Source organism: Enhygromyxa salina, assembly GCF_000737335.2.
In the GTDB taxonomy this organism is placed as follows: domain Bacteria; phylum Myxococcota_A; class Polyangia; order Nannocystales; family Nannocystaceae; genus Plesiocystis; species Plesiocystis salina_C.
In genome coordinates this window covers 57,672-115,342 of the sequence record NZ_JMCC02000066.1, presented here as the reverse complement: position 1 = coordinate 115,342, position 57,671 = coordinate 57,672, and the positions used below count along the sequence as shown (strand labels likewise).

At 68.9% G+C, this 57,671-nt stretch carries 45 protein-coding genes and 2 tRNA genes (1 of these 47 only partly in view); 20 read left to right on the top strand and 27 right to left on the bottom strand.

The window, feature by feature from the left end; all coding sequences use genetic code 11:
- The 6 genes in view from DB30_RS24285 to fni are tightly spaced (at most 40 nt apart) and all read right to left on the bottom strand, a layout consistent with a single transcriptional unit that may run on beyond the window.
- Positions 1-485, bottom strand: partial view of a phytoene/squalene synthase family protein gene (locus tag DB30_RS24285; RefSeq protein WP_052553048.1) — the 5' portion only. It extends 454 nt beyond the left edge of the window; only the first 485 of its 939 coding nucleotides appear in the window; it begins with the start codon at positions 483-485; its stop codon lies beyond the left edge, outside the window.
- A gap of 4 nt (positions 486-489) precedes the next feature.
- The gene (gene hpnC, locus DB30_RS24280) at positions 490-1,470 is read right to left on the bottom strand and encodes a squalene synthase HpnC (protein WP_146660396.1); all 981 of its coding nucleotides are present in this window, start codon (positions 1,468-1,470) and stop codon (positions 490-492) included.
- A 40-nt stretch (positions 1,471-1,510) separates the two neighbouring features.
- Entirely contained in the window at positions 1,511-3,829 is a 2,319-nt protein-coding gene (locus tag DB30_RS24275) for a hydroxymethylglutaryl-CoA reductase, degradative (protein ID WP_165703925.1), read from the bottom strand.
- 5 nt (positions 3,830-3,834) lie between these two features.
- On the bottom strand, positions 3,835-4,854 hold the full coding sequence (gene mvaD / locus DB30_RS24270) for a diphosphomevalonate decarboxylase (RefSeq protein ID WP_052553044.1): 1,020 nt from the start codon (positions 4,852-4,854) through the stop codon (positions 3,835-3,837).
- Positions 4,851-5,822 (bottom strand): mevalonate kinase, encoded by a 972-nt coding sequence (gene mvk / locus DB30_RS24265; RefSeq protein ID WP_052553042.1) that lies wholly within the window; start codon positions 5,820-5,822, stop codon positions 4,851-4,853. The genes mvaD and mvk overlap by 4 nt, the downstream gene beginning before the upstream one ends.
- A gap of 4 nt (positions 5,823-5,826) precedes the next feature.
- On the bottom strand, positions 5,827-6,876 hold the full coding sequence (fni, locus tag DB30_RS24260) for a type 2 isopentenyl-diphosphate Delta-isomerase (RefSeq protein ID WP_052553039.1): 1,050 nt from the start codon (positions 6,874-6,876) through the stop codon (positions 5,827-5,829).
- A gap of 161 nt (positions 6,877-7,037) precedes the next feature.
- Between fni and DB30_RS24255 the strand changes: the two genes are divergently transcribed.
- From DB30_RS24255 to DB30_RS41645, 3 genes are all read left to right on the top strand, one after another.
- Positions 7,038-7,541, top strand: coding sequence for a hypothetical protein (locus tag DB30_RS24255; protein WP_052553037.1), 504 nt, complete (start codon positions 7,038-7,040; stop codon positions 7,539-7,541).
- A 9-nt stretch (positions 7,542-7,550) separates the two neighbouring features.
- A complete protein-coding gene (gluQRS, locus tag DB30_RS24250) occupies positions 7,551-8,477 on the top strand; it encodes a tRNA glutamyl-Q(34) synthetase GluQRS (RefSeq protein ID WP_052553036.1) in 927 nt (308 codons plus the stop codon).
- 77 nt (positions 8,478-8,554) lie between these two features.
- Complete coding sequence (locus DB30_RS41645) at positions 8,555-9,247, top strand: glutaredoxin domain-containing protein (RefSeq protein ID WP_205633051.1); 693 nt, start codon at positions 8,555-8,557, stop codon at positions 9,245-9,247.
- A gap of 170 nt (positions 9,248-9,417) precedes the next feature.
- Here the strand turns inward: DB30_RS41645 and DB30_RS24240 are convergent, their stop codons facing one another.
- The 5 genes from DB30_RS24240 to DB30_RS24220 form a co-directional block, all read right to left on the bottom strand.
- Entirely contained in the window at positions 9,418-10,782 is a 1,365-nt protein-coding gene (locus DB30_RS24240) for a protein-disulfide reductase DsbD family protein (RefSeq protein ID WP_052553035.1), read from the bottom strand.
- A 203-nt stretch (positions 10,783-10,985) separates the two neighbouring features.
- A complete protein-coding gene (locus DB30_RS24235) occupies positions 10,986-11,693 on the bottom strand; it encodes a hypothetical protein (protein ID WP_052553034.1) in 708 nt (235 codons plus the stop codon).
- Entirely contained in the window at positions 11,690-13,213 is a 1,524-nt protein-coding gene (locus DB30_RS24230; protein ID WP_165703924.1) for a hypothetical protein, read from the bottom strand. The genes DB30_RS24235 and DB30_RS24230 overlap by 4 nt, the downstream gene beginning before the upstream one ends.
- A gap of 11 nt (positions 13,214-13,224) precedes the next feature.
- Positions 13,225-13,995 (bottom strand): hypothetical protein, encoded by a 771-nt coding sequence (locus DB30_RS24225; RefSeq protein ID WP_205633050.1) that lies wholly within the window; start codon positions 13,993-13,995, stop codon positions 13,225-13,227.
- A 151-nt stretch (positions 13,996-14,146) separates the two neighbouring features.
- The gene (locus DB30_RS24220) at positions 14,147-15,940 is read right to left on the bottom strand and encodes a TolC family protein (RefSeq protein ID WP_146660387.1); all 1,794 of its coding nucleotides are present in this window, start codon (positions 15,938-15,940) and stop codon (positions 14,147-14,149) included.
- A 412-nt stretch (positions 15,941-16,352) separates the two neighbouring features.
- Between DB30_RS24220 and ygfZ the strand changes: the two genes are divergently transcribed.
- On the top strand, positions 16,353-17,297 hold the full coding sequence (ygfZ, locus tag DB30_RS24215) for a CAF17-like 4Fe-4S cluster assembly/insertion protein YgfZ (RefSeq protein WP_052553030.1): 945 nt from the start codon (positions 16,353-16,355) through the stop codon (positions 17,295-17,297).
- 9 nt (positions 17,298-17,306) lie between these two features.
- On the opposite strand, the gene DB30_RS24210 is transcribed toward ygfZ, so the two are convergent.
- From DB30_RS24210 to DB30_RS24200, 3 genes are all read right to left on the bottom strand, one after another.
- Positions 17,307-18,827 carry a phytoene desaturase family protein gene (locus DB30_RS24210; RefSeq protein WP_052553029.1) on the bottom strand — a complete coding sequence of 507 codons (1,521 nt, stop codon included), beginning with the start codon at positions 18,825-18,827 and terminating at the stop codon, positions 17,307-17,309.
- Positions 18,828-18,854: 27 nt separating this feature from the next.
- The gene (purM, locus tag DB30_RS24205; protein WP_052553027.1) at positions 18,855-19,940 is read right to left on the bottom strand and encodes a phosphoribosylformylglycinamidine cyclo-ligase; all 1,086 of its coding nucleotides are present in this window, start codon (positions 19,938-19,940) and stop codon (positions 18,855-18,857) included.
- 83 nt (positions 19,941-20,023) lie between these two features.
- A complete protein-coding gene (locus DB30_RS24200; protein ID WP_052553026.1) occupies positions 20,024-20,611 on the bottom strand; it encodes a hypothetical protein in 588 nt (195 codons plus the stop codon).
- 203 nt (positions 20,612-20,814) lie between these two features.
- Here DB30_RS24200 and accD point away from each other — a divergent pair, with 203 nt between their 5' ends.
- From accD to DB30_RS24185, 3 genes are all read left to right on the top strand, one after another.
- Entirely contained in the window at positions 20,815-21,735 is a 921-nt protein-coding gene (gene accD / locus DB30_RS24195) for an acetyl-CoA carboxylase, carboxyltransferase subunit beta (RefSeq protein ID WP_052553025.1), read from the top strand.
- 6 nt (positions 21,736-21,741) lie between these two features.
- Positions 21,742-22,986, top strand: a complete 1,245-nt coding sequence (locus DB30_RS24190; RefSeq protein ID WP_052553024.1) for a bifunctional folylpolyglutamate synthase/dihydrofolate synthase — start codon at positions 21,742-21,744, stop codon at positions 22,984-22,986.
- Positions 22,987-23,115: 129 nt separating this feature from the next.
- Complete coding sequence (locus DB30_RS24185; RefSeq protein WP_146660383.1) at positions 23,116-23,922, top strand: AMIN domain-containing protein; 807 nt, start codon at positions 23,116-23,118, stop codon at positions 23,920-23,922.
- Positions 23,923-23,927: 5 nt separating this feature from the next.
- Here DB30_RS24185 and DB30_RS24180 read toward each other — a convergent pair whose 3' ends face one another.
- Complete coding sequence (locus DB30_RS24180; protein ID WP_146660380.1) at positions 23,928-24,527, bottom strand: hypothetical protein; 600 nt, start codon at positions 24,525-24,527, stop codon at positions 23,928-23,930.
- 263 nt (positions 24,528-24,790) lie between these two features.
- Positions 24,791-25,702 carry a nucleoside triphosphate pyrophosphohydrolase gene (gene mazG / locus DB30_RS24175; RefSeq protein ID WP_052553020.1) on the bottom strand — a complete coding sequence of 304 codons (912 nt, stop codon included), beginning with the start codon at positions 25,700-25,702 and terminating at the stop codon, positions 24,791-24,793.
- Positions 25,703-26,015: 313 nt separating this feature from the next.
- On the opposite strand from mazG, the gene DB30_RS24170 reads away from it, so the two are divergent.
- The 7 genes from DB30_RS24170 to DB30_RS24140 all read left to right on the top strand — a co-directional run bounded on the left by DB30_RS24170 (position 26,016) and on the right by DB30_RS24140 (position 34,861).
- Entirely contained in the window at positions 26,016-27,116 is a 1,101-nt protein-coding gene (locus tag DB30_RS24170; protein ID WP_240480316.1) for a PhoH family protein, read from the top strand.
- 2 nt (positions 27,117-27,118) lie between these two features.
- The gene (locus tag DB30_RS24165) at positions 27,119-28,849 is read left to right on the top strand and encodes a metallopeptidase TldD-related protein (protein ID WP_052553017.1); all 1,731 of its coding nucleotides are present in this window, start codon (positions 27,119-27,121) and stop codon (positions 28,847-28,849) included.
- 188 nt (positions 28,850-29,037) lie between these two features.
- Positions 29,038-30,969 carry an HD family phosphohydrolase gene (locus DB30_RS24160; protein ID WP_052553015.1) on the top strand — a complete coding sequence of 644 codons (1,932 nt, stop codon included), beginning with the start codon at positions 29,038-29,040 and terminating at the stop codon, positions 30,967-30,969.
- Positions 30,969-31,532: an rRNA maturation RNase YbeY gene (gene ybeY, locus DB30_RS24155; protein WP_052553012.1), complete on the top strand. Its 564-nt coding sequence runs from the start codon at positions 30,969-30,971 to the stop codon at positions 31,530-31,532. Before DB30_RS24160 ends, ybeY begins: the two co-directional genes overlap by 1 nt.
- Positions 31,533-31,688: 156 nt before the next feature.
- Positions 31,689-32,654 (top strand): isoaspartyl peptidase/L-asparaginase family protein, encoded by a 966-nt coding sequence (locus DB30_RS24150; protein WP_052553011.1) that lies wholly within the window; start codon positions 31,689-31,691, stop codon positions 32,652-32,654.
- Between the two features lie 64 nt (positions 32,655-32,718).
- A complete protein-coding gene (locus tag DB30_RS24145; protein ID WP_052553010.1) occupies positions 32,719-34,005 on the top strand; it encodes a hypothetical protein in 1,287 nt (428 codons plus the stop codon).
- 106 nt (positions 34,006-34,111) lie between these two features.
- The gene (locus DB30_RS24140; protein WP_146660374.1) at positions 34,112-34,861 is read left to right on the top strand and encodes a DUF4097 family beta strand repeat-containing protein; all 750 of its coding nucleotides are present in this window, start codon (positions 34,112-34,114) and stop codon (positions 34,859-34,861) included.
- 201 nt (positions 34,862-35,062) lie between these two features.
- On the opposite strand, the gene DB30_RS24135 is transcribed toward DB30_RS24140, so the two are convergent.
- Together DB30_RS24135 and DB30_RS24130 are read right to left on the bottom strand one after the other, a co-directional pair.
- Positions 35,063-35,146 (bottom strand) — tRNA-Leu (locus DB30_RS24135).
- 51 nt (positions 35,147-35,197) lie between these two features.
- Positions 35,198-36,406 carry a serine/threonine protein kinase gene (locus DB30_RS24130; RefSeq protein WP_146660372.1) on the bottom strand — a complete coding sequence of 403 codons (1,209 nt, stop codon included), beginning with the start codon at positions 36,404-36,406 and terminating at the stop codon, positions 35,198-35,200.
- A gap of 203 nt (positions 36,407-36,609) precedes the next feature.
- Between DB30_RS24130 and DB30_RS24125 the strand changes: the two genes are divergently transcribed.
- Together DB30_RS24125 and DB30_RS24120 are read left to right on the top strand one after the other, a co-directional pair.
- The gene (locus tag DB30_RS24125; protein ID WP_165703923.1) at positions 36,610-38,424 is read left to right on the top strand and encodes a serine/threonine-protein kinase; all 1,815 of its coding nucleotides are present in this window, start codon (positions 36,610-36,612) and stop codon (positions 38,422-38,424) included.
- Positions 38,425-38,647: 223 nt separating this feature from the next.
- Complete coding sequence (locus DB30_RS24120; RefSeq protein WP_052552991.1) at positions 38,648-39,286, top strand: YqgE/AlgH family protein; 639 nt, start codon at positions 38,648-38,650, stop codon at positions 39,284-39,286.
- 454 nt (positions 39,287-39,740) lie between these two features.
- Here the strand turns inward: DB30_RS24120 and DB30_RS24115 are convergent, their stop codons facing one another.
- From DB30_RS24115 to DB30_RS24105, 3 genes are all read right to left on the bottom strand, one after another.
- Positions 39,741-41,534 carry a hypothetical protein gene (locus tag DB30_RS24115; protein WP_052552990.1) on the bottom strand — a complete coding sequence of 598 codons (1,794 nt, stop codon included), beginning with the start codon at positions 41,532-41,534 and terminating at the stop codon, positions 39,741-39,743.
- A 13-nt stretch (positions 41,535-41,547) separates the two neighbouring features.
- A complete protein-coding gene (locus DB30_RS24110; protein ID WP_240480315.1) occupies positions 41,548-42,150 on the bottom strand; it encodes an MlaC/ttg2D family ABC transporter substrate-binding protein in 603 nt (200 codons plus the stop codon).
- A 235-nt stretch (positions 42,151-42,385) separates the two neighbouring features.
- Positions 42,386-43,495: a hypothetical protein gene (locus tag DB30_RS24105; RefSeq protein ID WP_052552985.1), complete on the bottom strand. Its 1,110-nt coding sequence runs from the start codon at positions 43,493-43,495 to the stop codon at positions 42,386-42,388.
- Between the two features lie 453 nt (positions 43,496-43,948).
- On the opposite strand from DB30_RS24105, the gene DB30_RS24100 reads away from it, so the two are divergent.
- Positions 43,949-44,022: transfer RNA gene (locus DB30_RS24100), tRNA-Arg, on the top strand.
- A gap of 3 nt (positions 44,023-44,025) precedes the next feature.
- Here DB30_RS24100 and DB30_RS24095 read toward each other — a convergent pair.
- The 3 genes from DB30_RS24095 to lepA all read right to left on the bottom strand — a co-directional run bounded on the left by DB30_RS24095 (position 44,026) and on the right by lepA (position 49,227).
- The gene (locus DB30_RS24095; protein ID WP_052552984.1) at positions 44,026-44,784 is read right to left on the bottom strand and encodes a hypothetical protein; all 759 of its coding nucleotides are present in this window, start codon (positions 44,782-44,784) and stop codon (positions 44,026-44,028) included.
- A 170-nt stretch (positions 44,785-44,954) separates the two neighbouring features.
- Positions 44,955-47,378 (bottom strand): signal peptidase I, encoded by a 2,424-nt coding sequence (gene lepB / locus DB30_RS24090; RefSeq protein ID WP_052552983.1) that lies wholly within the window; start codon positions 47,376-47,378, stop codon positions 44,955-44,957.
- Positions 47,379-47,385: 7 nt separating this feature from the next.
- On the bottom strand, positions 47,386-49,227 hold the full coding sequence (gene lepA, locus DB30_RS24085) for a translation elongation factor 4 (RefSeq protein WP_052552981.1): 1,842 nt from the start codon (positions 49,225-49,227) through the stop codon (positions 47,386-47,388).
- Between the two features lie 522 nt (positions 49,228-49,749).
- Here lepA and DB30_RS24080 point away from each other — a divergent pair.
- Positions 49,750-50,610: a hypothetical protein gene (locus tag DB30_RS24080; protein WP_052552979.1), complete on the top strand. Its 861-nt coding sequence runs from the start codon at positions 49,750-49,752 to the stop codon at positions 50,608-50,610.
- Positions 50,611-50,678: 68 nt separating this feature from the next.
- Positions 50,679-51,104, top strand: coding sequence for a hypothetical protein (locus tag DB30_RS24075; protein ID WP_052552977.1), 426 nt, complete (start codon positions 50,679-50,681; stop codon positions 51,102-51,104).
- A gap of 261 nt (positions 51,105-51,365) precedes the next feature.
- Here DB30_RS24075 and DB30_RS24070 read toward each other — a convergent pair whose 3' ends face one another.
- Entirely contained in the window at positions 51,366-52,616 is a 1,251-nt protein-coding gene (locus tag DB30_RS24070; protein ID WP_165703921.1) for a cytochrome c3 family protein, read from the bottom strand.
- A 35-nt stretch (positions 52,617-52,651) separates the two neighbouring features.
- A complete protein-coding gene (locus DB30_RS24065; RefSeq protein ID WP_052552973.1) occupies positions 52,652-54,169 on the bottom strand; it encodes a hypothetical protein in 1,518 nt (505 codons plus the stop codon).
- A 65-nt stretch (positions 54,170-54,234) separates the two neighbouring features.
- On the opposite strand from DB30_RS24065, the gene DB30_RS24060 reads away from it, so the two are divergent.
- Positions 54,235-56,205, top strand: a complete 1,971-nt coding sequence (locus DB30_RS24060) for a hypothetical protein (RefSeq protein ID WP_146660368.1) — start codon at positions 54,235-54,237, stop codon at positions 56,203-56,205.
- An 87-nt stretch (positions 56,206-56,292) separates the two neighbouring features.
- Here the strand turns inward: DB30_RS24060 and DB30_RS24055 are convergent, their stop codons facing one another.
- Positions 56,293-57,369 carry a winged helix-turn-helix domain-containing protein gene (locus DB30_RS24055; protein WP_205633049.1) on the bottom strand — a complete coding sequence of 359 codons (1,077 nt, stop codon included), beginning with the start codon at positions 57,367-57,369 and terminating at the stop codon, positions 56,293-56,295.
- Positions 57,370-57,671: the final 302 nt, after the last annotated feature.

Here is a 57,671-nt window from a genome sequence, read left to right as displayed (position 1 = left end):
GCGAGATCGGACTGATCCCCGAAGATCCCAATGCACAAGATCCCCACGCACGACGCGACCCGATAACAGTAGAGCTCGAGGCTGGCGAGATCCGGGTAGGTCGTGATGTCGAGATCCATCGCGCAGCCCGCGATGATCTCGTCGAACGCGTAGCGGGGCAGGGCGAAGTGCTCGATCGTGTCAGCGAGCGCCCGCCCAAGCTCGGTCTGGATCGGACCCGAGCGCTGGTAGATGTGGGCGATCTCGGCGCTCCACATCGCGAGCCCGGCCTCGGCTTCGGCGCGGCCCTCGGAGCCAGGCGGGCGGTCGTCGACGATGTCGTCGACGACCCGGCAAAACTCGTAGACCTGGGTCAGCCCCTCGCGCTGGGCGGGACTCAAGAACAAGAACGCGAACTTGAAGTTCGACGACGAGCGCGCGGTCAGCCGCCGCACGAACGACCCGGTGCGCTCGATCAGCGCCTGCACGTCGAGCGCGAGCGGCACCGGCTCAGACCTCGCCCCGCACGAACCGGCGGCCAAACGTGAACAGCGATCGGCCCGCGATGTCGACGACGTCGCGCTTGTCGAGCGTGGGTCGGTAATCCAAGACCTCGTAGTCGCGGGCCTCGATTACGTCGAGGATCTTCATGCCGCCGCGCCAGGTCGCCTCGAGCTCCAGCGAGAGCCCCGGCGAGACCTTGCGGATCAGCGGGCGACCTCGCAAGAACATGGTCCGCACCCGCGCGCAGGAGAAGCGCATGAGCTCTTTGAACTCCGCCGTGTGGCGACCTGACTGCAGCTGATCCCAGGTCACGCCAAAGTGGATCAGATCTTCTTGCGGGATGTAGCAGCGCCCGCGCGGGATATCGACGCTGAGATCCTGCAAGAAGTTGGCGATCTGCAAGGCCGCGCAGATCTCATCGGAGAAGCGATGCAGCTCGGGCTGACGGTGGCCGTGGACGTACAACACCAGCTGCCCGACCGGCTCGGCCGAGTGCGTGCAGTACTGGCGCAGCTCGGCGAACGAGGCGTAGCGGTGCTTGGTCAGATCCATGCGGAACGCCATCAGCAGCGCCTTGAACGGACCGATCGGGATGTTGTGGCGGCGCACGGTGTCGCGCAGGGCCATGAACACCGGGTGCTCGACGTCGCGGTGGTAGCAGGCCTCGAGGTACTGCTCCCACGCGTCGATCGCTTGCCGGCGGCGACCCTCGAAGCGGGGCTCGTCGGCGAAGTCGTCAGCGGTGCGGGCGAAGGTGTAGATCGCCCACAGGTGGGGTCGCAGCGGCGCAGGCACGAAGCGCGAGGCGACCGGGAAATTCTCGTAGTGGCTGGTCGCGAGGCGCTCGCAGAACCGGTACGCGGCCTCTTTGGTCCACGGCCCCGGCGGCGCGCCGTCGGGGGAATCGGGGAGCGCGTCGACCTCGTCGCGTGGATGCGCGAGGGGGACCGCGAACAAGCGCGGTGTGGTGTGGGATCCCGTGGCCATGATCGTGAGCGTCTTTGCGTGGGGGGAGGGGCGGGTCGCGTCAGTCGTCGCCGGCGCGGAGCTGACCTAGCAGGGCTTCGGCCCTCTCGGGTTTGATCTCGCCCACATCGATCAGCCGCTGGGCGATCGATTCTACCTCTGCGCCACGTGCGCCTGCTGCCATGGCGACAGTCCGGGCGTGCAGGGACATGTGCCCGCGTTGGATGCCCTCCGTGGCCAAGGCTCGGAGCGCGGCGAGGTTGGACGCGAGCCCCGCGGCGGCCATGATCAGCCCCAGCTCGCCGCCGGTGGGTTGCCCGAGGATGTCTAGCGCCAGCCGCGCTGTGGGGTGGGTTCGCGTCGCCCCGCCCACGGTCCCGACCGCGGTCGGGATGCTGATCTCGCCGTCGAGCGCGATCGTGCGGCCAGCCTCGTCCGCGACCGCGCGCCAGGTGGCGAGCGGGCCGTACTGCCCGTGCTTGACCGCGAACGCGTGGGCCGACGCCTCCATCGCTCGCCAGTCGTTTCCGGTTGCGAGCACGACCGCGTCGACGCCGTTCATGATCCCCTTGTTGTGGGTCGTGGCCCGATAGGGATCGAGCTCGGCGAAGCGCGACGCCTCCTCGATCCGCTCGGCGACCAGCGGACCGTCGATCTCGTTGGCGCGCAGGACCGCGGCCGGGACCCGACAGCTGACGTGCGAGGCCCGACGATCGGCGAGGTTGCTCAGGATCCGCAGCACGGATCGCCAACCGCTGAGTTGCTCGAGCCTGGGCGCGATCGCTTCGGCCACGGTGTTGAGCAAGTTGGCCCCCATCGCGTCACGGCAGTCGACCAGCATGTGGACGACGATCGTGTCGGCGTCGAGGATCCGAATCTCCATGCCACGCGCGCCGCCGCCACGGGCGAGCAGCCGCGGGTGCGAGTCATCCGCGAGCTCGAGCAGCGACTGCTTGGCCTCGCGGACCTGCTCGGCGACGTCATCGATCGGCTTGTGGCCAACCCGGACCAGCTGGACCTGGGCGATCATCCACGGCGGATCCGAGAACCCGCTGAAGCCCCCGCCCGCGCGGATCATCTTGGCAGCGTTCGAGGCGGCCGCGATCACCGAGGCCTCCTCTACGCACATCGGGACCAGGTAGTCGCGGCCGTTCAGGCAGAAGTTGGTGGCGATCCCCAGCGGCAGCGCCAAGAAGCCGACCACGTTCTCGACCATGTGGTCCGCGGTCTCTTCGTCGAGCGCGGTCGCGTTGGCGTCGTCGAAGCGCCCGGGCTCGAGCCCGGTTGCGAGCGCGACGGCCTCGCGGCGCTGGGCCACGCTGCGCTTGAACAGCCCGTGGATCCGCGAGTTGACCGGCGGGCGCGACTCGGCGCGCAGACCAATGGCGTCGGTCTCGAGCTTGCGGACCAGGGCGATGTCGTAGCGGTGATACAGATCCACGGCGACGCGATCGAGCTGCGCGCTGTCGCGAGCGAACACCACGACCAAGTCGCCGCCGCCGGCCCCCGAGGGCTTCGCGGCCAGCTCGGCCCACTGCGAGGCGCCGAGGATCGTCTCGATCCGCTCGGACATGATCGAGGTCTTGGCGACCGACTGCAGCCCGCGCAGGCCCTCGTTGTGGGCCGCGCAAGCCTCTTGGATCATGCCGAAGGCCGTCGCGGCGTGGGCCTGCTCGTCGAGCGCGGACTGAAACCGCCGGCTGGCCGACGCCAGCTCGGTGATCGCCAGCTCGTAGCTGGCTCGATCCCGCCGCGCCCCGGCCTCGACCGCCTTGACCAGCGAGCCCGTGCTGGCTGGCGCGCCCGCGTCGAAGAAGCCGATCGTCAGCCAGCTCGGCAGCGAGATCGGCTGAACCCCACCACCGAGCGCGAACCGGACCGTGCCACCGTAGACCGCCGTGGCCACGTCGGCCCCGCTGCCGCGGCCCTCTTGCGCGATCGTGTGGGCCTCGCGGGCGATGCCCATCGCCGCTTGGCGAACGAAGGGGGCGTTTAGATCCAAGCCGGCCGCGCGCAGGTACCAGCCAACGACCGCGGCCGTGACCGCGGCGCTCGAGCCCAGCCCGAGCTTGCGGGCCCCCGTCGTGAACCCGACGGTGGTCACGACGGGCAGCGTGTCGAGCTTGCGCAGCTCGGGGGGGAGCTCGTGGTCGTGGGCCCGCAGCCACGCGCCGACGCGCTCGACCGCAGCGGCGACGAACGGGCTGCCGGGATCGGGCCGCTCGCCGTGTTGGTCGCGCGGCGTGTGGGCGTGGGCGCGGACATCGACGGCCGTGACCACGGCCTCGTGACCTTCGAGCACGGCGTACTCGCCGATCAGGAACGCCTTGCCTGGCGCCGAGACGGGGCCAAACGTTGGACCTTTGTTGGAGGGGGTCATGGGCATCACAGCAGCTCGAGGCTCGCGTCGGGACCCGGCGCCACGATCTGGACCTCGTGCACGCCTGCGACCTCGCGCAGCTGCTGGGCGAGCGCGGCGGCGTGGGCAGACTCGCACAGGACCTTGACGTGGGGCCCCGCGTCCGAGGTCACGAACCCCCGCGGGCCGCCGGCTTCACGAATGGACCAGACCGCGCGGATGACCTCGAGGGTCGCGCCGTTCCAGTACATCAGCGGTGGTTGGGTAGCGAGCATGCACGCGTGCATCTTGAAGCAGGAGTGCTCCATGACGGCGCCCAGCGGCTCGAACGCGCGCGCGGCCAGGGATGTCTGGGCGGCGTCGAGGTCGGCGGGGGAGGTCTCGACCCAAGCTGGGTAGTAGGGCGAGGTCAGCCGCGACGACTCCATGCCGCCGGTTGAACCAACCTGCTTGGCCCCGCGCGCGGTGTGGACGACCAGGAGCTTCAGGTCCCAATGGTCGGCGCCGTGCAGCTGACGCGCGAGGCAGTCGCTGCCGTCGCCGCGGCTGCCCGCGTCGAGGCGCACGAACCCACCCCACAGTGACCGCGCCGCGCTGCCCGATCCCATGCGGGCCCACGCCGACAGCTGCGCGCGAGCGGGCCCGTCCAGTTGGTCGCAGATCCCGAAGCTGCCGGCCGCCGCGATCGTGAGGGCCGCGAAGCCCGAGGCCGAGCTGGCGAGCCCGGCCGCGGTGGGCAGGTGGTTGGTCGAGCGGACCGAGCATGGCGGCCGCGCCCCGTTCAGATCTGCCAGCCGCCACACGCGGTCCAGGTGCGCGAACACCTTGGCAGCGGGCTTGCCCCCAATCTGTGCCCCGTCGAGCTCGAACCCATCGGCCTGGGCCGGGCTGACCAGGGTCTCGCTGCGCAGCACATCCAGGGTCATCGACAGCGAGCCGACCGCCGGCAGGTTGAGGGCTGGATCGTCGCCGTCGCGCTTTCCCCAGTACTTGACCAGCGCGATGTTGGAGTGGGCGGTGGCCCGGCATGGACGTGGCTGGCTCATGGTTGGCCTGACTCGATCTCGACGAAGAACGGCGCTGAGGTCAGCGCGGGAAACTCTGCGCGCAGGCCCGTGACCACCGCCTGCGCGGCGGCTCGAGTGTCGCACAGGGCGATCACGCAGCCGCCTCCGCCCGCGCCCGTCAGCTTGGCCGCGAGCGCGCCGTGGCGAACCGCGGCCGCGCACAGCAAGTCGAGCTCGGGCAGCGAGACCCCGAGCGCGGACAATAGCTCGTGGGCCACCGTGGTCAGCTCGGCGAGCACGTGCAGCTGGCCAGCGGTCAGGGCCGCGCGGCCGCGCGTGACCAGCTGGCCGAGCGCGCCGATCACCGGATCTATCACCGTTGGCAGGCGATCGCGCCGCATCCGAACCCCCGCCACCAGCGCGCCGGTCTGACGCGGGATCCCGCTGGGGATCACCACCAGCGAGACCGGTGCACCGAGCTCGATCGGCTCGCCGCTGCCGCTGGCCCCACGCTCGAACGCGACCACCCCACCGCGGGCCGCGACCGCGCTGTCGAGGCCCGAGGGCGTGCCGTGAAACACCCGCTCGCCGACCAACGAGGCCGCGACGACCTCCTCGAGGTCGGGCTCGGCGCTGGCTTGGGGCCCGAGCGCGAGCCGGGCCAGCGCGACCGTCAACGCAGCCGAAGAGCCCAAGCCCGCGCGACATGGGATCCGGGCCTCGCCGTCGATCCGCCAGCCGGTCACCGGCCCATCGCAGTGGGTCAGCACCTCCAGGCAGGCCCGCGCGACCGGGTGATCCGTGTCGGGCGTCAGCCGCAGATCCAGCGCCCAGCTCGGGACCGACAGCTCGATCGCGGCGCCGCGGTCGGGCAGGGGGGTCGCGTGCAAGGTCAGCCCGCGCGCGAGCCCAGCCGCGAGCGCCGGCTGTCCGTACACCACCGAGTGCTCACCGAGCAGGATGACCTTGCCGCAGGCGACGGCCGAACGCTGGAGCTCGAGCGTCATGACGTCAGGGCTGCCAACGCGCGAGGTCGGGCCCGAGCATCAGCTGCGCCCGCTGCAGCTCGGCGACCGTGCGCGAGCCGGTCAGCAGCATCAGCGAGCGGACCGTGGTGATGACGCCGCGCAAGAACTCGCGGGCGCCGTCGATCCCCCCAGCGCGGTGGGCCTTGAGCACCGGCGCCGCGAGCCCGCCCGCGGTCGCCCCAAGCGCGACGGCCTTGGCCACGTGGGAGCCCGTGCGCAGCCCGCCCGTGGCGATCGCCTTGACGCCCAGGCCGCGCAGCTGCAGCACCGAGGCCGCCGTTGGGATGCCCCAGTCCCACAGCTCTTGGGCCAGGCGCTTTTGTTCTTCGTCCTCGGCCCGGTGGGCTTCGACCGCGACCCAGCTGGTCCCACCCGCGCCCGAGACGTCGAAGTGCTCGACCCCGGTCGAGCGGATCATCTGCGCGACGCCCCTCGAGATCCCGCAGCCGGTCTCTTTGGCGATCACCGGGATCCCGAGCTCCGAGACCAGCCGCCGAAACAGATCGAGCCCCCCGCCGAAGTCCCGGTCCCCGCCAGGTTGGACGATCTCCATGGCCGGGTTGAGGTGGATGCACAGCGCGTCGGCCCCCACGTCCGCGCACAGCTTGCGGATCTCGGCCGTGCTCATCTTGCGGGCCTGGACCAGGCCAAGGTTGCCGAACAGCAGCAAGTTCGGCGCCCGGTCGCGGACCTCGAAGGTCCACGCGGTCTCGGGTCGCTCGAACATGGCCCGCTGGCTGCCAAGGCCCATGGCCAGGCCAAGCTCGTCGGCGACCTGGGCCAGATCCTTGTTGATCTTCGCGGCCTCGTCGGTCCCGCCGGTCATCGCCGAGATCACCACGGGCGCCGCCAGGGTCTTGCCAAGCAGCTCGACTCGCGAGTCGACCTCGTCCGCGTGCATCTCTGGCAGCGCGCAGTGAACGAGATCGCACTGCTCGAACAGGGCCGTCTTCTCTCGAAAACCGACGTTGTCACCCGCGCACAGCGCCAGGTGGTCTTTCTTTCGCTGCGAGATATCGAGCCGGTCCGCCACCCGCCGCAAATGCCACCTTTTCGCGGACGCGACAACCGTTATCCGGGCCCGCTCGCGGGTGGCCTTGTGATCCAGTCCACAACGCTGTCCGCGAGCGGGGGTGCAGCCCTCGCTCCGAGCTGACAACTGCCGGGGAGGCAGCTGGTACGCTCACACCAGCGATGGACGAACCACCTCCTCAACCTCCCGCGCCGCCGCCAAGCGACGCTGCCGACGTCGACTCACTCGATGGCATCGTCAACGCGCTGTATTCGTCGGTCTCGTTCGATGACGGCCGCGGCCCCGACTGGGATCGCTTTCGCGGCTTGTTCGACCCAAACGCAGTGATGGTGCGGGTCCAGCCCGGGGTCTCGGAGCGGACCGATCCCGATCACCGCGAGGTCAGCTCGATCGAGGACTACGTCGCGCGCACCAACGCCGCGGTCGAGAGCGGCGCGCTCACGGCCTTCACCGAGCGCGAGCTGACCCGTCGGACCGAGGTGTTCGCGGATCTCGCCCAGGTGTTCAGCACCTACGAGCGCAGCGCCGACGCCGGTGAAGTGCGGCGCGGCATCAACTCGCTGCAGCTGGTCCGCCACGGCGAGCGCTGGTGGGTGGTGTCGCTGGCGTGGACCGACGAGACCGACGGCGGCTTGCTGCCGAGCCGCTACCTCCCGCGGCCCTGATCGAGTTCCATGACGGTCGTCGGCCGCTACGCTCCAAGCCCAACCGGGCGCCTGCACTTGGGCAACGCGCGCACGGCCCTGCTCGCGTGGCTGCAGGTCCGCGCGGCGCGAGGCCGGTTCGTGCTGCGCGTCGAGGATCTCGATCCGCAGCGCAGCCGCCCCGAGCACGAGGCGCGACAGCTCGACGAGCTGCGCTGGCTGGGGCTCGACTGGGACGAGGGCCCCGACGTGGGCGGTCCAAACGGCCCGTACCGCCAGTCCGAGCGCGGTGAGGTGTACGCGGCCGCGCTCGCCCGACTCGACACCTTCGCGTGCACGTGCACCCGCAAGGAGCTGCGCGAGGTCGCGTCTGCACCCCACGGCGCCGATCCGATCTATCCGGGCACGTGTCGGGTCGCGCCCAGCCACCCCGGTCGGCCGGCCGCGCTGCGTTGGCGGGTCCCGCCTGGCGAGGTTTGCTTTGACGATGGGATCGCCGGTCGCTGGTGCCAGGACGTCGCGGCCGAGGTCGGCGAGTTCGTGCTGCGGCGGGCCGACGGTGCCTGGGCCTACCAGCTCGCGGTCGTCGTCGATGACGCGGCGATGGGCGTGACGCACGTGCTGCGTGGGGCGGATCTGATCGACAGCACGCCGCGCCAGATCCTGCTGGCGCGGAGCTTGGGTCTGACGGCGCCGAGCTTCGCCCACGCGCCGCTGATCCTCGGCGCCGACGGCAACAAGCTCAACAAGCGCCACGGCGCCCCGGATCTGTCGGCGCTGCGGGCTGCGGGGGTGGATCCGCGGCGCGTGGTCGCGGCGCTGGCCCGCTCGGCAGGGCTGCTGAACCCGGCCGATCAGCACGAGCACGTGGCGCCACACGAATTGATCGCGAGCTTCGATCTGCGCCAGGTCGGCCGCGATCCGGGTCCGCTGGTCGAGCTCACGCCGCTGGCGTAGCGCTTCGAGTCGGGCGGCTCGGATCCGGACGGCTCGCTGACACCAGGCGAGCGGGCCCGCTATACTCCGCGCTCGTCATGCTGCCCCGCGCCCCTCGAACATCCCTGCGCGTCCATCTTGTCTCGCTGTCCGTGGTGGCCGCCCTCGCGTGCGGGCCCGAGCGCCCGCCCCAGCCCGACGCGGCCGATCGCGCGACGCCAGCCCAGGCCGAGCCGCCCGTGTTCGACCCCAACAGCGACCAGTTCGTGCTCACCTACGCCGGCGAGCGGGGGGTGTTCGCCGACTGCACCAGCGTCGCCGAGGTCCCCGCCGAGGCCCGCGAGCGCGTCGGCGTGAACGTGTTCGGGGCCGCCGCGCCAGCCGGAAAGGTGTGGGTCGCCAACCTCGACGCCCCGCTCCCCGACGGCCGCTTCGCCCTCGAGATGGTCGCCCGCGACGAGTTCGAGACCACCGTGCTCGGCACCGGCCGATCCTCGGTCTACGCGATGCCCACCGACCTCGAGTCGCTCGAGCAGATCGCCAACCGCGAGGCGCCGATCATCATCTACAAGACCTCCTGGTGCGGGGTCTGCAAGCAGCTCGAGAAGTACCTCGATGGCAAGGGCGTCGAGTATGTGGCCAAGGACATCGAGAAGGACCGCACCGCCGCGGCCGAGCTCCAGGCCAAGGCCAAGGCCAAGGGCGTCCCGACAGGTTCGGTGCCGATGATCGACATCGGCGGCGAGCTGCTGCGCGGCTTCGACAAGAAGGCGATCGACAAGCTGCTGTAGCGCCCACGTTCAGGCGAAGCCGCCAGTTTCGGAGGAACCGCTCGGATCATGTTCGGGGTGATTCCCGAAGACCCTCACGGGTCAGGATCGCAGCCGTGGATGGAAGGGTCCGCAGACCCTCCGCGAGATCGTCACGCCGCGGCCAGCGTCGGTCGAGGCGCTGGCACGAGTCAGCCGCGCTGACAGATGCCCGCGCTGGGATCCGGCGCGCCCGTGCCCGACAGCCGCTCGAGGAACGCTGGCGCCTCGATGAAGGTGGTCACGTGCACCGCAGGCTCGGGCTGGGGCTTGCCGGCGCGGACGTCGGCCATGCGCTCGCCGAGGCCGGAGCCCGCGGTGTAGACGACCACGCTCGGCAGCTCGGCCGCGTGAAACGCCGACTGCATGGCCTGCTGCTCATCGCTGGGATCGCTGACGTCGATCTTGATCAGCTCGTACTTGGCCAGCTCGGCCTCGACCTCGGGGGCCGCGAAGGTCTTGGCCTCGAGCTCGTGGCAGGGGTTGCACCACGACGCGCCGAAGTCGATCAGGATCGGCTTGCCGGCTTCGTCGGCCCGCGCGACCGCGGCCTCGAGCTCGTCCATGGTCTGGACCTCGTGCCAGTCGGCGGTCAGCTCGACGTACAGGATGTTGTTGAGCATCAAGACTGAGCCAAAGCTGGCCACGGCCACCGCCGTGCCCTTGATCAGCTTCTCACTGAGTGGCCCGTGGAAGCTGCGGTGCACCGCGCCGGCCGCGACCCCAGCCACAGTGAGCCCAAGGCCCAGCCACAGCCCCCACTGCGGGTTGATCACGAACCCCGAGAGGGCCGGGCTCAGCGGCCGCAAGAAGTAGAACGCCATCACGATCAGCGCGATCCCAAACACGCTCTTGATGTGATCCATCCACGGTCCGGGCTTGAACAAGCTGGCGCCAAGGGCCACCGCGAAGAACAGCGTGCCCATGCCCAGGGCATAGGTGAACAGCAGCGAGCCGCCGTACAGCACCCCGCCTGGGCGATCCGCCGAGACGGCGATATAGGCCAGCAGGTTGAGCAGCACCGGACCCGTGCAGGGCGCAGACACCAAGCCGCTGACCAGGCCCATCAAGAACGCGCCGAACGGACCCGCGCCGCCAACGTTGGCCAGCTTGTTCTCGAGCGCCGAAGGCAGCTGCAGCTCGAACGCGCCAAACATGCTGGCCGCGAGCGCGAGCAACACCAAGACCAGCGGACCCACGACCCACGGGTTCGCCAGCCAGGTCCCAAACCCGACGCCACCAGCCGCGAGCGCGACCCCAACACCCAAGCTGGTGTACAGGGTTGCCATGCCCATCACGTAGGACGCCGCCAAGAACAGCGCCCGGCCCTTGCTGACCCCCTTGGCCCCGAACACCGCGACGGTCACCGGGATCAGCGGGTACACGCAGGGCGTCAGGTCGACGAGCACCCCTTGGCCGAAGGCCCACGCGTAGGTGCCGAGGCCCCCGCACTCTGACGAGGCGTTGGCGAGCAGAGGTCGAAGCAGGTTCGGGTCGATCAAGTTTTCCCAGGTCATGGGCGAGCAAAGCATACGCTGCTCGCCCGCGACTCGTGACATCGACTTGTGGGGGATATGCCTCCACGCGAACTAGGCGCCGCGGGCTGTATCACGCGGGTCCACGGGATCTGCCGAGGGGACGCGAAACCTGGGCGTTCGCGGGGGGCGTGGCGCGCCCCCCCGAGATCTTCGCCAACCGTGACGCCGAGATGTTCGAGCCGTCAGTCACCCAGGTACCAAGGTACGTCGGCCGACTGCGCCAGTCGCTGCGCCGCCGCGTACGCGATGTCGAGCTCGCTCATGCTGGCGAGCTCGAGGCCGTCGAAGGCCCGGGCCGGGTACCGCACCAGCTGCACGCGAGCCTCGTCCTCCGCCAGCGTGTCGTCCCATGCGCCCGTCGCAAGTGAAGGAAGGACGGAGATCGGCACCGTACCGAGCGCGAAGAAGGCCTCGACTTCCTCGCTTCCCGGGGCCCGGAACTCCCCTTCGATCCACGTGACCACGTCGGGCTCGTCGCCCACGGGCAGCCGGCCCAGGACTTGGTAGACGTCGCAGTAGGGCAGGCCGCTGCCCTCGCCCGTCCCGATGGTGGTGACGTCCGCCTCGGTGAGCTCCTCGACGATCTCGTGGGTCACGACCGAGACGTCGTGGTCGAAGGGGTGCGAACGCTCCCGCTCGCACGCGATCAGCTCGATGCTGGTGCTGCTCTGCACCCAGCGCGAGACCCAAACCTCGTAGCCGAGGTCGGTGACAAATCGGCGCCGGCCGCCGTCGAAGCTGGCCCCGTCCCAGTCGACGGCCAGCTCGTAGTGCACCACCGTCGCGGCCAGCACCTTGGGCGGCGACGCGTCCTGCTCGAGGTCGCAGGCCGCCAGCGTGGCGACCCACGATCCCCAAACGAGGCAGCGGAGCGCGGCGCGCCGGATCACGGCATCGGCCCCGGTCCGGGCGGGGACCCGGCGTCCAAGCGGATGTAGGTGTCATCGAGGGCGCTCTCGGTCGGCTCGCCCCGGTAGCACGCGTTCACATACGGGAAGCTTGGCGTGCCGACGTATCGGTAGCCGTCGGCCGTCTCCACACCGTTGCAGCGATCGAGGTAGACGTACCCGTCGGTCTCGATGACCGACGGGTGCTCGACATACTCGTGCCCACACCAACTGTAGTTGGCGCTGACGCATCGGTCTTCCATCTGTACGGCACCCTCGCCGTCTTGAACCAGCAGCGGCTGGCAAAACAGGCCGCAGTCGTTGCCCGAGCAGCAGTCACTTTGTTGGGTGCACGCGTCGAGCTCGCGGCCAAGATGGCTGCTCGCGACGGCGGCCTCGGTGATGTCGGGGTCGCCGGCCGCGTCGTTCGCAAACCGCCCCAGCCCGCCGTACACGTAGCTCGACCGCGCCCGCCGCAGGTCCACGCAGGTGCCCTGCTCGTCCCGCTCCATGCACAGGCACGTGCCCGTGAGCGGATACCCGTCGTAGGACCACCCAAGGATGTCGGACTCGGCGGCGCAGTCCTGGGCATCGAGGTCCTCGACGACGAAGGCGGCCGCACCGGTGGCGTAGGAGTTCACCGGCCGACTCTGCTCGTCCTGCTCGAGGCAGACCTCGTTGAGCCAGTGGTTGTGCGTGATCGCTGCGGGGTGCGTGCCGCAGAAGTCGACGAACAGCGTGTTCGCGTCCCCGTAGGCGCGAAACAGCGGGGACCCGTAGGGATCGGGCCGCGCCTCTTCGCAGGGAGCGAACAGGGGCACCCCGGTGATGACCGTGCCGGTCTGGCCGTAGCACAGGACCTTGTGGACCACGGTCTCGCCGTCGGTCACGTGCGTCGCCCCGGTGACCTGGCTTCCGTCCTCGCTCTCGAAGTAGCAGTGAGAAAATGGCGGGAAGGTGGGCGTGACCGCTTGCACCTCCATGCTCAGGGCCGCCTCGCAGCCCTCGATGTCCTCCCAGGGATCCGCCGGGGCGGTCACGTCCGCTGGCTGCGAGACGAGCGGCACCCGATGGACGATCGGCGTGTCGACCGTGTCGAAGATTGGCTGGGCCTGGGGATCGTAGTGGGGCAGGGCGTTCGAGGCGATGTACGCGTAGTCATCGTCACACAACACTTCGACACAGGGCTCCGCGACGTTGGACCCGTCGGCGCCCACCACGGACGGCCCCGTGATCGAGATGCCCTCGAAGCTCATCAGGCTCGCGTGGATTTCGTAGCCGCGCCCCTCGCAGCTGCCAAGCTGATCGAGGGTCACCTCGGGGAAGAAGTCACTGAGCATCTCCCAACCCGAGCAGTCGCCGGCTTCCCCTGGCGTGGTCCCCGTGTCTTCGCCTGTGGTGGTCCCCGTCTCTCCGGACTCGCCCTCGTCTCCAACGTCGGCGTCGGCACCGTCAACACCGTCAACACATGCGCCAAGACAGAGGCAGCCCACGAACATCAATGATTTTGTCGAGATCGTCATGGTCTTGCTCCTCATCCTTCGACCGTCACGCGGCACAGCAGGGTGTTGTGGGTCTCGAGGTCGGCTCCCCAGATGAACTGCGCGTCCGGGTCCCAGCTGATCTCGTTGTATCCCTCCTTTGGTTGGACTTGCTCCGAGGTGTAGACGCTCGGTGCCACCCACGCCGCGTCGTCGAACGCCGCTGACTTCCACCCGTCAGGCTCTTCGCCGATCTCCCACTCGCAGTCATCGAGGGGAGACGCGGAGCTCTCGCACTCCTTGTTGAGCGGCGCCTCGTGAATCGTCAAGCAGCGCCAGCTGGCGTCGCTCACCACCACGCGCTCCCCGGACTCCATGTCGGTCACTTGCATGATGTAGCCGCCGTCGCCCATTTGCTGGTTCGGCTCGCCGATGTACTCGAGGCCCGAGTCGTTCTCGATGAAGTCCTTCATGATGACGTTCAGGCCGAACGGCGGCGTGGCCTCGAAGCTGAAGATCTCGGCGTTGAAGGAGCGCTCTTGCGTGATCGGCTCCGCGTCCTCCATCAAGAGCGTCTCGTCGAGGTACATCGAAGACCAGTTGTCGGCCCAGACCTCGACCTGGTAGCTGCGCAACGCCGTACCGGGGTCCTCGTCACCCGTCGCGGTGTTGCTCTCGTCGGCGGAGCTGTCGGTGTCGGTGTCGGTGTCGGACGTGTCATCCGCTGTCTCGCCATCCGAGCCAGCCGAAGAACACGCACAAATTAGGAAACTGAGAGTCGAGATCTGGCCGTATCGAAGGAAGGACCGATGGGAGCGCTTCATGGCGCGGGGTTGAGCAAGGCTCGTGCCAGCCCCGAACACCAACAACGACTCTGATCCAGGCCACGATTCATCCAGCGATCGGCGGAACCTGCCGAGTGGGCAGGCAGGTCTTGCACACGAGCATGCTCGACGTCCCGAAGACCCGCGCGGCTCAGTGGGCGGTCAGAGGCACACCCACCGCGCGGCTGAGTCGGGCCAGCGCGGTGTTGCGGTTCATCACCGCCTCGAACCGCTGAAACTCGAACTCCGCCCACTTCGTCAGCGCCTTGCGGAGCTCCTCGAAGTTGCTCGCGCCGATCGTCCCGCTGGTCTGCTCGGAGATCACCAACCGCCACGACTTGTCGCGCGCGAGCTCGGCGAAGCGCAGCTGCTGCTCGGCGTCGATCACCCCGCGGTAGGCGTCTTCGACATCGAGCGCCAGCAACCGCTGGGCGACCTCGCGCTTGTACTCGGCCTCGCGTCGCTGGGCGCGGGCCCGCTGCAGCGCGAACGCGTTGTTGTGAAAGTCCAGGTTCCAGCTCATGCCGAGCCCAAGGAACACGTTCGAGTAGTTGAGCCGCCCCGTGTAGTTGAGCGTGCGCATGTCCGGCGAGGCCTTGTTGGCGTAGCCGTAGCCAAGCTTCACGACGGCCCCGATGTCCGGCAAAAAATTGCTGCGCGCGAGCTTCTCTTGGACCTTGCGGGCTTCGACGCCAGCGTCGGCCAGCTTGGCCTCGGGCCGGTTCTTCAGGGCCAGCGCCTTGTAGTGATCGAGCTCGGCGAGCCCGCCCTCGATCGTGTCGGGGATCAGGCGTTGCTCGGCGACGTCGAACCCGCGCGGGGCCGCGCTGCCGGCGATCGCCCACAGGCTGGCCAGCGCTTTCGCTTCGATCAGTCGAGCCTCGCGCATGCGCCCGGCCAGCTCGATCTCGCCGACCTCGAGCCGGGTCAGATCGTCGGGATCGCGATCGGGGTTGAGCGACTCGGGATCGGCGTCGAACGCTGGCTCGCCGTCGGGCCCGATCCCCAGATCCGCCTGGATCTTCAGGCGCTCGCCCGCGATGATCCCCCACGCTTCGTCGAGGATCGCAATGCTCTCGCGCGCGAGCAGCAACCCGGCGTGGGCCTCGTAGATGCGCAGCAGCGTCTCTTGCTCGGTCGCCAGCTTCTGCAGGGTCGCCAGCTCGACGCCGACCGTGGCGAGCCGCTTGGCGTTGATGATCTTGCCGAAGGTGTAGATCGGCACGACGAACTCCGCGGTCAGTCGCAGCGAGATCCCAGCCTTGGCGATCCGGGAGAAGTACCCCCCAACCGACTGGAGGTCCGCGGGGGCGTCACTGCCGTCGGGGCCCAGGCCCGTCGCCGGATCGCCGGCAGCCCGGCAATACTGATAGGAGAACGGGCCGTCCTCACCTTGCAGCGACACGTCGTCGCACTCGATCGCCGCGCCCGGGGTCAGCACCGCGGACGTGCGCACCACGGGCACCCACGCGAACTTGGCCATGCGAAGCAGCGCCCGCATGGCCTCGATGTTTTGATCGGCCGCCTTGACGTAGGGGTTGTCGAGTCCGTAGCGGACGATCTGCTCGCGGCTCAGCGCTGGGATCCCGGTTGGGCGCGGGCCGTAGGCATCCTCGCGGGTCGAGGGCGGCATCTCGAACAGGGCGCGCACGGGATCATCGGTGCCCAGCAGCGACCCTTGGGATCCCGGTGGCCCGCTGAACACCAGCGGCGGCGCGTGCCCCGTGCGTGGCTCGGGCAGCTTGGGCGAGGCCGGCGCGGGACCATCGAGCACGGGCGCCGGGACGCTCGGACCTTCGACCGCCGCCGCGTCGTTCACAGGATCCGCAGGGGAGGGGGGCGGCGCCGCGGCAACCGGTCGCGCGGCGAGCCACGCCAGCGTCAGACAAGCGAGCGCGACCCGGGGGCGGCCACGGGCCGGGACTCGCTCACGGGGCGATCGCATCGGCAACCCCTACACCGCCGCTCCAAGCCCCGCAAGTTGTGTATGACCCCCACATACGCCTTCGCACTTCGCAGGTCACTCGCTGCGCTCGCTCCCACCGGGCTGGCAGTACGCGGGGGCATGATTGGCCCCCTTGGAGGGGGCTCTCGTAGTGCTGGGGGGACGGTGTTGTCGTCCGCCACATACGCCTTCGCGCTTCGCAGGTCACTCGCTGCGCTCGCTCCCACCGGGCTGGCTGTACGCGGGGGCATCATTGCCCCCTGGAAGCCCTGAAAGGGGGCTCTCGTGGTGCCTGGGGACGCTTTCGTCGTCTGCCCCATGGGCGTTCGCACTTCGCAGAGCAGTCGCGCGATACCTCCCACCGCGCGGGCTGTCTGTTGCGGGCCCCGACCAGGCTTGTCATGGTGCAGGCGTGACCGCGACGATCCGCCACGCTCTGCTCGCCACGCTCCCGCACCAAGCTCGCGCGGTGGTCCGCGTCACAGGCGACGACGCCACGCGTTTTCTCCAGGGCTTGCTCAGCGCCGACGTCGGTGAGCTCACACCTGGGCGGGCGACGGCGGCCACGCTGCTCACGGTCAAGGGCAAGATCATCAGCGAGGTCGTGGTCTTGGCGGTCGCCGAGGACGAACCCTGGCTGCTGCTGCCCGCCGAGATCGCGCCCGTGGTGACCGCCAAGCTCGACGCCCACATCATCATGGACGACGTCGAGCTCGAGCCGCTGGCGGATCATCAGTGTGCGATCGCGTGGACGGACAGCGGCGCGCTGACGCCCGAGCAGCTCGGGCCGCTGCCCGCTGGCGTTCGCGCGTTCGCGGGCTCGCATCCGTTGCCGGGGGTGTTGGTGGTGGGTCCCACGCCAGGCCTGGCCACGCTGGAGAACCTGGGCGAAGCCGCCAACGCCGACCAGTTCACGGCGGCCCGCGTGACCCACGGGCGTCCAGCCTGGGGCTTCGAGATCGCAGCGGATCGGTTCCCGCCCGAGGTTGGTTTCGTCGACGCCGTGTCCTACGACAAGGGCTGCTTCTTGGGTCAAGAGCCGCTCTCGCGCATTCACAACCGCGGGAAGGTCAACCGCGTGATGGTCCGGGTCAAGCTGTCGGCGCTGCCAGAGTCGGGTCTGCCGATCGGGCTGCAGGTCGAGGGCGCGGACCCAGCGGCAGAGATCGGTCAGCTGACCAGTCACACCCAGGCGCTCGAGGGCCTGGCGATCGTTCGCCGCGCCCACGCCAAGCCGGGGACGCAGCTGCGAGCAGGCGCGCTGTCGGTCACGGTTCAGAGCCCGCCGCTGGGCGACGATCCAGGTCGGGCGGGTCGCCAGCAAGCGGCGACCGTGACCCTTGGCGGCCGCCGCTGAGCCGCCAGCTCAGCCGCGTCCAAGAAACAGATTGCGCCCAAGGCCCGCGCGCCCAGCCGCCGCGACCGCGCCCGCGGCCGCCCAGCCAGCCGCGAACTCCCCCTCGAGCCCAAGCCCGGGGTAGGTCATGCGTGACGCGAAGTACAGGTTCTTGATCCCCGACGAGTGTGGCAGCAAGCCCACGCCAAGACTGGGCTCGGCGCCCCGCAGCCGGTACAGCGGGTCCATCGGCACGCGCAGGGCGGTGTCGGCCCCGAGCGCCTCGAGCCGCTGCCCCGCGCCGTCGGTCGCCTCGCGGCCGTCGTGGGGCGAGTGGATCAGCCGCAGCCACGGCCGCGCGAAGGGCAGCACGCCGCGCTGCTCGAGCTCGTCGAGGATCCGCTCGCGGACGTCGTCGGTCGGCTCGTCCGGCCCGAGCATCCGCACGATCGACACGCTGCGCACGCCGTCTTGCGCCGGCCCTGGATCGAGCCGCAGGTAGGTCATGCCAACCCCCTCGGCCTGCGCCCGCGTCGGTACGCACACGACCAGCCCCTCGAGCCCCGGCCCGATCCCGCGCTCGTCGATGTCGAGGTGCAGCACGAACCGCCGGGCCGCGCTCTCGATGTTGTCGAGGCTGACCTGCAGCGGCTTGGGCAGCGAGGCGGCGACCAGCGGTCCGTCGATCAGCCGGCGTGGATCGGTGGCGATCAGCATGTGATCACAGCCGTAGCGATCGCGTTTGCCCAGCAAGGTGATGCCCTTGACCCGCCCGCGCTTGTGCATGACCTCGGCGATCCGCAGGTTCGACTTGACCTCGCCGGACTTGAGCTCGATCCGCTGAAGCAGCTGCTCGCGCAGCCCTGGCGCGCCGCCGCTGCGATCTTCGGGGCCGCGCGCCCACAGCCTCGAGATCCGCAAGCTCGCGGCCTTGCCCAGCTGCCCTGGGCCCAGGTGCTGCAGCCAAGCCTCGAGCGCGCGCGACTGGACCCGCAGCGGGTGGTCGGGGCCCAGCGGTCCAAGCTCGTCGAAGTCGGCGGCCGGCAGTTGGCTGGACACCCGGGCCAAGAACCGTCGGCTCCAAAACCCATCGGGGACCAGCGCGCTGTCGGAGCCAAGCAGCTCGTCGAGCAGCTCGTCGGTCGCCTCGCTCCACTGCTGGCGGTGCTCCCAGGCCTCGGCGACGGGATCGTCAGGCCACTCGCGGTGGACCTCTCGCAGCCAGCTCGCGTCGGTCGGCGCGGCGTCGAGGCGGTGCTCGGCCAGCGCGTAGTGCAGCAGCTCACCCAGCGGCCGGTGCTCGCGGCGGATCTGCGTCCACAGGCCGAGCTCCTCGAACACCCGCTGCACCGCCGGACACCCCAAGTGCACGAGCGGGGCCGTGTCGAGCGAGAAGCCCCGACGCGCGAGCCGGTAGCGCCCGTCGATCGGACCGTGGGGGATCACCAGCACCCGCTTGCCTCGCCGGGCAACCAACGCGGCCGCGACCAGCCCGGCGAAGTCGGTGCCGAGCACGATCAGGTCGTAGTGGTTGGTCGTCGCGCTCGCCAAAATGGAGGCCCAAACGTGAGGCTTAGTCTAGCAGCGGCGGATGGTGCCCGTGACGCGAACGGCGGGGTCCTTCGGTCCCCGGGCCACCACCCGGCCCACGGGCACCGCGGGCTGCCCAGCGGCATCGCACGCGGCCAGGACCTCGTCGGCGCGGCTTGGGTCAACCACCAAGAGCATGCCGATCCCGCAGTTGAAGGTCCGCAACATCTCGTCGTGGGCGACCCCACACGCGGCGACCGCCCGCAGCACCGCCGGTTGCTCGATCGGGTCGAGATCAATCTCGATCGTGAGCCCGTCGTGGATCGCGCGCGGTGGGTTCTCGATCAGGCCGCCGCCGGTGATGTGCGCGGCCGCGTGGACCGGTCCGCCCGTGAGCGCGCGCAGGGCCGCGAACGCTGGCTCATAAATTCGCGTGGGCTCGAGCAGCGCCTCGCCAACCGTCGCGGGGTCTTCGGGCCCCGCGCCCGGGAGCGGATCTCCGAGCTCCAAGCCACCGTGCTCCGCCGACAACAACGCCTTGCGGGCCAGCGAGTAGCCGTTGCTGTGGAGCCCCGAGCTGGGCAGCGCCAAGACCAGATCTCCTGCTTGGCTGCGCTGCGGGCCCCAGATCTCATCACGCTCGACCACCCCGACGGCCGTCGCGGCGAGATCGTAGTGGCCATCTGCGTACATGCCCGGAAGCTCGGCGGTCTCACCCCCCAGCAGCGCGCACCCGGCTTGCCGACAGCCCGCGACCACTCCCGAGACCAGCTGCTCGATCTTGCCGGGCTCGAGCCGGCCGGTCGCCACGTAGTCGAGCAAGAACAGCGGCCGGGCGCCCGTGCACAGCAGGTCGTTGACGTTCATCGCGACCAGATCAATGCCGACGCTGTGGTGCTGATCGAGGGCGATCGCCACCAGGATCTTGGTGCCAACGCCGTCCGTGCACGAGACCAGCACCGGCTCGCGCAGGCCGCTCGGCAGCGCCATCATGCCCGCGAAGCCGCCGAGCCCGTCGATCTGCTCGGGTCGCCGGGTGGTCTCGACCAGCGCCTTGATCCGCCGCACGGCCTCGTTTCCGGCCTCGATGTCGACGCCCGCGCTCGCGTAGGTCAGTGGCTTGGCGTCGCTCATCTGCGCCGACTTACCAAGCGCCCTGGGGGACCGCAAACCCACGAATGACCGGGTCGTGCGAGGGCCGCCGCCATGGGCCAAGGCTACCCGAACAAGCCCTCGAGGATCGCCAGCATGTGGCGGCGCGCGGGCAGCGTGCTGTCGGCGGCCAGCCACTGCTCGAACGCCTCCATCAGCGCGATCGTGATCGCGGGGCGGTCGGCCAGGGGATCGGCGACGGCACCGGGGCGCTGGGCTTCCAGCAGCGGGCGCAGGCGCTCGGCGTACTCTTCGAGCAGCGCCATGTACTCGCGCTTGAGATCCGCGCTGAGCCGCTGGCGTGCCCACTGCGCGACCGAGGTCATGATCCGATCGACGAGCACCTCGACCTCGGCCGGCGGCACCTGCATGTATGTGGAGCTGGGCAGCATCGCAAAGCCCGACATCAGCCGCGACGCGAGCTCGAGCGCCTGGCGATCTTCGCTGCGCATCACCGGCCACGCGGTTCGCTCACGCATGACGATGAAGGCCACGTAGAGCCCGTCGATCCCGTATTCGTCGGACACGCCAACCACCCGCCGGACCGCGCTGCCGCTGTAGCGCTCGAAGATGTTCTGCAGCGCGCGCCCCACGGACGCCAACGACCCCTGGGGGAGGGTTGGGCCTGCCGTGTCTTGATGCAGATCTGCCACCGACTGCCAGGGTCCCGCCGCGAGCCGTCCCGACGAGTCGGGAGTGTCGGTTTGCTTACGGGCGATACTCACGAACCGACGTGCCTCCAGGCTTCGCTTGGACGAGCGAACTCGATGAGCGCGAAGCTTTGCACGCCTTGCGTGCGAGTTGTGCCAAGGGGATGATACCGCGGCCGCGCTCACGCGGACGGGAATTAGAGACCATGGCCTGGTGGCGACGCAAAAAAGACGCTCTCGAGCGACCTGAACCCGGCGGCAAAGTGTCCGTGCCGGCTGGTCTGTGGACCAAGTGTGACTCCTGTAGCGAAATTACCTACACCGAGGAGCTGGTTCAGAACCTGCGGGTGTGTCCGGTCTGCGGTCACCACCACGTGATGCCAACCGACGAGCGGATCGCCACGACCGTCGATCCTGGCAGCTGGGTCGAGCACCACGAGCAGCTGTGCTCGGGTGACCCGCTCGAGTTCACGGACTCCAAGCGCTACAAAGATCGGCTGGTCGCGGCGACCCGGAAGAGCGGCCGCAACGACGCGTTCGTGTGCGGCACGGGCCGGATCGACGGCGTCGAAGCCTCGCTCGGGTTCTTCGCCTTCGAGTTCATGGGCGGCTCGATGGGCTCGGTGGTCGGGGAGAAGGTCACCTTGGTGTTCGAGCGCGCGCTCGAGCAGGGCATCCCGGCGCTGGTGTTCTCGGCCTCGGGCGGCGCGCGCATGCAAGAGGGGATCTTGTCGCTCATGCAGATGGCCAAGACCTCGGCGGCCCGCGCCAAGCTGCGCGAGGCCGGGCTTCCGTATATCTCGGTGCTGCTGCATCCGACCACGGGCGGCGTCGCGGCCAGCTTCGCGTTTCTTGGTGATCTGATCATCGCGGAGCCCCGCGCGCTGATCGGCTTCGCCGGCCCGCGCGTGATCCAGCAGACGATCGGCCAAGAGCTGCCCGAGGGGTTCCAGCGCAGTGAATTCTTGCTCGAGCACGGCATGATCGATCGCATCGTCAGCCGGCTCGAGATGCGTGATCAGATCGGTCTGTTGTTGCGGCTGCTCGGGTTTGGCGAGGACATCCCCCGCGCCAATCAAACCATGACCGACGGCGTGATCATCCGCGACGACGCCGGCGCGAGCTGAGAGCCCATGAACCTCGACTGGCGCGCGGCCTTGTTCGCCCGCAGGACGATCGGTGTTCGCTTGGGCCTCGACGCGCTCGAGCGAGTCCTCGACGCGCTGCTGCCCGGGCTGCGCGAGCATCCCCCGTTCGCGGTCGTGCAGATCGTGGGCACCAACGGCAAGGGCTCGACCGCGGCGATGCTCGACCATGGGCTACGCAAGCTGCGCAGGGGACCGGTCGGGCTGTTCACCAGCCCGCACCTCGAGCGGATCGGCGAGCGCATTCGCATTGATGGCCAGGCGATCGCGGACGAACGCGTCCAGGCCGGCGTCGATCGGATCGCCGCCGTCGAGGCCACGCTCGGGGTCTCGCTGACCTTCTTCGAGGTCCTGACCGCGATCGCCTTGCTGCACTTTGTCGACGCTGGTTGTCGCGTCGTCGTGCTCGAGGCGGGGCTGGGGGGGCGGCTCGACGCGACGACGGCCGTGCACGCCGACATCGTTGGCTTCGCACACTTCGCGCTGGATCATCAGTCCTACCTCGGGGACACGCTCGAGTTGATCGCCGCCGAGAAAGCGGCGGTGATCCGCGGGCGGATCCCGGTGTTCAGCGTGGAGCAGGCGCCGGCCGCTCGAGCCGCGATCGAGCAGCGATCGCGCGAGCGCGGAGCCGAGCTGGAATTCGTCACACCCCTGGCCGAGCCGCCCACGGGCCTGCTCGGTCACCACCAACGCCACAACGCCGCGCTGGCCCTGGGGTTGTTGCGTTGGTTCGTGCGAACCGCCAAGCCTGCCCACCTAGACGGTGTCCGCTGGGCGGGGCGGCTCGAGCAGGTCGAGCTTGGCGAGGGCAAGCTCTGGCTCGACGTGGCGCACAACCTCGACGGCGTCGAGGCGCTGTGCGCTGCGCTGCGCGAGCTTCAGATCCAGCCGCGGGCGATCGTGTTTGGGACCATGGCAGACAAGCCGGCGCCGGCGATGGCGGCGAAGCTGCGCGAGCTCGGTCCGCTGCTCTTGGTGCCACCAGCAGGGGAGGGGGCGTTCGATCTAGCGACCGTGGCCAGGCCCGACGAGCCGCGCTTTCCCAGCCCCGCCGACCCGCAGCTGCTCGCGGCGATCGAGCGCGCGGTCGCGGGCGGCGCCAGCGTGCTCGTCTGTGGATCCCACTTTTTGGTGGGGGCCATGCGCGCACGAACAGCGGCCTCCACGTCTGCGAGCGGGCTCGATGGCCCCGAGCTGAGCGATCCCGTGACCCGTCGGCCGAACGGCTGAACGGCTGATCGGTGAACAGCGGGGATCCGGCGGGGATCCGGCGGGGCTCCGGGCGGGATCAGGCCGAGATCGGACCCACTCCGGCAGATTGCTTGGAAAAGTCGCCCATGCCTGGCTACGATCACCTCGATGGGCCCTCGACGCTTAGTGGTGACCTCTGGAACTGCAGCCCTGCTCTTGGTCGCCGGCTCGGCATGGGCGGGGCCACCTCCGCCACCGCCAACCAGCGGCGACCCAGAGATCGGGCGCACCAACGCGGCCCCACCTCCGCCAACCAGCAGCCGGATCGAGACCACGCCCGCGGATCCGCTGGTCATTGATCAGCGCACCCCCGACACCGACCTGAAGACCAATTGGTCCTACAGCCGGGGCAGCTCGCGGGCGCCCAACTACATCGGCTCCGTCGACGAAGATCCGTTCTACAGCGTCAACCCGATCGGCTACTACCAGGGGGTCTCGCTCGGCGGCGGAAACCTGCCTCCGTTCGCGCCCACCGAGGTTGGCGGGGCCTCGGCGGTGTTGACCTGGACCGGCTTCGAGCGGACCGAGGCGAGCTCGCGGGTGTTCTTTCAGCTCAGCGCCTCGGTTCAGCCAGACGTCACGGCCGAGGGCACGCGCGTGACGATCAAGCTCCCGCGGACCTCGGTCAAGATCCGCAACAACAGGCGCAAGCTGATCACCAAGTTCTTCAACACCCCTGTCAACGAGGTCAAGGTCGAGCGCACGGGCAAGGACGTGCGCATCGTCTTGGATCTGCGCTGGGAGGCGACGCCCGACTGGCGCTTCGAGGCCGGGCCCAACGGCTACACGGTGCTGGTGGTCGAGTTCGCGGACAGCCCCAACCAGACGCCAAGTGTCCCGCCGCCGCCTGCGGGTGGCGATGTCGAGCAAGGCTCGGACGGCAGCGGCCCGTTCTTGCCGAGCGGCGCCAAGTGACCCCATCAGGCCGCCGGTAGCAGCGGCGGCGCACCGCGGGCGAGCTCGACGACCGCGACCGTGCCGCTGACCGCAGCGAGCAGGTACAGCGCGACCCCCAAGACCGGCGCGAGCCCACCGAACAGCGCCGCGGCGACCAGCCACTTGTGACGCATCGCGCGATCGATGCGGGCGTGGGTGGCGAGGTCCTGGACCATCGCGGCGAGCTGGGCTTCATCTTCCGGGGCCAGCGGTTGGGCCTGGGTCCGGGCTGGCAAGATCGAGTGGTTGCGCCACAGCAGCTGGGCGGTGAGGTCATGCAGGCGGGTGAGCTCGCGGTCCACGTCGCGCTCCGTCGCGGTGACGACGTTGACGGCGTATGTACGAACGCCCGGGATGTAGACCCGGGCGTGAGCGAGGCCGAGGGCAGCCTCGGCGAGGAAGTGGCGAGCGGTTGCGGCGCGACCTTGTTTGGCGTCTCGACCTTCATCGGGAGATCCGTCCAGGGTCAGCAAGGCCATGTGGAGGGCCTCGACGGCGACGCTCAGGTGGGGGGCAGCGCGCTTGTGACCGTCAGGTCCGAGGTGTCGGTAGCCGTGCAAGACCAAACTATTGGGGACCGCCATGCTCGCTCCTCTTGGATGATGGGCCGGAAAGGGTGGCCCTGCCAGCAGGCGCTGGCGTTGGGGCACCAGGTTGCAAATGAGAGGCCAGGGGCGAACGCGACCCTCGACCAGCGACCGCGGCGCGGTGGATGTCGAGGTCGTCCGATGAGACGGGTGTTCGGGCCCGGCCCCGTCCGTCCAACGGCAATCCCTGCCGTTGGTTGCAGCGCGGTCGAGATCACGCGCGACGACGCTGTCGCGGGTCACACGAGCTGGCGAGCGATCTAGCCAGGGTCATCGAGTCCGCGCTCGATCGCCTTGGCCTCGTCCCAGAACCCGTCGAGGATCTCGAGCCCCGCGGTCGTTGGATCAATTCCCTGCGCGTGGCAGCGCTGGATCACGTGGCCAAAGCGTCGCTCGAATTTGCGGTTGGTGCCCCGCAGCGCGGCCTCGGCCTCGATCCCGAGCTTGGTTCCAAGTCGCACCAGCACGAACAGAAGGTCGCCGAACTCCTCTTCGATCGCCGCGGGATCTCCCGCCTGGATCGCCGCCTCGAGCTCGTCGAATTCTTCGTGAGACTTGCGCAGCGGGCCAGCGACGTCAGGCCAATCGAAGCCGACGGCGGCGGCCTTGTTCTGCAGTCGCCACGCTCGCTGGATCGCCGGCAACGAAGCGGGCACACCCGCGAGCGGGGTGGGGATGTGTGGATCCGTCGAGGCTCCCGACTTGGACTTGGCCCTGGCCGCAGTGGCTGCTCGCTCGGCGGCCTTGATCTGGGCCCAGTTGGCCTCGACCTGTGCGGGGGTCATCTGCGGATCAGCCCCGTCTGGGCCAAACACGTGCGGGTGTCGACGCAGCATCTTGCTGCGGATCGCCTCGATCACGCCGTCGAGATCAAATTGCTGCTCGCGCTCGCGCAGCGCCGCGTGAAAGACGATCTGAAACAGCAAGTCCCCGAGCTCGCGGCGGTGCTCGTCGGGGTCGTCGTGATCGAGGGCCTCGAGCACCTCGTGGGCCTCCTCGAGCAGGTACGGACGCAAGCTGGCGAGCGACTGGTCGCGGTCCCAAGGGCACCCGTTTTCGCCGAGCAGTCGGTCCATCAGGTCGCGCACGCCGTCGAGTCCATCCCGGAGGCCGTGAACGCGGTGATCGATGACCTCGTCGGGGTCGCAAGGGTGGGGTGATTCGTCAGCCAAGACCGGTCTCGCTCGTGTGTGGTGGGTCGCAGGCGGGGGCCGCGGGGTCCACGTTGACCGGCGGCCGCGGCGTGGTAGCTTGTCGCCCCTCGTGCAATACCACGACCATCAGGCCGCCGAGCCCACGGGAACCTTCGCTTGCCGGCAGCCTTGTTGAGAATTTTTGCAGCTGGGGCGAGGGCTCCTCACCCGCTCGCGGACCGCGTTCATGGGCTGGTTCATCCCTGGGGACCTCGCGTGGCTCCACTGATGACCGCTCGCGCCCGTTTGGCGGCGGCTGCCAACGGGGCCATGCTGGGAAGGGATATATAATTTGAGCTCCGAGACCCGAAAGCTGGTGTTCAACGATCAGCGCGCGCTGCAGCTCGTGCTTGGCTCCCCGTCCGAGTCCAAGCGGGTCGTCGCCGAGCTCGAGCGCGCGACCGGGGTGGCCCTGCACGTGCGTGGCACCGAGGTCACCCTCGCGGGCGACCCAGACGGCTTCGATCTGGTCAGCCGCCTGCTCGAGCAGATGTTCAGCCTGGCCCGCGCTGGGCGCCCCATGCTGCCCACCGACGTCGCGCGTGGCATCGAGATCCTGCGGCAGGATCCCAACGCCGTGCTCACCGGCGTCTACGACGACGTCATCATCGCCAAGAGCAGCGGCAAGAACATCGCGCCGCGCAGCCTCGCGCAAAAGCGATACGTCGACGCCATGCGCCGCAACAACCTGGTGTTTGGCGTGGGCCCGGCGGGCACTGGCAAGACCTTCCTCGCCGTCGCAATGGCGGTCCGTCGGCTGCAGGACAAGCAGGTCCGCCGGATCATCCTCAGTCGCCCCGCCGTCGAAGCTGGTGAGAACCTGGGGTTCTTGCCCGGCACCCTCGAAGAGAAGGTCAGCCCGTACATGCGCCCGCTCTACGACGGCCTGTACGACATGCTCGATGGTCCCAAGGTCCAGCGCATGATGGAGCAGGGCGTGATCGAGGTGGCCCCGCTGGCCTACATGCGCGGGCGTACGCTCAACGACGCGTTCGTGATCCTCGACGAGGCTCAAAACACCACGCGTGAACAAATGAAGATGCTGCTCACGCGGATCGGCGTGGGCACGTTCACGGTCGTCACGGGTGACCCCTCGCAGCGTGACCTCGAAGGCCGCGAGCGGAGCGGGCTCAACCATGCGATCCGGGTGCTCTCGGGCATCTCGTCCGTGTCGGTCTGCCCGTTCAGCCCCAACGACGTGATGCGGCACCCGCTCGTGCAAGACATCGTGCGCGCCTACGAGGCAGACACCCGCGAGCGTGCTGAGCGACGCGACGGCCGGCGTGGCCACGCCAACGGTGCCGGCCCGAATCAACCCTCGTCCCAACCCAACAACAACAATGGGCAGGGCGAGCAGGCGTCGAGCGACGCCGGACTCGACGGCGACAAGTGAGCGTGAGCGATCCTATCCTCGACGCGATGGCGGCCGAGCTGCAGCGCTCGCGCCAGGGCCTGCGCGTGCCCGGCAGCCCGCGGCCGTATCACCTGCGCTACGTGCTGCGAAGGCGCCGCGAGCTGATCCTGGAGGCGGCCCATGGCTCGCTGATGCGCCGCCGCGACCGCGAGACGGGCAACCTCGCCGTCGACGTGCGCGTGGGCTCGCACGAGTTCGACAACGTGCTCGACGGCGGCCTCGCGGGTGAAGAGTCCGAGCGCGAGAGCGCCGATTGGCTGCTCGCGCCCGACGATCTCGAGCCGATGGCGCTGCGTTGCGCGCTGTGGAAGCTGACCCAGATCAAGTTCGACGAGGCGCTCGAGGACTACTACGAGCACCGCAAGGCCATGATCTCGGAGTACCTGCGCGACGAGGTCTCGAGCTTCACCCGCGAGCAGCCGACCCGCCACATCGAGCCCCTCGATGACACGCCGCTGCCGATCGATCGCTGGGCGCAGGAGCTCGTCACGCTCTCGCGCCGCTTGCTGGATCACCCAGAGTTCTACGACCCAACCGTGTGCATCCGTGGTGAACGCATGCACCGCTGGCTGGTCGACAGCGAGGGCAGCCTGGTGCGCAGCTCGGATCTCTGGCTCGAGTTCGAGATCCGTGGGTTCGTGCTGACCGACGACGGCGTCTACGTCGAGGTCAACCGCACGTGGCCAGGGCGCTCGATCGACGAGATGCTCGACGCGGCGACCATGGCCACGCTGTTCGACGAGGTCATCGCCGAGCTCCACGAGCTGCGCGAGGCCGGCAGCCCCGGCTCGTTCATTGGTCCCGCGCTGCTCTCGGGCCAAGCCGCCAGCACGATGTTCCACGAGGCCCTTGGCCACCGCCTCGAGGGCAACCGCCTGGTCGCGCGCGGCGAGACCCGAACCTTCGCCCACATGCTCGGCGAGCGGATCTTGCCGATCGGGCTCCACGTAGTCGACGATCCAACTGTCCAACTCCTCGCCGGGCGGTCGCTGTGGGGCAGCTATCGGGTCGACGATGAGGGCGTGATCGCCCAGCGCGCCGAGCTGGTCCGCGACGGGGTCTTGGTCGGCTTTCTTCGCAACCGCACGCCGCTGCCGACGAATCAGGCCGAACACGCGGAGCCGGGCAAGCGCAAGCCACCCGGGCGATCAAATGGCCATGGCCGGACCGCGGGCGTCGAGCGGCCGATGGCTCGGATGGGCAACCTCATCGTCGAGAGCGATCCGCAGCATCACGCCACCACGGCCCAGCTCGAGGCCCAGCTCGTCGAGCTCGCGCGGGCCCAGGGTCGCCGTCACGCCGCGATCATCCACCGGGTCCGGGCGGGCGAGACGGCCACGGACAGCTACGACTTCCAGGTGTTCAAGGGCGAGCTCGCCCACGTCGAGCTGCTCGACGTCGAGACCGGCGCGCGCCGGCGGGTCCGCGATCTCGAGCTCATCGGTACGCCGCTGTCGGCGCTGCAACGAATCGTCTCGTTTGGCGGAGAGCTCGGCGTCGACCACGGCTACTGCTACGCCGAGAGCGGATCGGTCCCAGTCGGCGGCGTCGCCCCGGCGATCTTGCTGTCAGAGGTGGAGCTGCAGCAGGCCAGCCGCACCGGGTTTCACGAGCCGCTGCTGCCGCCGCCGTTCGCGGACGACGGATCGGGCGGCCGCGAGGGGCGGCTGCGTGAGCGGGGCCGTCGTCGGCGCCGGCGCAGCTCGCCGTGATCGACCGTCCGAAGTCGGCGCACCAGAGTTGCTGCTAACGAGCCTGCGCCTCGAGGAATCGCTGGCAGTTTTTCAGCTCGGGCGAGGGCTTCTCGCCCGCTTGCAGGCGGCACTCGCAGACTGGTTCACCAGGGGGCAGCGAACATGTTCGGGGAATCCGCGCGATGGCGGCTATAATCGAGCGCCCCATGGATGAGCCCGTCACCGCGCCGATCGGCGAGTTCGCAGGGGTGCTTGCCCGCATCGAGCGTCGCTTTGATCCCGCCCAGATCGAGCGAGTCGGTCAGGACAGCGTGCGAATCCACCAGCGCGGCGCCGAGCTGGCTGTGCTCGCCGCCGGCGCTGAGCTGACCCCCGGTTTCGACGTCGCGCTGATCGTCGGTGCCAGCGACGCCTTGGCCAGGGCGCTCGTGCGCTTGGCTGGCGAGCGCGTGCAACTCTTGCAGCTACCGGCCACAGCGCTCGTCGTCGATCACGCGATCCGGTCGGGCCTCAGCGCGGCCCGCCAGCGGCGGCGCGCCGAGATGGTCGACAAGCTGCTCGACGTCGGCGCGGCGCTCGTCGCCGAGCGTGACCCAGGCCTGCTGCTCGAGCTGATCCTGACGGAGGCCCGGCGGATCACCGGCGCTGACGCGGGCTCGATCTACGTGGTCGAGGTTCCGAAAGAAGAGGGCCAAGACAGCGAGTCCTCCAGCCGCGCGACCAAGCCGCCAAAGCTGCGGTTTCGGTTCGCAGAGAACGCTTCGCTGCCCAACGTCCGGTTCGACAGCTTCGAGCTGGCGATCAACGAGAGCTCGGTCGTCGGGGCCTGCGTGCTGACGGGCGAGCCGATCGCCCTGCGCGACTGCTACAGCCCGGACGTCGCCGACCGCAGCTGCAATGGGCGCAGCTTCCCCCACGATCGCAGCTTCGATCAGCGGCTCGGCTACCAGACCCGCTCGATGCTCACGGTCCCGATGCGGCCGCCCGACGGCGAGGTGCTCGGCGCGATCCAGCTGATCAACGCCCGCATGAACCCCCACGACACCCGGCCGCTGCGCGAGCCCGAGGACTTCGACCGCCGCGTGGTCCCGTTCGACGCCGAGGCCGAGCGCCTGTGTCGAGCGCTGGCGGCCCAGGGGGCGGTGGCGCTCGACAACACCCGGCTCTACGCCGAGATCGAGGCCTTGTTCGCTGGCTTCGTGCGCGCCAGCGTCAAGGCGATCGAGCAGCGGGATCCAACCACCAGCGGCCACAGCGAGCGCGTCGCGGCGCTGACCCTTGGGCTCGCGGAGGTCGTCGATCGCTCGGTCACCGGTTCGCTCGCCGAGCTCCGCTTCGATCGAGACGCCATGCGCGAGCTCGAGTACGCCGCGCTGCTCCACGACTTTGGCAAGGTCAGCGTGCGCGAGGACGTGCTGACCAAGGCCAAGAAGCTGTACCCCGAGCAGCGCGCCCGGGTCCTGAGCCGCTTCGATCACATGCGCACGGCGATGCGCCTGCACCTGCTGCAGAGCCGGCTGCGTGCGGGCGGTGACGAGGGCGAGAGCGAGGCCGAGTTCAACGCCCGGCTGATCGAGATGCTGGCCGAGGTCGATCAGCTGCAGGCGCTCGTCGAGGTCGCCAACGAGCCGTCGATCCTCAACGAAGACTGCTCGGCCGGCATTCGTGCCCTCGAGCAGCGGGCCTTCGACGACGGCGGTGACCGCCGGATCCAGCTGCTCGAGCCGAGCGACTTCGAGTCCTTGCTGATCTCTCGCGGCAGCCTGACCAACGCCGAACGCCTCGAGATCCAGAGCCACGTGAGCCACACCTTCGACTTCCTCGAGCAGATCCCCTGGGGCCGCAAGCTCACCCGTGTGCCCGACATCGCCGGCAAGCACCACGAGTACCTCGACGGCAGCGGCTACCCCCACGGGATTCGGGCGGCGCAGATCCCCATCCAGACCCGCATGATGACGATCGCCGACATCTTCGACGCGCTCACGGCCAAGGATCGGCCCTACAAGCGGGCGGTGCCGCTCGAGCGGGCCCTGTCGATCCTCGAGATGGAGGTCGACGCGGGCAAGCTCGACCGCGAGCTGTTCGAGGCCTTCGTTGGCGGGCAGGTCTACACCAAGATAACCTTGGCGCACTCGTGATGCTGGCAACGCCGTCGTTCATGGTCGCAGATCGCGTGCGCGAGCGGGTGCCCCCGCGGGTGCTCGCGCTGCTCGAGCGTCGCACCCGTCGCGCCGCGAAGCGGGTGGGGATCGACGCGGATCAGCTGCGGTGGCTGGGCTTGCGGATCGTCGACGACGCCGAGATGGCCGAGCTGCACCTGACGTACATGGGCGAGGCCGGGCCCACGGATGTGCTCTCGTTTCGGCCTGCGGTGCGGCTCGTCGGCGAGGGCGCGGGGGATCGCGGCTCGCTCGGTGATGTCGTGATCGACTGGGACGCCGTCGAGCGGCAAGCACGAGGATCTTCGCACGCCGCCCGCCTCGACGAGGCCACCGTGCTGATCGTGCATGGGCTCGTCCACCTGCTGGGTCACGATCATCGCGATCGCGGCGAGGGCCGACGCATGCATCGGGTCGAGCGACGCGTGCTTCGGGCCTTGCAGGTGGCGGATCCGCCCCGGCCCTACGCGGCGCGACTGCTTCGTTCACGCGACGCGATCGAGGACTGCGCAGACGATGACGAAGCAGGCGCCGAGGTCTGACTCTTCGATGAACCAGTCTACGAAGGCGTCCGCAAGCGGGCGAGAAGCCCTCGCCCGAGCTGAAAACAGCTCGCTGCCCAAGGCACCCCAGTCTACGAAGGCGTCCGCAAGCGGGCGAGAAGCCCTCGCCCGAGCTGAAAGCACCCGCGGCCCAAGGTGAACCGGTCTACGAAGGCGTCCGCAAGCGGGCGAGAAGCCCTCGCCCGAGCTGAAAACAGCCGCGGGCTGGTTCTGGTTCATGGTGGCGCTGGCACCAACGCCTTCGAGCTGCAGGAGGCCGCGGTCGCGGGGACCCGCCGCGCCGCCGCGCTTGGGCTCGCGCGCCTCGTCGAGCTCGGCGACAGCGAAGACGCTTGCGTCGAGGCGGTGATCGCTGCGGTCCGCAGCCTCGAGGACGACCCGGCGTTCAACGCGGGGCGGGGCGCCTGCATGACTGCGCTGGGCGAGTTCGAGGTCGACGCGGGGATCATGCGATCACGCGACCGCCAAACCGGCGCGGTCGCCAGCGTCCGCGAGCTCGCCAACGCCTGCGAGCTCGCCCGCGCGGTGATGGAGCGCAGCGACCACGCGCTCTTGGTCGGCGACGGGGCCCAGCGCTTCGGCGAAGCCTGCGGTGTCGGTCGCTTCGGCCGCGAGCTCTTGTGGACCGACAAGGCGCAGCAACGGTTCGAGCAGGCCCGCTCGGGCCAGACGCCGATCGACAACCGGGCCGACACGGTCGGGGCGATCGCCATGGATCGTCGCGGCCACCTGTGCGCGCTTGGGTCGACCGGCGGCGTGCTGTTCAAGCTGCCCGGCCGCGTTGGCGATACCCCGCTGATCGGCGCGGGCTTCTACGCCGACGCGACCCTCGGCGCCGCGCTGGGGACCGGCGTCGGCGAGGCGATCATGGGCCGCGTGGGGTGCTACGAGCTGCTGCGCCGGGCTGCCTCGGGCGTGGGTGTCCAGGCCGCTGCCGAGCAGCTGTGCCAGGAGATCCATCGTGACACGGGGGCCGCGGTGGGCTTCATCGCGGTGGGTCGGGACGGCACCGTGGGCATGGCCCACTGCAGCGCGCACATGAGCTGGGCGCTGGCCCGCGAAGGACACGAGATCACGGGCGCGCTGACGGTCGATCCCTGAGCGCGCCAAGCCCTGAGCGCGCCAAACCGCGTAGTGGCAGCCGCCACCGTGGTATGAGTGTTCGGTGCTCGCCTCGGCGATCGCGTGGACCTTGCTCTTCGCACCACCTGACGCGGTCCCGCCCGCGTCGGGCCCCGTGTCGGCGGCCGAGCCCCCAGCGTCAGCGGATGACAGCGCCGCGGTGTCAGAGCCGCCAACCCTGCTGCCACCGGGTACCTTGGTGCTCGCCCCGGCGCTGGCCGGCCCGTACCAGCTGTTCGACACCGAAGGTCTCCCCGTCGGCGCCCCGATCACCGTGGGGGAGGGCGCCAAACCGCCCGAGCTTCAGCTGCCGCCAGGCGTGTACTACCTCCACGGTCCCGCCGCGGTGGATCCGGTCGTCGTAGCCTCGGGCCTGCGCTTGGTCTGGGACGGCGAGCGCGTGCTCCCGGTCGAGGTCTGGGCGGCCGCCCAAGAAGCTCGCGCCCAAGAAGCTCGCGCCCAAGAGGCCCGCGTCGCAGCCGAGCTCGAGCGTGCGCAGCAAGTCCCGCCACCGTCCGCACCCGCGCCAACCTGGCGCGCGTGGGCGAGCCCGCTCGCGTCGACGCTCGTCCCCGGCGTCGGTCAGGTCCTCAACGGGCAGGGATACAAGGGCACCGGCCTGCTGTTTGGCACCGTTGGCACCACGATCGCCGCCGCGGCCCTGTTTCGGCTGGGCAACGACGGAACCCGTCCGCTCCCGGCCGAGTACGCTCGCTTGATCGGCTACGGCGTGTTCTCGAGCGCCGCGCCGCTGCTGTGGATCTACGCGATCACCGACGCCTATCGAGTCGCCACCAACAAAGAAGTCGAGCCCAAGCTCGACCATCAGCTGCGCCTGAGCGTGACTCGCATGATGACCGTGGGCTTTCGCGCCGACACCAGGCGCCCCGGTTTCTACGATGATTGGAGCGTCTCGCTCATGGGCCAGGCGACTCGCAGGCTCAGCGTCGGCGTCTCTGATCTCTCCGTCAAGCCAGGCGGCAGCACGGGGCCCCAAGTCTGGCAGCTTGGCGCGCGCCTCGACTACCGCGTGTTCGATCGCAAGCGCCTGTGGATCGATCTCGCGGCCGGCTCGATCCTGCAGGTCGCCGCCAACGGGGGTCGTGCGCCGCTCGACCCAGACGCCGCGCGCCCGCGTCGAACCACAAAATTTGGCGCGGTCCCGTACGCCCAGCTCGATCTACGCTACTTCGTGCTCGATCGGGTGTCCCTCGATCTGACCCCGCGCGTCGCCATCCCGCTCACCACTCGCTACTACTCGGCCAACCGAGCGCTGCCGCGCTACGCCGCGGAGCTCGAGCTTGGCGTCAGCCTCTCCACCTATTTTTGAGCTGCGAACTGTCATGTCAGCCGTCCAGCCCCCAATCCGCCCGCGCACGCGCAGCCTGATCAGCTTGGTGGTGGTGGCAGGGGCGGTGGCCGCGATGAGTGCCTGCGTGTTCGGTTTTCGAGGCGAGGTGGAGTTCGCCGACGAGGCGAACCTCGTCGGGCTCGACACCGTTCAGCTGCAGCTGCCCGCGACCGAGCTGGTCGTCACCGGCGAGGGCGCCCGCACCTTCCTCGATTGGCAGGGCAGCTGGGTCAGCCTTGGCGGCACCGGCAACGACGCGGTGACCAGCGCCCGCAAAGCGTCGCTGATCTGGGAGACCTGGGGAGCGGTCGGTCGGCTCAGCGCGGAGCTGCCCGTCGAGATCCGCGACATCACCAGCCTCGACCACCTCGACGTTCAGACCGCCGGCTACATGGCCCACGAGATCATCGGGACCGGCGACGTGTTCGTCAGCGGGATCGACGCGTACGTCTCGGTCGACCTCGACGGCGGCTCGGTCGAGATCCTCGGTGGCACCGAACAGCTGCGCATCTCCACGGCGCGCGGTGACGTCCAGCTCAGCACCAGCGCCGCGGTCAACGTATACAGCGGCATCGGTACGGTCACCGTCAACGCCGAGGCCGGCCGCGATCTGATCATCGACACGGTGGGCACGGTCACCGTCAACCTCGCGGACGTCGACGACCTCGACCTCGACATCGAGGGCGCGGGGGAGATCGTCGTCCAGCTCGACACCGCCAAGCACGTCGGCGCCGGCAGCTACCGGCGGGCGATCGGGGCCGCGACCCACACTGTCCAGATCCGGTCGGGCGGCGGCGGCGTCGAGCTGGGCATGCTCGTCTTGCCGGAGCCTTGAGGCCGGATCCTCGAGGCCGGATCCTCGAGGCCGGATCCTCGAGCCCGGATCCTCGAGCCCGGAGCCTCGAGGCCGGATCCTCGAGCCCGGATCCTCGAAGCCGGATCCTCGAGCCCGGAGCCTCGAGCCCGGAGCCTCGAGGCCCGATCCCCATGCCCCTGGACGGCAAAAAAACGCCCGGGACCGTGGGTCCCGGGCGAGTACCAGAGGCCGGACTCGAACCGGCAAGGAGTTGCCCCCGGCGGATTTTGAGTCCGCTGCGTCTACCAATTTCGCCACTCTGGCGAGCGGGACCGGAGCTTTAACACGGGCCTGGGGCGCCCGCAAGCGGGCGAGTCACGCCTCGCGCGGATAAGTCAGGCGCAGCCCAAAGCCGCCAAGGGCGATCTGGTCGCCTGGCTTGATCGCTGCGCGCGGCGAGATCGGCTGGTCGTTGATCGTGACGACGCGGCCCGGATCCAGGACCCGGATCTCGGCCTGGTTTGGCGGGCCCGCCCACTCGAGCAGGGCCCAGGCGACGTCGTCCCCCTCGGCTCGCAAGCGGATGTCCATGCCGGGCCCAAACCCGAGCCGATGCGCACCCGGAGGCACCATCCGATAGGCCACGCCGCCGCCCGGATCCGTGACCAACAAGGTGGCGACGGGCATCTGCCCAAGCTCGTGGTGGAGCACCCAGCCCAGCGAGTTGGCGAGCACGCCTGCGTCCTTGGGCCGCTCCTCGGGCTTCTTGGCCAGGCAAGTCTCGAGCAGATCCGCCAAGTTTTCCGGGACATCCTTGCAGTGCTCGTGCTGGCGCAGCGGAATGATCGGCCGCTTGACGTGGGCGTTCATCCACTCGACCGGATCGTCGGCCAAGGACTTGACGATCTCCGCGCGGGTTCGATCGGCCCAAAACGGGCAGTGCCCCGAGAGCAGCTCGTAGAGGATCACGCCGAGCGAGTACACGTCGCTCGCGGTCGTGAGCGTGGATGAGTAGACCTGCTCGGGCGGCGCGTACTGGGGGGTCCCCACCAGCACGTGCTGCGTCGTCACGTTGTCGCCCGCGAGCGCCTGGGCACCAAACCCGCGGGCCGAGGCGAAGTCGGTGATCTTGAGGTTGCCGGTGGGCTCGACCCACAAGTTCTCGGGCTTGAGATCGCGATGCACGACCCCGCGGGCGTGGACCTCGGCCAGGCCCAGACATGCCTGGTGGATCAAGCCCACGGCCTGCGGCGCGGACATCGGCCGATCGAAGTCGTGCCAGTGATCGAGGCGCGCGCCTTCGAGGGCCTCGAGCACGATGTACCAGTGATCGTTGCTCCCCATGCCCGAGTCGAACACCCGGATCACATGGTTGTTGGTCAGCTCCTCGAGCACCGTGATCTCTCGCAGCGCGCGTCGGGCTGTCTCCTCTGCCTGGACCGGATCGAGGGAGATCCGGACCGCGACTGGATGCTCGAATCCAGCGGCGTTGCACCGATAGACCCAAGAGCCGTCGTACTTGCGCGCGACCGAGAGAATCTCGAATTTCTCGTACCTGTCCCCGGGGTTGAGCTGCAGCACCATCGACAGCAAGCTAGCGCGTCGGGCATCCGGCTCACAAGCGTCATGAGCGGGTTTGAAGCGTGGCCGACCCACCGACAGGATGTTCCAGAGGTGAGGGAGCGTACGTTGTCGCGCGATCGCTCCGCTCGGTTGAGTTTTGATAGATCCGCTCGGATACTCGATGGCGCCCGGTCCCGATGGCGGGGCAGGTGAGGGACGGCCTGGTGAGCGAATCGGCGCATCTACACCCCGATCTCGAGGCGCTCGTTGGGGCCACGCTCCACGATCGCTACCGCGTGGACTCGCTGCTTGGCGTCGGCGGGATGGGGGCGGTGTTCAAGGCCTGCCACACCGGACTCGACCGTGACGTGGCGATCAAGGTCCTGCACCCAGAGATCGGTCGTGACGCGTCGGTGTCCAAGCGCTTCGATCGAGAGGCCACCAGCGCCTCGCGTCTCGACCATCCCAACTGCGTGCGGGTCACGGACTTCGGCACCACCGAGGCGGGGACCAAGTACTTGGTCATGGAGCTGCTCGAGGGCACCGAGCTCGAGGCCCGGCTCGGTCGGCCCTGGGCACCCGCTGCCACGATCGAGACCGCCAAGCAGATCCTGTCGGGGCTCGAGCACGCGCATCACTTCGGGATCGTGCACCGCGATCTCAAGCCCGAGAACGTGTTCATCACCACGGATTTTCGTGGCGAGGAGATCGCCAAGCTCGTCGACTTTGGGATCGCCAAGCTGCTCGATGAACGGGGCACCGAGAAGCTGACGCGGCAGGGGATCGTGTTTGGGACGCCGCGCTACATGTCGCCCGAGCAGGCCGCGGGCGGCAAGGTCGACGCGCGCACGGATCTCTACGCGGCAGGTCTGATCTTCTACGAAATGCTGGCTGGGCGCCCGCCGTTCACGGCGGATGATCCGGCGCAGCTGCTGCGCATGCAGATCATGGAGGAGCCGCCGCCGCTGCCGGACGCCGTGCCGCGGCCGCTCGCCAACGTGGTGCAGAAGCTGCTCGAGAAGTCGAAGATGGATCGCTTCGCCAGCGCGCGTGAGACGATCGAGGCGCTCGACGCCGCGTCCTCGCTGATCGCCGCGGCGCCGATCAGCGAACCGCCGACCCATCGTTCTGGCGCGGCTTGGCAGCCCGCACCGGCGCCCGCGTCCGTGCGCAGCGGGGCGACGATATCGACGGGCTCGGCGGGAGCCTCGAGTGCGGCGGGTGTTCGACGGACGGTCGCGCTGCGCACTGGTTCACACGCTGGCATCGGTCAGCCGGCAACGGGTGCGTTCGAGAGTCTGCCCGCGAGCGCGAGCGAGCACCCGGGGACAGCGTCCCATCCGGCGACGTCCCCCACGACCCAGCTTCAGCAACCCTCGGGCGCCGGGGAAGGCGTGTCGGTCACCGCCCCGATCGTGGTGGTCTCAGCTCCGCGCGCGGAGCCTCGCCCGCGCGAGTGGGCGCCGTTCGCAGCCGCGGGCGTCGCGTTGTTGATGATCTTCGCCGCGGTCGGCGTCGGGATGACCCTGATCAGCGGCGACGAGCCTCGCAGCGAGCAAAACGCGGACGCGGCCGCGAGCGCGCCCGAACACCTGGCAGTCGCCTCGTCTCAGCCCGTCGCAGGGCCGATCGAGGACGAGGCGGACCTCGCCGGTTCGGCGAACGACCCGCCGGCCCCTGGACCCACGCGGCCTGCCACGCTCGGCCCAGGGCGATCACCGGCGACCACGCCGTCTGGGTCGCCCCAACCGCGCGATAAAGCTGCAGACGCTGACGACGCCCCGGCGCCCCCGCACGAAAAATCCACGGATCCGAAATCAATTCCGAAGCCAGCTCCAACACCAGCTCCGGTCGATGGGACCCAACCGGCCGATGAGCGCGCTGACGAGCCGACAAACACGGTCACCGACGTCGACGCCGACACAGCTGCCGACCGCGACCGCAAACAGGCCGAGGACGAGGCAAAGCGGCGCGAGCACGAAGCGGCCAAGCGGTCCAAGAAGGCGAGCAAAGCCAAGGGCAAGGCCAAGGACAAGTGAGCGCACCCAGCATCGCAGCGCGCCACCGTCCGCTGGGCTTGTCCGTGGCGGCCGGTATCGACGAAGTGGCCTGGAGACCCAGTAGGCCGGCGTTTGGGTCAGTCTGGCTCAATTGAAGATCGGCGCGACCCGGCGCCAAGGATTGCACCACGGGCCTTCTGGGCGTTCGGGCTTTGTGCTTCCGCGCGTGTGCGGCCCCTCGCCGATGGGCTAAGCTGAGGTCGTGACCATCATCGATCGCAGCGAGCGCGGACTCACTCGGCACCTTCTGTGCGCGGTCCCGCAGTTGCTCGATCCGAACTTCCATCGCTCGGTCGTGTTCATGCTCGACCACGGGGAAGACGGCGCGCTCGGCTTGGTGCTCAACAGCCCCATGCGCACGACCTTGCTAGAAGTGGCGCGGTCTTTGTCGCTCGAGTGGGCCGGCGATCCCGACAGCCGGGTGAGGCTTGGCGGGCCGGTCGAGCAGATCCGCGGGTGGTTCCTGCACGATCAACCCGAGTGGGACACCGAGGCTGACCAGCTCGCCAGCGGGCTGTGGCTCACCACCTCGCTCGAGTCGGTCAAGCGCGACGGTGAGGGAGCCGAGCGATCCGAGCACATGCGCTTCGGTGCTGACGACGCCCACTTCATGTTCCTGCTCGGCTACGCCGGCTGGGGCGGCGGCCAGCTCGAGGCCGAGATCGCCGGAGGCAGCTGGGTCGTCGTCCCCGTCGTCGAAGACGGCGAGGACGACATCGGCGTCGACGTGGACTTCTTGTTCGACTGCGAGCCCGAGCGCATGTGGGTCGAGGCTCTGCACGCGATCGGGGTGGACCCACAGCGACTCGTCGGCATGCAAGGCAGCGCAGGGCTTCATTAGACCCCCACATAGACCTTAGACTTCGCCGACTGCAGCCGCTTCGCGTCTGGTCGCTTCGCTCCTCGGGGCTGGCTGTTCGCGGGCGCATGTGTGGCCCCCTTGAAGGGGGCTCAGGAGGCTTCGGCGGACGTGTACGGGTGCTTCGCTGACTGCTGGCGCTGGACGTGTGCTTCGCCGACTGCTGGCGCTGGAAGGGGGCTCGGGAGGCTTCGGCGGAGGTGTACGGGTGCTTAGCCGACTGCTGGCGCTGGAAGGGGGCTCGGGCGGCTTCGACGGACTGCAGTGGGGCTGCGGACAAATACGAATGGAGCGCCCTGCGGTGGCCGTAGCTGTCCAGACGAGAGCCCCCTTCGAGGGGGCCACACATGCGGATGCGAACAAACGGCCCATTGGGAGCGAGCGAAGCGAGTGACCGCGAAGTGCGAAGGCGGCTGTGGGGGTCTAAAAACCGCCTCTATCCCGGGTCGACGTCGGTGCACAGGGCTAGGGCGGGGCTCTGGAGGTCGGCTAGGGCGGCGCGTGGCAGGGCGGAGCAGCAGGCGTCCTCGACCCTTGGCGGTTGCTTTTGTTCACCCTCGAGGATCACCCGGGCCATCAGGTTGCTGGGAAGTCCGAAGCAACAGCTGGTTCGGCCGGGGTCGGCGTCGGGGAATTCGACTGTGCCTTCTTCCGGCTCGCAGGTTGGCGCGGCCAGGCACCGGGCGCCGGGGTCCAGACATCGCACGCGCAAGCCGGGGCTCTCGACGGACTCGGTGAAGTCGAGCACGGTCTCGGTGTTGGTCAGCAAGGCGCCGCCGATGAGGCCGTCGGGCTGGGCTCCCTCTGGGACGATCTCGCGTCGCAGGGCGAGCACGGGCGCCGCGGTCGCGGGGATGATGAGGGTGCTGAGCCATGCGCTGGTGTCGGGGCCGAGCTGCTCGTCGCTGAGCGCGACCTCGCCAATGACCAGGGCCGATGAAGAGATCGATGACCCAAGCTTCGCGCTTGGTCGCACCGGGCGACCCTCTGCCGCGAAACCTTTGCACTGTCGGACCAGGCCATCGAGGCGATCGCGGAGGCGCTGGCACGGCGCGAGACCGCTGGATTGGTCGAGGCCTTGGACCAAGCCCAACGAGCGCACCCGCAGCCGTTGCAGCTGGTCGAGGGCTGGCCAGCCGGGCAACACCAACCGACCCAGCTCGGCTTGGACACACGCGGGCGCGGTTGACTCCGGGCTGAGCGAGCCGCAATCGGGCAGCTGGTCGAGCGATCCAAACAGCCGGGCGGCGCTGTCCTCGAACAACACCAAGCCCGGCACCCCGGTCGCGACGACGAGCGTCGCGCTGCCACCGAGCTCGGCGGGGTCGGCCAGGCACGAGGTCGGCGCCTGGCCCCCGGTCCTGAGCTGGCACCCGGCGGACTCGGACCAACTGACCGCGCACGGCGGCGGGGCGACGCAGGCATCGACGAGCGCGCGGGTGCTCTCGAACAACAGATCTTGGTTATCTTGACCGATGTTCAAGCCGCCCGTCAGGCGGCAGTCCAAGCCCGGCGCGAGCTCGCAGTTGTCGTTGCGCAGCCGCCCGAGCAAGCGACCTGGGTACTGCAGGCGCAGGTAGGCGCGGCCCTGGTCCGCGAGCACCGTCTCGGTGCCCGGAAATTCCGAGAAGAACGCGACGCTCGGCGTCTCGCCGTCGAGATGACGCAGCTCGAGGGCGAAGTCCCGCAGGATGTTGGCCCCGATCACGCCGCCGATCACGACCGGGCCAAGATCGTCGCCAGCCTCCCACGCCCAGCCGTTCACGCTGGTCCCGGGTGCACGCACGATCGGGGCCTCGTGCAGGCGAAATGACGCCGTCGAGGCCGTCAAGGCCGCGTCGGTGGGGCTGTCGAGCAGCCCACCCGCCGCGCGCAGCTCGACACACTCTTCGCCAAATCCAAGCGTGTCGTCCGTGCTCGGCAGGATCGACAGCGGGGTCCCGCTGTCGAGCAGCAAGGGTCGGCAAGCCGCGGGATCACAGCTGTCGGGCGCCCCCGTGCAGAAGCTCGTGCAGCCGCCAACGGGCCCGGGACACGCGTCACCGGGCAGCCACGCCAGACGGGGCAGGGGCGCCGCTGGATCCGACGCCAGCGCGATCGGACGACTGAATTGCCCCTCGCCGATCACCTTGGCCTCTGTGCAGCCGAGCGCGGCCACAACCAACGAAACGACCGCGCTCCCGAACAGGGGCGCGGTCCAGCCAGACCTGGTGCCGTCTGGGGGAGGCATCAAACCGAGCTTATCAGTCCTCGGCAGCGAGCGCGTCCAGCTTGGCTTGGAGCTTGGTGATCACGCCGCCAATGCCCTGGTCCTTGGCGATCTTGTTGATCTCGTAGCGGTAGGTCTTGGCCAAGCTGACACCCTCTGTGATGATGTCCCGGACCTGCCACTTGCCGTCGACCTTGTGCATCACGTACTCGACGGTGACGGTCTGCTCCCGACCGTTCTTCTCGATCTTGACGCGGGTCGTGACCTTGAAGACGCCGTTCTTGCCGGCGACCTCTTCGACATACTCGACCGGGTGCTTCTCGGCTTTGCGGATCATCCGCAGGTAGTTCTCGCGGATCAGGCGGGTCAGCAGCTCGGAGAACTCGTCACAGCGGGTCTCGCAGACCGCGGCGAAGCGCTCGGGCCCGCCGAGCGCCGAGGTCGAGAGGTAGTCGTAGTCGAGCAGCTCGTCGACCTTGGCCTGCAGCTGGGCGTCGGTCGCCTTGTCCTTGACCAGCTTGACGACGACTTCGTGCTTGGCCTGGAAGGCGTCAATCGCGGAGGTCTCGGTTGCCTGGGCGACGCTGGGGGCGGCAAGCAGCGCGCCGACGAAGCCGAGGCCAAACAGACCAGTCAAGGAGGCGGAGAACACACGGGCGCGGAGTCGGTTCATCTGATTCTGGATTCCGGTGGTCGGCGCGGTACACATCACCGCAGCTCGCGGGGGCCAAGACGGTAGCTGGGCTACCAGTATTCAGCGGGTGATACCAGGCGCGCGAGGCTCCGAATTGTGTGCACAATGGTTCTCTAGTTGCGAGGATAGACACGTAATATCAGTAGCTTGGCGCACGAATGCAAAGTGTTACTCGAGCTCAACCCAGCAGCCGAAGCAAGATCACACCCAGCAACCCCAGCGGTGGCAGGGCGAGCGCGGAGGCTGCCAGGATCCCGCTGTGGCCCCGGCGCTTGCTGGCAGAGAGGGGAAGGGCGCCTGCCAACCGGGCTCGGGCGACCTGGGCCCGCATCACTGTGCCCGCGGGCACAGTCCACAAGCCGATCGCCGCTAGACCCAGCGCGATCCCCGGTCCGCCAGGGGCTTGCTCGGCGAGCGCGGCGTGCACCGCGAGGCCCACGACGATCGCCAGGCGCAAGTACGGCAGCGGTGTCATTCGCAGGAACTGCACGATGAGCAGCCGAGCCCAAGCGTCCGGGACCCTGCGAACCCAGCCCGGCGTTGGCTCGGGCTGGGGCGGCCCGGCCAGCGTGCGGGTCGCTTCACTGAGCCACGGGACCGCCTCCCACACACCCGCCCGATACAGCGCGGGCGCCGCCAAGCGCAGGCCAAGGGCGAGGAGCAGGGGAGTGAGGCTCACCGCGATCTGCGTGGTGCCGAGCGCGTGCCCGTCGACCCAGCGCTCCCACGACAGCTGGCCCGGCATCGCCAGCAAGACCGCCAAGGCCAGCGCAAACGCGGGTGCATACAGGTGAACGACGGCCTCGGGGGTCGTCCACCCGCCGCCGAGGCTTCGCTGCAGCTCCCGCGCGCGGCTGCCCTCGGGGAACCGGCGACCGAACATCGCCGCGAGCGCCGACGCGAGCGGCTCGAGCAGCCCCGCGAACACCACGAACCAGCAAAATTCGACGACCAGCGTGATGTCCGAGGCCAGATACAGCGCGCCAGCAGCCAGCGCGGCCGTCAGCGTGAAGGCGGGCAAGTGCGCCTGGATCCCCGCGAGCCAGTGCCGCGCGACGGCGATCGGCAGCGGCAGCCAGCGAATCCGATCGGGCGCGTGGAGAAACGTGAACAAACGCGCATGCAGACCGGACAGGAGCACCAGCGGACCGCCCAAAAACACCAGGCTGCGCTGCGTGGCGACGCCTTGGTCAGCGACCATGGTCATCACGGCCCACCACAGCGCGGCGGTGAACGCCGGGATCAGGTAGCTCGCTGGCGGCGGCGCGGTCGGTCGGATCCGATGCACGAGGCTGTCTTCAGCTCGGGGAAGCTTCTCGCCCGCTCACGGGGGCCCTCAGCGTACTGGCGCCCCGGTCTGCAGCCAAGCCAAGTGTTTTCAGCTCGGGCGAGAACTGTTTTCAGCTCGTGCGAGAACTGTTTTCAGCTCGGGCGAGAACTGTTTTCAGCTCGGGCGAGGGCTTCTCGCCCGCTTGCGGACGCCTTGGTAGACTGGTTCACCGCGGGCAGCGAACTGTTTTCAGCTCGGGCGAGGGCTTCTCGCCCGCTTGCGGACGCCTTGGTAGACTGGTTCACCGCGGGCAGCGAACTGTTTTCAGCTCGGGCGAGGGCTTCTCGCCCGCTTGCGGACGCCTTGGTAGACTGGTTCACCGCGGGCAGCGAACTCTGGCGTGCGCGCCTGCATCAAGGCTTGCGCTGTCGCTCGCGGCCCGCCACACTCCGCGTCCGTGTTCACACGTGCGCGCTCGTAGCTCAGTTGGATAGAGCACAGGTTTCCTAAACCTGGGGCCGCAGGTTCGAATCCTGCCGGGCGCAGTCTTACGGAGTAGGCGGATCGGGCGAGTAGGCGACATCGCCCATGAACTCGGGGACGGGCTCATGAGTGACGGGCTTGGGCGGCTCGGGGTCGATCGGCGCTTCGCCCAGGAACTCGGGGACGGGGGGCGGATCGGGCTCGATTGGGGGCTCGCTTGGGGGCCCGTGGTCGATGGCGATCTTGCCCATCCTGACGGGCTCTGGACGGACCAACACCGGCTCGGGCTCGGGCCCGATGTCGCCTTTGACCTCGAGAATCGGTGCAGGCTCGGGATCGCATGGCTCCGGCTCAATCGAGGCCATGCCAACCATCTCGTAAGGCGCTTCACCAACCATCTCGTGGGGGGGCGCTTCAACCGAGGGGCAGTTGCCTTCGCCGCGTGCCGCCGTGAACGCCCAGGGGCCCACCTCATAGACGCAGCGATCCTCGCGGATCTCGTCGGGCTCTGTATCTGTACACCCAGTCAGCAGCGCCAATGTCATGCCAGCGGCGGCGAGGGTCATCCGCCAGATGCTGGGCGCCGGGGCCATCTCGGGCAGGAAATTGACGTTGCCAGCCTCATCGGCGGTGTAGCGAACACAGACGCGACCCTTGGCGCTCTCTACATCCAACACGCTGCGAGCCTGGTGTTCGGTCATCGCCGAGAGATCGTGAACCTGCTTGACGCAGGACTCGCAGAACCGGCGAGCATCACCTTCGCGGTTCATCGCGTCCCAGTTCTCGTGGCAGGGGTCTTTGATCGGCAGGCGAAAGCGGCTCATGCGGGCGGCCTAACGCGGCGGTCGTGAATCCAGCTTACGCCGGTCGCCGTGCATCTTACTTTACATAATCTACCTTATCGGTCTTTTATCTGTGGCCGCGCTTGGGCCAGAACAGCGCTTGGCGTTGTTCTGGCCCAGCTATGGCGTATCCGCTGGATTCCGGGCGACGCTCAGTCGATCTTCTTCCAGAACCGAGTGGTCGGCCACCAGATGACTTCGGCGCGACCCTTGACGTTTCCGCGCGGCACGAACGGCCGTGGCCGGCTGACGCTCTTTTGCAGGTAGTTCTCGGGGTCCTGGCCCTTCTCGCGGGCGCGATCGGCCAGCGCCCGCGCGGTCGCGCGGTCTGGACATAGACCCGGACGGCACGCGAGCTCGACGACCATTTTCGTCTCTGGAACACTGAACAAGAAAGTATGCCCATTGGGCGTGTCGGCGTACCAGGCCACGGGCCCAAGCCCATCAACGGGCTCCGGGTCGCGCAGATCCTGTTTGCGAGCCTCCAGAGCGGCTTCTAGGCCCCCTTCCGGCTCGATCTCGACCTCGATGTTGACCGAGTGGCTGTCATCTAGAACCACGCCAACGACGGTCAGGTGGTCCCAGTAGTAGCCAATTTCGTTGCCCACGACCGGCTGCTCTGGGAGCCCGCCGACGTCGGCCTGGCCAAGCAGCTCCGACAGGCGATCCCGATCCTTGGCCACGACAGGAAACCGCGAGGCCACGGTGGTGGCCAGCGCGAGCGCGTCTGTCTGGGTCTTGCAGCGCTTGGGCCCGCAATCGAGCACGGCCAGGATCTGCTGATCCTCATCGGCGTGGACGACCGTCCAGCCGTGGTCGTGCTCGAGCACCCACGCCTGTGGGCCCAGGTCTGCGGCCAGCCCAGCCTCGCTTGGGGCGACTTCGTAGTGCTCCAGCATCGCGGGCGCGAGCGGCCCTGCCCCGTGCTCCGCCAGCGCGGCATCGCGCAGCACGGCGAGGCTCTCGTGGGGCGATCGCCAAGCTCGAATGCGCACACCCCCCTGCTCGGATCCAAACCGCCGCTCGAGGTAGCGAGTGTCCCGCTGTCCGCGGCCCGGATAGGTCTGGGTGCGTCCGTACTCGAAGCTGAGCAGCTCGCGGGCGTCGTAGTCGGGGTTGGCCTCGAACGACTTGACCACTTGTGCAGCGCGGGTGGCCAGGTCCGCCTTGTTCGCGCAGCGCTTGATGCCGCAGTGCAGACGGAACACGACCTCTGCGGTTGGTGCCCAGAACACCAGCTCCGAGGTCGCGTCGTGCTTGGCGTAGCGCATCTCGCCGAGCTTGGCGCCGTACTCTGCGATCCGATCGTCGGCCCCCTCGAGCTTGCCGATCATGCCGCTGAAGCTGACGGTCTCGGTTGCGCCGTAGGTGGCCGCGAGGCTCTCGAAGATCGCCCGCGAGTCGATCGGTGGCGCCCGCCAGGCCTCGAGGGTGAGATCGCGGGTCGGATCGCTGCGCTCGGCCAGATACCGGACCTCGTCGTGATGCCCGTCGTCGTTGGAGCGGATCGTGTCGCCGTCGTCGTGGAGCTCGAGCCGCTCGTTCTCGACCGCGGTCAGATCGCGGATGTCGGGCCGTGACAGCAGCCCGCCCGCGGTCACGGTGTCCCCGCTCACCGTCCACGCCAGCGAGTCATGCGAAGCGTTGCGGTTGTCACCCATGACCAGCAGGTAGCCCTCGGGGACCTCGAAGGTGCGGAAGCTGGGATCGTTGCTGCGCAGGTCGTCGCGGTAGCGGACCTCGTAGGTGTGCTCGTCGAGGGTCTCGCGGTACAGCGTGCAGTTCTCGATCGTCTGCGTCGAGTTCTCTGCCTGGCACTTGGTGTCCTCGATCTTCTCGCGGGCGACGGGCTCGAACCGCTCGCTGCCAGCCCGCTTGATCGAGATGTTGCGGCGGTCGGCGTTGACCCGGATCGTGTCGCCAGGCAGCCCGATCACGCGCTTGATGAAGTCGTCGGACTCGTCGAGCGGAAACCTGAACACGATCACATCGCCGCGCTTGATCCCCGAGATCCAGTCTTCTCCGACGACCCGGGTGGTCAGCGGGATCTGGACGCCGTAGGCGAACTTGTTGACGAAGATGTGATCACCCGCGCGCAGCGTGGGCATCATGCTGCCGCTGGGGATCTTGAACGGCTCGTAGACGCACGATCGGACCCCAAGCGCGACGACCACGGCGATCACGATGTTCTCGATCGTGTCTCGCAGCGCGCTCTTGCGGGCGAACGAGGCGTGTTGATGGAGCAGCTCGTCGAGGTGCTCGGCCTGGTACTCGAGCGCCGCGAGGTCCTCGTCGGGTCGCTGGGCGCGGAGGCTCTCGATCTCGGCGACGGTCGCCTCGATCTCCGCGATGACCTTGGCGTCGATCCGGGCCCGGTGTTTACGCAGGATCCGCTGGGCTTCCTTGCTGAGCATGCGCGCGCCCGAGCGCACGTGGCCGGCGGAGCGACGGCTGACGCGGGGGGCTCGCTTGACGTTGGCGCGCGCGTTGCGGCCCTGCGGGTCCGCGGGAACCTCGGCTTGGGCGGCCGCGGGTCGATCGCCGCGCGCGGCGTCCTGGGTGTCGTCGTCGGGCATCGGCGCGCTACTGCTCCAGCTTGAGGATCGCATGAAAGGCGCCCTGCGGGATCTCGACGTTCCCGACCGCCTTCATTCGCTTCTTACCCTTTTTTTGCTTCTCGAGCAGCTTGCGCTTGCGGCTGGCGTCGCCGCCGTAGCACTTGGCGAGCACGTTCTTGCGCAGCGCTTTGACCGTTGTTCGGGCGATGATCCGACCGCCGATCGCGGCTTGGATCGCAACCTCGAACTGCTGGCGCGGAATCTCTTCTTTCATCTTCACGCACAGATCGCGGCCGCGGATGAACGAGTTGTCGCGGTGGGAGATCAGCGACAGCGCGTCGACTTTCTCGCCGTTGACCAGCAGATCCAGGCGAACCAAGTCCGCGCGGCGGTACTCGCCGTGCTCATAGTCCAAGCTGGCGTATCCGCGCGAGACGCTCTTGAGCCGATCGTAGAACCCGAACACCACCTCCCCCAGCGGCAGCTCGTAGGTCAGCTGGACCCGGGTTTGAGTCATGTACGTGAGATCCAGCTGGATCCCGCGGCGGTCCTGGCACAGCTTGATGACCGGGCCGAGGTGCTCCTCGGGCAGCTGGATCCGCCCGATGATCATCGGCTCTTCGATCATCTCGATGTCGCCGGCCTCGGGGAACCGGGCTGGGTTGTCGATGATCTCGACGGCGCCGTGCCTGTGGGTGACCCGGTACTTCACGCTTGGCGCCGTGGTGATCAGGTCGAGGTCGTACTCCCGCTCGAGCCGCTCTTGGATGATCTCCATGTGCAGCAGGCCCAAGAAGCCCAGGCGAAACCCAAACCCGAGCGCGTCGGAGGTCTCGGGCTCCCAGGTCACGCTGGCGTCGTTGAGCGTGAGCTTGCCCAGGGCGTCGCGCAGATCCGCGTACTGGTTGCTGTCGGTCGGGAACACCCCGGCGAACACCATCTGCTGGACCACCTTGAACCCAGGCAGCGCCGTGCTGGCGCGGTCTGACGCGAGCACGATCGTGTCGCCGACCTTGGAGTCGGCGACCTCCTTGACGTTGCAGATCAAGAACCCGACCTCGCCAGCCTCGAGCTTGGTCAGCTTGAGCGGCTCGGGGGCGAACACGCCGACCTCGAGCACATCGAAGACCTTGCTGGTCGCCATGAAGCGGACGTCTTGCTTGGGCAGCAAGGTCCCCGACATCACCCGAACCAGCGAGATTACGCCGCGGTAGTTGTCCCACCATGAATCGATGATCAGCGCCTTGAGCGGGCCCGAAGGATCGGCCCGGGGCGGCGGCACGTAGGTGATGATCGCCTCGAGCAGCTCGTCGATGCCCAGCCCCGTCTTGGCGGACACGCAGATCGCCTGGCTGGCGTCGAGCCCGACCATCTCTTCGATCTCGTTCTTGGCCTTCTCTACGTCGGCGCTGGGAAGATCGATCTTGTTGATGACCGGGATGATCTCGAGGTTGGCGTCGAGCGCGAGGTAGACGTTGGCGAGGGTCTGGGCCTCGACGCCCTGGGCCGCGTCGACGACCAACAGCGCGCCGTCGCAGGCCGCGAGCGAGCGCGAGACCTCGTAGTTGAAGTCCACGTGACCGGGGGTGTCGATCAGGTCGAGCTGGTAGATGCGGCCGTCGTCGGCCTTGTAGTTCATGCGGACGGCCTGGGCCTTGATCGTGATGCCCCGCTCGCGCTCGATGTCCATGCGATCGAGGTACTGAGCGGTCTTGTCACGGTCGGCGATCAGGCCGGTGTGCTCCATCAGGCGGTCGGCCAGCGTGCTCTTGCCGTGGTCGATGTGCGCGATGATGCAGAAGCTACGGATATGCTCACGGACAGGCAGCTCCTGGACGTCTGCGGCGGGCTTGGCGATGCTGCTCATGGGGGTCGGCGCGCGCTAACTACCATACCTTTTTGGCCCCCCACAGGCGGTTTGGCACTTCGCCGACTGCAGCCGCTGGCGCGTCTGGTCGCTTCGCTCCTCGGGGCCGTTTGTGCGCGGGGGCATGATTGGCCCCCCAGAGGGGGGCTCGCTGATCGTCTGGTGAGGGTCTACAGGGTCTCCGCGTGCTGGCGTGGGACTTCACGTAGTGGGGGTCTGCGGGGTCTCCGCGTGCTGGCGTGGGACTTCACGGGGCTCGGGGTCGACGGGTTCTCCGCGTGCTGGCGTGGGACTTCACGGGGCTCGGGGCGGGCTCTTTGGCTCGGGTGGCGCGGTAGGCGTCGGTGCTGCGCTGAGTTCGCGGGCTTTGATTTCGGGGGGGCGTGCATGTCCGTTGGGGGGCGATCCTTCGCGGGGTTTGGGGTGGTGGGGGTCGGGGGGAGCGCTTGCTCGCTCGGGGCGGCCAGCCTAGGCTTCGGGAGCGTGGCAACTCGTCTTCATGGTTATCCGAGGGCTGCTCTCGTGCTGGTCTCGGCGTTCGTGCTGACGCTGGGCGCGGGCTGCAAGAACAAGGGGAAAAAGGGCGACACCGACGCGCCTGATGAGGAGTCGGCCGCCAAGGATGGGCCGGGGGGGCCGGAGCCGGGGGTCACGGTTGGTGAGGGCGAGCCCGATGGGCCGGGGCGCAATCGCAACGCCAAGGACCTCAAGTATTTGACCGTTGACGGTGAGCGGTGCGATCGCAACAACAAGCGCGAGCTTCAGGTCGACGTCAACCAAGATGGCTACGCCGATCTCGTCACCTTGTATGGCACCGACGCTGGCGGCGAGAAGATCTCGTGCAAGCAGGCTGATCTCAATTTCGATGGTCGGCTCGACGCGTTCATCCACTACGCACCCAGCGGCGACGTGACCCGCGAGCAGTACGACACCGACTTCGATGGGCGCATCGACATGGGTCGCTACTACGAGATGGGCAAGCTGGTCCGCGACGAGCTCGATCTCAATCAAGACGGCTTCGCGGACGCGTGGCGGGTCTACGACGACGCCCGCTTGGTTCGGGTCGAGACCGACCGCGACGCCAACGGCCGCCCGGACATGTTCACCTACTACGTCGGCAAGCAGATCGATCGCATTGGCTACGATGTCAACGGCGACGGCAAGGTCGACACTTGGGATCACGACGCGGCTCGGCGCGCACGCCTGGCCCAGCAAAAACGCAAGGGCAGCGAGGCCGACAAGCCCGACGAAGAGGTCTACGTCGACGAGGCCGAGGGCGACGGCAAGCAGGACGACGCCGGCAAAAAGGGCAAAGACGCGCAGAAGCCCGGCCAGAAGCCCAAACAAAAGCCCAAGCAAAGCCCCGCGGCCAAGGGCGAGTAGTCTGCCGTCGGGGCGAGCCCGCACAACCTCTGTGGGGGGGCGCAATACCCTGGTAGAGTTGCCGCGCCATGAGCCAAGTAGATCCCGAGGTCGACCCGCAGGACGAGGACGACATGGACGCGGACGCCGACGCCAAGCAGGCGGAGGACGAGGAAGAAGAAGCGGACGACCAGGAGCAGGACGACTATGGCGAGCCCTTCGACGCGCGCTCGTTCGGCGGCGAGTTCGTGTGGGCCAAGGCCAAGGGCTACACCTGCAAGATCCTTCGGGTCCGGGCCGGCGAGAAGGTCCTCGTCTCGACCCGCGGGCGGCAAGACATGGTCGTGATGCTGACGGGCGGTCGCGCGGTCCTCGAGGTCCTCGATGGGGATGAGACCGATCGCGTCGAGATCATGCCCGCGGCACCCGTTCGGATTCATCCCGAGCGCGAGCACCGGCTCGTGGCGATGACCGAGGTCGAGATCTTCACGGTCTACTCGCAGATCGTTCCGTAGGATTGTTTTCAGCTCGGGCGAGGGCTTCTCGCCCGCTTGCAGACGCTCTCGTAGACTGGTTCACCGCTGGGCAGCGAACTGTTTTCAGCTTCTCGCCCGCTTGCGGACACCGTCGTACTCGCGGCTGGCCGTGAGTCTCCCCCTCTGCTGCCCTCCCCTGCCCCGGCTGCGTCTGTCGGCTCTCGACATCTGGGTTCGCACGCCGATCCAGTCGAGGCCGAGACCGCAGGCCTTGGCCTTCAGGTCGTGCTCTGAGGTTCGCTACAGGCACTCGAGCGCGATGTCCCCCGGCGCGTGGCACTTGAGGCACACACGCCGGTTGCGACTCTCGAGGGCGGTGCACCGCGCCGAGCTAGCGAAGCCTGGTCCGTGGGGACTCGCGTCGAGCCCGGGGTTGGCGGCCCCGGTCGTGGCGTGGCAGGCCAGGCACGCGTCTTCGGTGTGGCAGCTGGCGCAGGTCGAGATGTTGCGCTGAGCCGGGAGCGCGTGGCCCTGCGGCGCACCCGGGGGCCCGCTCCAATCCCCGGGGTGGAAGCGCAGCGGCGACCCCACACCAAACGCGCTCTCGTCCCCCTCCGCGGTCACGCCCATCCGCAGGTGGCAGCCGCGACACTCGGTCTGCAGCCGATGACAGCTCGAGCAGTCTTGGGTGTTGGCCCGGGCGTCGAGGGCGTGGGTCGTGAGGTAGTCGCCCGCGTGCAGGCGCATCGGCCTGATCGGACCGGCGTGACAGTCGGCGCAGAAATTGTCGTCGTGGCAGCTGGCGCACAGCTCGGGGTTGGCCTTGGCGATGCCGCGGTGATCCTCGACGAACGCGAGGTCGTGCTCGGCCCCGCGGGAGGTGGCGCCTTTGGGCAGCAGCTTGGGCATCGTGGCGTCGTCGCCGATCACCGTGAGCAGCCGGCCGTCAACGCCGGTCGGGTGGCAAGTGCTGCACGTGTCGCTGGCCTGCTTGCCGTCGTGGCAGGTCAGGCACGTCGCCTCTTTGGGCAGCTGCGCGATCGTGGCCCGGCCGACCTTGGTCATGTCGCCGTGACAGCTGCCGCAGTCGGCCCCGCGCGCGAGGTGGGCCTGATGCGAGAACGACAAGTGCGGCCGCGGGAAGATCGTCGTCGCGGTCACGCGCTGTTCTTCCACGTGGGTGTGGCACTCGGCGCAGCGCGGCTGCTCACCGGCCGCGACGCGCGGGTGCTGATCGCCGTGGCAGGCGTCGCACGCCTCGCCGGTTGGGAGGTCGTTCTGCGACGACAGCTTGCTCTGGTCGATGCGCTGGTGGCACTGCTTGCAGTTGATCCCCTTGGCCAGATGCAGGCTGTGATCCATGCGCACGCGGATGTCTTGCTTGGGGTACACGGGTCCGCCCGGGCGGCGCGGGCCCTCGCTGCGGGCGGCCGTGGCGGGCGGTTGGCTGATCGGCTGCTTGGGTCCAAGCGCGCCAGCGAGCGGCGGCACGACCAGGCCAATCGCAAACGCGAGCACCAACAAGCACACACACGCCAGCGTGGTCGCCATCGCGCGCGCCATCCCCCCTGCGAACACTCGAGCGATCACGAGCGACGCCTCCCCGCGCGAAAGCTCCAGTCGACGGCGAGGTTGGCCAGCCCCCGAAACGCGTGAACCAGGTACGGCGTGATCAGCTCCTCGCCGAGCAGCGTCAGGTGGATGCCGTCCCACAGCTTGAAGTCCGCGCCGGCCTGAAACGACAGGCCAAAGCCCTGGCGGTCGGGCACTTGATCGTCTTGGTAGCGGGTGAAGTAGCTGCGCAGATCAATGCCGATCCGATCGTTGAGCACGCGGATCTGGCCGTCGACGCTGCCGCCCGCGCGCAGGCCCCCCTCGCCGCCTTGCGCGAACGCGTCGGTTCGCACGCTGAACCGCTTGTGCTGCCACAGGGCCGCGAGCGCCCCACCCCACCCCAAGGTCACGCTGGCGTCGGGCGCAACGCCGAGCTCGTGGGTGGTGTCGTTGCGGAAGATCCGGGCGCTCCCGCGCCCGAGCAGCGTCCAGCCCCCGCCGGCCCGAACTTGGTAGCTCAGGCGCACGTCCTCGAACGGCTGCAGCGTGAACAGGTTGAAGATCGAGTCGAGGTCGAAGCTGGGGATCGTGCGCAGGTACTGGGCGCGGATCGAGTGCTGCTCGGACACCGCCACGCCAAACCCGACGGACAGATCATCCAAGCGCAGCGTGCCCAAGTTGAAGCGCGCCGCCGCGAAGGGAGTGAACACCCCCTTGGCCAGGCTCATGTTCAAGGTTGCCGACACCAGCTCTTGGTCCACGCCGCCGATCACCCCCTCGCTGACCGAGCCATCCGGGGCGCCGGTCGGCTCGAGGATGTTGCGGTTGATGCCGGCCGGCGTGAAGGTCCGACGGTAGGCCACGCGGGCGTGGATCCACCGGTACTCCACCAGCGAGATCGCGGTGCCGAGCATGGGTGAGCCGGCCCGATCGGCGGGCTCGTTGCCGGAGGTCCCGTCGAGCTGCCAGGTTGGCCAGCCAAATACATGGGCGCCGTTGACCTGCAGGCCGCCGAACACCTCCACGGCCAGGTGCGCCGGGGTGGTGGCGCGGGCCCAGCCCCCGTCGAACGCGTACCAATCGAGACCGCTGGACTCGAACTGGCGCCCCGCTCTGAAGTCGAAAAAATTACCCAAGCGGCGGCCCTGCACGTAGCCGTACATCAGGTCGATCTGCCGGCCGTCGACGCTGGTGAGCACGGGGCCGGAGTCGGGCCCGGCGTCGCGCGAGAAATCGCCAAAGTCGTGGCGGACCCGCAGTGACGCGACGATCTCGATCTGCCCGTCTTCTTCGTCGCGGCGCCACTGGTCGACCTCGCGCGGGGCGAGCAGCTCGTAGACGCCAAGGTTGACGTACTGGACCAGCCGCGTGCGGCGAAGCAAGCGCGGCTCCGCGCCCGGGGCCACGACCACGTAGCCCTCGCCGATCGTGCGCGAGCCGACGCGGACCTCGGTCGCCGCGGCCGCGCGCGGGACCAACCACGCGCAGGCGCTCAGGGCCAGGCAGCGCCAAGCTTTGGCCAGAGCTGGCTGTGGCGCGCCTGGGATCATCCGTGCCGATCATGCTAACTGTTTGGGCGAGAACTTTCTCGCCCCTGCCCATGTCCGATCCGCCCGTGCCACGAATTCCCTGGCTGCCACAGTCGCCCTCGCTGCAGCGCCTCGGAACCCGTGGTCCCCGGGTGCCGGCTGGGTCGGTGGTGGGGGGCGCGCTGTTGCTCAGCGCGTGCCTGGGCGGCGCGCGGACCCAGGCGCCCGCCAGCGAGCTGCTCGCCGCCGGCTGGATGGACATACCCACGATCGGCGCGGCGGCGGCCAAGGATCCCGAGCGGCTCGCGCTGCTGGCCGACGCGGGCCTGCGCGGTCGGCTGCTGCGCCTGGATCGCCTGCTGGATCTGTATGACGGGGCCCGCTTCGCCAGCGACAACCAGGCCCGCGAGAGCCTGTGGCTCAGCCTTGGCGGGTACTCGAGCTCCCGGGGGATCGAGGCCAGCCGCGAGGTCGTGATCCGCCTGCTCGACGAAGCCTACGCCCTCGAGGATCTCGCCGCGGCCCAGACCGAGGCAGGGGAACAGCTGACCGAAGACGAGCAGCGCTTCATCGCCGACGCGATCATGCTGCTCAGCGCAGACATGTTCTTGCCCGACTCGGCCGAGTCGCTGATCACCCAGACGCTGGCCTATCGGGTGTTGGCCCAGACCGGCCACCCGCGGATCGCCGACAACGCCCACTGGCGCCTCTACGATCACGTTCGCGGGGTGCTCGAGGGGGCGATCGAGCTCGAGCCCGAGCTGCGCGCCGATGTGATCGTCCACGCGCTGTATGCCGAGCAGGAAGATCTCTCTGCGTGGCTCGAAGATCTCGCGCCCCACGCTCGGCCGCCGCTGCCGAGTCCGAGCGAGCTGTGGGCGCTGCTCGAGCGGCACCGAGCCGCGCTCGAGCAGGCGCTGCGCTGGCAGGCCGTGCTCGCGGCACGGGCGACCCGCGAGGCGGAGCTGCACGAGACCGTGATGGCCCTGCTGCCGCGACCGCGAGATCCGGGCTGGGTGTTGTCGCAGGTGCCTCGTGGCACCGGGCAAGCAGAGAGCTTGGCGCCCGTGTTGTTGCTCGAGCCTGGCATGTTGCGGCTCGAGCCGACCTCCACGGAGCCGCGCGAGCTGGATCCTCGCGCGCTCGATGACGCGGCGAGCTCCGCGATTGAAGCGATGCTTGCCCGCGATGGTCGCGGGACGATCTTGCTGGCCTCGGCGCCCGACGTGCCCGCGCCGGAGTACGCCGCGACCTTGGCCGCCATGGTGTCCGCGCGGGCTTCGGTGATCGAGCTGGCGGTCCACGAAGCGGCGCTGCAGGACGCGGGCGGTCCCGCTCAGGTCGTGGTCGCCCTGCCGCTGTACATCGCGCGCGCGGACGATCTGGGCGCGGGTGCGCGAGCCCTGCGAGACAGCCGGATTCACGTGCAGCTGAGCGGTCGCGGGCCGCGGGTGCGCGTGGATGGGCGGTGGTTGAGCGCGACCGCGACGCTGCCCAGCGACCTGCTGCGCCTGGTCGGCGAGCTGCACCGGGCCTATCCCCGCGAACACACGATCAGCCTCGGGCTGGCGACCAACGTGCAGCATCAGCAGCTCGTCGATCTGCTCGCGGCGCTCTCGGGCGGGCTCACGCCGGCGTTCTTGGCGGTCGGGTGGGTGCCCGAGGCGGCGATCGAGGCCGAGCCCAAGCCCGACCCGGCCGCCGACCGTGCCCTCGCGGCGCGGCTGCGCTTGGGGCCGGAGTCCTTGACCTACTCGCGCGCGGTCACCCAGGGCACGGCGCCGACCGGTGACGAGTGGGCTCGCGTCGAGCGGGCCAGCGACACGATCTTGGCCTGCGTGACCGAGCTCGAGGCGCCGCTGCCCAAGCGTGGGGTCGTGCTGAGCATGAGCTTTGACGACCACAAGCTGGTCGAGCTGAACGCGAGCGGGGCCAAGCTCGGGCGCGCGCAGCTCGAAGCGTACGAGGCCTGCGCGAAGGAGCGGCTCGCGGGGTTTCGCCTGCGCGAGCCCGGCGTGGCGTTCACGGTCGCGCTGGAGGTGCGCGCAGCCAACTAGGCTGCGCGTCTTCCGTGAGCGCCAATCAGTTCGCTGCCCAAGGTGAACCGTCTACGAAGGCGTCGCCGAGCTGAAGACAGCTCGAGTTCACGTCGAGGCGCGGCGGAGGTCGCGTATGAGGTCGCCCTTGCGGCCCAGCGAGACGCTGCCAAGGCCAAGCCAAGTGGCGAAGCGCTCGAGTTCGGTCGCGAGCGCCTTGGCCACGCGGGCTTTGTCGCGACCGGGCTCGATGAACGCCGAAGGCACCCGGAGCGTGCCTCCCTGGCGATCGGCCTTGAGGTCCACGCGGGCGACGAGCTCACCGTCGAGCATGAACGGCAACACGTAGTAGCCGTATTCGCGCTTCTCTCGTGGCGTGTAAATCTCGATCCGGTAGCGAAAATTGAAGATCCGCTCCGCCCGCGCTCGATTCCAAGTCAGCGGGTCGAAGGGGCTGAGCAGGGTTGCACCTCGAATCGCCCGCGGGCATCGGGCCGCCGGGTCGCGATAGACCGGGCCCTTCCAGCCGTTCACAGCGACCTCGTCGATGTGGCCAGCAGCAGCGAGCTCGGCGAGCATCGGTCGGGCCACGGTGATCTGGAGCCGGTGGTAGTCGGCGATGTCTCGCGCGGTGCCAATCCCAAGGTGACGCGTCGCGCGTAGCAGGAGCTCGTGGTGGGCCAGGTGTTTGTCATAGCGATCGTCGAGGCGAATGGACTTGGGGATCGCGCGCTCCGGCAGATCGTAGAGCCTGGTGAATCCCTTGCCTCGCAGCGCGGTGAGCTTGCCTTCGCCAAATAACGTCTCCAGGGCGATCTTGCCGGGGCCGTATCCCCACCACGGTTTGGTCCGCCCGCTTGGAGCAATCAGCTGCTTCACGCTGATCGGGCCACGCTCGCTCACCTGCCTCAACACGTCGCGCTCGAGCTTTGGATGCTGCTGCAACACCAACTCCGCGCGCTTCCAGCGTCGCCACTCTGCCATCCTCCAGCGCCACAGTGGATATTGTTCCACGGGCATCACCGAGGCTTCGTGGGCCCAGTACTCGAAGTGTCGCTCTCGCGTGTTGAGCCACGTGTCGAGGTGCTGCTGGTCGTACGCGCCGAGGCGGGCGTAGAACGGCATGTAGTGGCTGCGCGCGCAGACGTTCACAGAATCGAGCTGGATGAGGCCGAGCCTTGCCATGACGCTCGCGTATTGGCGTGGGCCTGGCGAGTCACTCTTGCGCTTGCGGGCAAACCCCTGAGCTTCTAGCGCGATGCGCCTCGCGGCGTCCGTGGTGAGGGTCGCAACCACGGTCGAAGTAGTGCACATGGCGACGCACAATGAAAGCCTGGAGGCGTGATGATTCGCCATTTCAGGTCAGCGAACTCACCTGGGCACCGTAGAAGTCGAAGGGGCCGCCCGCCTGTTGTCGACCTCCACGGTGATGCTCGACATACCCCGAGTCGGAGACCCGAACCACGAGATTGTTCACGATGACGCAC

What these genes read in the sequence shown, in the direction of transcription:
- DB30_RS24230 (WP_165703924.1), bottom strand. Translation starts at nt 13,213, where the DNA reads ATGACGATCTCGACAAAATCATTGATGTTCGTGGGCTGCCTCTGTCTT.
- accD (WP_052553025.1), top strand. Translation starts at nt 20,815, where the DNA reads ATGGCCTGGTGGCGACGCAAAAAAGACGCTCTCGAGCGACCTGAACCC.
- DB30_RS24180 (WP_146660380.1), bottom strand. Translation starts at nt 24,527, where the DNA reads ATGGCGGTCCCCAATAGTTTGGTCTTGCACGGCTACCGACACCTCGGA.
- DB30_RS24255 (WP_052553037.1), top strand. Translation starts at nt 7,038, where the DNA reads ATGGACGAACCACCTCCTCAACCTCCCGCGCCGCCGCCAAGCGACGCT.
- mvk (WP_052553042.1), bottom strand. Translation starts at nt 5,822, where the DNA reads ATGACGCTCGAGCTCCAGCGTTCGGCCGTCGCCTGCGGCAAGGTCATC.
- lepB (WP_052552983.1), bottom strand. Translation starts at nt 47,378, where the DNA reads ATGCCCGACGACGACACCCAGGACGCCGCGCGCGGCGATCGACCCGCG.
- DB30_RS24220 (WP_146660387.1), bottom strand. Translation starts at nt 15,940, where the DNA reads ATGCGATCGCCCCGTGAGCGAGTCCCGGCCCGTGGCCGCCCCCGGGTC.
- lepA (WP_052552981.1), bottom strand. Translation starts at nt 49,227, where the DNA reads ATGAGCAGCATCGCCAAGCCCGCCGCAGACGTCCAGGAGCTGCCTGTC.
- DB30_RS24095 (WP_052552984.1), bottom strand. Translation starts at nt 44,784, where the DNA reads ATGAGCCGCTTTCGCCTGCCGATCAAAGACCCCTGCCACGAGAACTGG.
- DB30_RS24225 (WP_205633050.1), bottom strand. Translation starts at nt 13,995, where the DNA reads ATGAAGCGCTCCCATCGGTCCTTCCTTCGATACGGCCAGATCTCGACT.
- hpnC (WP_146660396.1), bottom strand. Translation starts at nt 1,470, where the DNA reads ATGGCCACGGGATCCCACACCACACCGCGCTTGTTCGCGGTCCCCCTC.
- DB30_RS24055 (WP_205633049.1), bottom strand. Translation starts at nt 57,369, where the DNA reads ATGGCAAGGCTCGGCCTCATCCAGCTCGATTCTGTGAACGTCTGCGCG.
- DB30_RS24070 (WP_165703921.1), bottom strand. Translation starts at nt 52,616, where the DNA reads ATGGCGACCACGCTGGCGTGTGTGTGCTTGTTGGTGCTCGCGTTTGCG.
- DB30_RS24115 (WP_052552990.1), bottom strand. Translation starts at nt 41,534, where the DNA reads ATGCCTCCCCCAGACGGCACCAGGTCTGGCTGGACCGCGCCCCTGTTC.
- ybeY (WP_052553012.1), top strand. Translation starts at nt 30,969, where the DNA reads ATGCTGGCAACGCCGTCGTTCATGGTCGCAGATCGCGTGCGCGAGCGG.
- DB30_RS24160 (WP_052553015.1), top strand. Translation starts at nt 29,038, where the DNA reads ATGGATGAGCCCGTCACCGCGCCGATCGGCGAGTTCGCAGGGGTGCTT.
- DB30_RS24075 (WP_052552977.1), top strand. Translation starts at nt 50,679, where the DNA reads ATGAGCCAAGTAGATCCCGAGGTCGACCCGCAGGACGAGGACGACATG.
- DB30_RS24240 (WP_052553035.1), bottom strand. Translation starts at nt 10,782, where the DNA reads ATGACCTGGGAAAACTTGATCGACCCGAACCTGCTTCGACCTCTGCTC.
- DB30_RS24185 (WP_146660383.1), top strand. Translation starts at nt 23,116, where the DNA reads ATGGGCCCTCGACGCTTAGTGGTGACCTCTGGAACTGCAGCCCTGCTC.
- purM (WP_052553027.1), bottom strand. Translation starts at nt 19,940, where the DNA reads ATGAGCGACGCCAAGCCACTGACCTACGCGAGCGCGGGCGTCGACATC.
- DB30_RS24065 (WP_052552973.1), bottom strand. Translation starts at nt 54,169, where the DNA reads ATGATCCCAGGCGCGCCACAGCCAGCTCTGGCCAAAGCTTGGCGCTGC.
- gluQRS (WP_052553036.1), top strand. Translation starts at nt 7,551, where the DNA reads ATGACGGTCGTCGGCCGCTACGCTCCAAGCCCAACCGGGCGCCTGCAC.
- DB30_RS24130 (WP_146660372.1), bottom strand. Translation starts at nt 36,406, where the DNA reads ATGGTGCTGCAGCTCAACCCCGGGGACAGGTACGAGAAATTCGAGATT.
- DB30_RS24190 (WP_052553024.1), top strand. Translation starts at nt 21,742, where the DNA reads ATGAACCTCGACTGGCGCGCGGCCTTGTTCGCCCGCAGGACGATCGGT.
- DB30_RS24275 (WP_165703925.1), bottom strand. Translation starts at nt 3,829, where the DNA reads ATGACCCCCTCCAACAAAGGTCCAACGTTTGGCCCCGTCTCGGCGCCA.
- DB30_RS41645 (WP_205633051.1), top strand. Translation starts at nt 8,555, where the DNA reads ATGCTGCCCCGCGCCCCTCGAACATCCCTGCGCGTCCATCTTGTCTCG.
- mvaD (WP_052553044.1), bottom strand. Translation starts at nt 4,854, where the DNA reads ATGAGCCAGCCACGTCCATGCCGGGCCACCGCCCACTCCAACATCGCG.